This window comes from Isoptericola jiangsuensis (assembly GCF_048320105.1).
GTDB lineage: Bacteria > Actinomycetota > Actinomycetes > Actinomycetales > Cellulomonadaceae > Isoptericola > Isoptericola jiangsuensis_A.
Genome location: NZ_CP182942.1, coordinates 287,667 through 343,833, shown reverse-complemented (window position 1 = coordinate 343,833; position 56,167 = coordinate 287,667). Strand labels below are relative to the sequence as shown.

At 73.0% G+C, this 56,167-nt stretch carries 50 protein-coding genes, 1 tRNA gene, 1 other RNA gene and 1 pseudogene (1 of these 53 running past the window's edge); 24 read left to right on the top strand and 29 right to left on the bottom strand.

Going from position 1 to position 56,167, the window contains the following annotated elements; all coding sequences use genetic code 11:
• Positions 1 to 112: 112 nt before the first annotated feature.
• The gene (locus tag ACNHYB_RS01575; RefSeq protein ID WP_418276626.1) at positions 113 to 481 is read right to left on the bottom strand and encodes an oxidoreductase; all 369 of its coding nucleotides are present in this window, start codon (positions 479 to 481) and stop codon (positions 113 to 115) included.
• A 273-nt stretch (positions 482 to 754) separates the two neighbouring features.
• Here ACNHYB_RS01575 and sucB point away from each other — a divergent pair, with 273 nt between their 5' ends.
• A complete protein-coding gene (sucB, locus tag ACNHYB_RS01570) occupies positions 755 to 2,569 on the top strand; it encodes a 2-oxoglutarate dehydrogenase, E2 component, dihydrolipoamide succinyltransferase (RefSeq protein ID WP_418276625.1) in 1,815 nt (604 codons plus the stop codon).
• 73 nt (positions 2,570 to 2,642) lie between these two features.
• On the opposite strand, the gene ACNHYB_RS01565 is transcribed toward sucB, so the two are convergent.
• From ACNHYB_RS01565 to ACNHYB_RS01555, 3 genes are all read right to left on the bottom strand, one after another.
• Entirely contained in the window at positions 2,643 to 3,965 is a 1,323-nt protein-coding gene (locus tag ACNHYB_RS01565; RefSeq protein ID WP_418276624.1) for a hypothetical protein, read from the bottom strand.
• A 99-nt stretch (positions 3,966 to 4,064) separates the two neighbouring features.
• Positions 4,065 to 5,168 (bottom strand): Gfo/Idh/MocA family protein, encoded by a 1,104-nt coding sequence (locus tag ACNHYB_RS01560; RefSeq protein WP_418276623.1) that lies wholly within the window; start codon positions 5,166 to 5,168, stop codon positions 4,065 to 4,067.
• A complete protein-coding gene (locus tag ACNHYB_RS01555; RefSeq protein WP_418276622.1) occupies positions 5,168 to 7,546 on the bottom strand; it encodes an MMPL family transporter in 2,379 nt (792 codons plus the stop codon). Before ACNHYB_RS01555 ends, ACNHYB_RS01560 begins: the two co-directional genes overlap by 1 nt.
• 6 nt (positions 7,547 to 7,552) lie before the next feature.
• Here ACNHYB_RS01555 and ACNHYB_RS01550 point away from each other — a divergent pair, with 6 nt between their 5' ends.
• The 4 genes from ACNHYB_RS01550 to ACNHYB_RS01535 all read left to right on the top strand — a co-directional run bounded on the left by ACNHYB_RS01550 (position 7,553) and on the right by ACNHYB_RS01535 (position 10,636).
• A complete protein-coding gene (locus ACNHYB_RS01550; protein ID WP_418276621.1) occupies positions 7,553 to 8,068 on the top strand; it encodes a MarR family winged helix-turn-helix transcriptional regulator in 516 nt (171 codons plus the stop codon).
• Positions 8,069 to 8,077: 9 nt separating this feature from the next.
• Complete coding sequence (gene lipB, locus ACNHYB_RS01545) at positions 8,078 to 8,806, top strand: lipoyl(octanoyl) transferase LipB (RefSeq protein WP_418276620.1); 729 nt, start codon at positions 8,078 to 8,080, stop codon at positions 8,804 to 8,806.
• 73 nt (positions 8,807 to 8,879) lie between these two features.
• Positions 8,880 to 9,890 (top strand): lipoyl synthase, encoded by a 1,011-nt coding sequence (gene lipA, locus ACNHYB_RS01540; protein ID WP_418276619.1) that lies wholly within the window; start codon positions 8,880 to 8,882, stop codon positions 9,888 to 9,890.
• Positions 9,891 to 9,901: 11 nt separating this feature from the next.
• The gene (locus ACNHYB_RS01535) at positions 9,902 to 10,636 is read left to right on the top strand and encodes a DUF4191 domain-containing protein (RefSeq protein ID WP_418276618.1); all 735 of its coding nucleotides are present in this window, start codon (positions 9,902 to 9,904) and stop codon (positions 10,634 to 10,636) included.
• Positions 10,637 to 10,695: 59 nt separating this feature from the next.
• Here the strand turns inward: ACNHYB_RS01535 and ACNHYB_RS01530 are convergent, their stop codons facing one another.
• Entirely contained in the window at positions 10,696 to 11,142 is a 447-nt protein-coding gene (locus ACNHYB_RS01530) for an RDD family protein (protein ID WP_418276617.1), read from the bottom strand.
• A 133-nt stretch (positions 11,143 to 11,275) separates the two neighbouring features.
• Between ACNHYB_RS01530 and glnA the strand changes: the two genes are divergently transcribed.
• Positions 11,276 to 12,700, top strand: coding sequence for a type I glutamate--ammonia ligase (gene glnA / locus ACNHYB_RS01525; RefSeq protein WP_418276616.1), 1,425 nt, complete (start codon positions 11,276 to 11,278; stop codon positions 12,698 to 12,700).
• 76 nt (positions 12,701 to 12,776) lie between these two features.
• Here glnA and ACNHYB_RS01520 read toward each other — a convergent pair whose 3' ends face one another.
• Genes ACNHYB_RS01520 through ACNHYB_RS01505 form a run of 4 tightly spaced genes read right to left on the bottom strand, consistent with a single transcriptional unit; the run spans position 12,777 to position 16,937 of the window.
• Entirely contained in the window at positions 12,777 to 13,976 is a 1,200-nt protein-coding gene (locus tag ACNHYB_RS01520; RefSeq protein WP_418276615.1) for an ABC transporter ATP-binding protein, read from the bottom strand.
• Complete coding sequence (locus ACNHYB_RS01515) at positions 13,976 to 14,851, bottom strand: ABC transporter permease (protein ID WP_418276614.1); 876 nt, start codon at positions 14,849 to 14,851, stop codon at positions 13,976 to 13,978. The genes ACNHYB_RS01520 and ACNHYB_RS01515 overlap by 1 nt, the downstream gene beginning before the upstream one ends.
• Positions 14,848 to 15,702, bottom strand: a complete 855-nt coding sequence (locus tag ACNHYB_RS01510) for an ABC transporter (RefSeq protein WP_418276613.1) — start codon at positions 15,700 to 15,702, stop codon at positions 14,848 to 14,850. The genes ACNHYB_RS01515 and ACNHYB_RS01510 overlap by 4 nt, the downstream gene beginning before the upstream one ends.
• On the bottom strand, positions 15,699 to 16,937 hold the full coding sequence (locus tag ACNHYB_RS01505) for an ABC transporter substrate-binding protein (RefSeq protein ID WP_418276612.1): 1,239 nt from the start codon (positions 16,935 to 16,937) through the stop codon (positions 15,699 to 15,701). The genes ACNHYB_RS01510 and ACNHYB_RS01505 overlap by 4 nt, the downstream gene beginning before the upstream one ends.
• Before the next feature lie 158 nt (positions 16,938 to 17,095).
• Between ACNHYB_RS01505 and ACNHYB_RS01500 the strand changes: the two genes are divergently transcribed.
• Both ACNHYB_RS01500 and ACNHYB_RS01495 read left to right on the top strand, forming a co-directional pair.
• Positions 17,096 to 17,794, top strand: coding sequence for a CDP-alcohol phosphatidyltransferase family protein (locus ACNHYB_RS01500; protein WP_418276611.1), 699 nt, complete (start codon positions 17,096 to 17,098; stop codon positions 17,792 to 17,794).
• Entirely contained in the window at positions 17,791 to 18,600 is an 810-nt protein-coding gene (locus ACNHYB_RS01495; RefSeq protein ID WP_418276610.1) for a TVP38/TMEM64 family protein, read from the top strand. The genes ACNHYB_RS01500 and ACNHYB_RS01495 overlap by 4 nt, the downstream gene beginning before the upstream one ends.
• Positions 18,601 to 18,657: 57 nt before the next feature.
• On the opposite strand, the gene ACNHYB_RS01490 is transcribed toward ACNHYB_RS01495, so the two are convergent.
• The 4 genes from ACNHYB_RS01490 to ACNHYB_RS01475 all read right to left on the bottom strand — a co-directional run bounded on the left by ACNHYB_RS01490 (position 18,658) and on the right by ACNHYB_RS01475 (position 21,749).
• Complete coding sequence (locus ACNHYB_RS01490; RefSeq protein ID WP_418276609.1) at positions 18,658 to 20,100, bottom strand: dihydrolipoyl dehydrogenase family protein; 1,443 nt, start codon at positions 20,098 to 20,100, stop codon at positions 18,658 to 18,660.
• On the bottom strand, positions 20,097 to 20,375 hold the full coding sequence (locus ACNHYB_RS01485) for a zf-HC2 domain-containing protein (RefSeq protein WP_418276608.1): 279 nt from the start codon (positions 20,373 to 20,375) through the stop codon (positions 20,097 to 20,099). The genes ACNHYB_RS01490 and ACNHYB_RS01485 overlap by 4 nt, the downstream gene beginning before the upstream one ends.
• Complete coding sequence (locus tag ACNHYB_RS01480) at positions 20,372 to 20,938, bottom strand: RNA polymerase sigma factor (RefSeq protein ID WP_418276607.1); 567 nt, start codon at positions 20,936 to 20,938, stop codon at positions 20,372 to 20,374. The genes ACNHYB_RS01485 and ACNHYB_RS01480 overlap by 4 nt, the downstream gene beginning before the upstream one ends.
• 94 nt (positions 20,939 to 21,032) lie before the next feature.
• Positions 21,033 to 21,749, bottom strand: coding sequence for a haloacid dehalogenase type II (locus ACNHYB_RS01475; RefSeq protein WP_418276606.1), 717 nt, complete (start codon positions 21,747 to 21,749; stop codon positions 21,033 to 21,035).
• 219 nt (positions 21,750 to 21,968) lie between these two features.
• On the opposite strand from ACNHYB_RS01475, the gene ACNHYB_RS01470 reads away from it, so the two are divergent.
• Positions 21,969 to 23,075 carry a fatty acid desaturase family protein gene (locus ACNHYB_RS01470; RefSeq protein ID WP_418276605.1) on the top strand — a complete coding sequence of 369 codons (1,107 nt, stop codon included), beginning with the start codon at positions 21,969 to 21,971 and terminating at the stop codon, positions 23,073 to 23,075.
• Between the two features lie 37 nt (positions 23,076 to 23,112).
• Here ACNHYB_RS01470 and ACNHYB_RS01465 read toward each other — a convergent pair whose 3' ends face one another.
• The 3 genes from ACNHYB_RS01465 to ACNHYB_RS01455 are packed head-to-tail and all read right to left on the bottom strand — an operon-like array spanning position 23,113 to position 28,586.
• Positions 23,113 to 24,084: a DUF808 domain-containing protein gene (locus ACNHYB_RS01465; RefSeq protein ID WP_418276604.1), complete on the bottom strand. Its 972-nt coding sequence runs from the start codon at positions 24,082 to 24,084 to the stop codon at positions 23,113 to 23,115.
• Between the two features lie 7 nt (positions 24,085 to 24,091).
• A complete protein-coding gene (locus ACNHYB_RS01460) occupies positions 24,092 to 27,223 on the bottom strand; it encodes a bifunctional [glutamine synthetase] adenylyltransferase/[glutamine synthetase]-adenylyl-L-tyrosine phosphorylase (RefSeq protein WP_418276603.1) in 3,132 nt (1,043 codons plus the stop codon).
• Between the two features lie 25 nt (positions 27,224 to 27,248).
• Positions 27,249 to 28,586: a glutamine synthetase family protein gene (locus ACNHYB_RS01455; RefSeq protein WP_418276602.1), complete on the bottom strand. Its 1,338-nt coding sequence runs from the start codon at positions 28,584 to 28,586 to the stop codon at positions 27,249 to 27,251.
• 161 nt (positions 28,587 to 28,747) lie between these two features.
• Between ACNHYB_RS01455 and panB the strand changes: the two genes are divergently transcribed.
• Entirely contained in the window at positions 28,748 to 29,587 is an 840-nt protein-coding gene (gene panB, locus ACNHYB_RS01450; RefSeq protein WP_418277965.1) for a 3-methyl-2-oxobutanoate hydroxymethyltransferase, read from the top strand.
• Between the two features lie 14 nt (positions 29,588 to 29,601).
• Here panB and ACNHYB_RS01445 read toward each other — a convergent pair whose 3' ends face one another.
• Entirely contained in the window at positions 29,602 to 29,802 is a 201-nt protein-coding gene (locus ACNHYB_RS01445; RefSeq protein ID WP_418276601.1) for an SPOR domain-containing protein, read from the bottom strand.
• Between the two features lie 28 nt (positions 29,803 to 29,830).
• On the opposite strand from ACNHYB_RS01445, the gene ppgK reads away from it, so the two are divergent.
• Positions 29,831 to 30,595 (top strand): polyphosphate--glucose phosphotransferase, encoded by a 765-nt coding sequence (gene ppgK / locus ACNHYB_RS01440; RefSeq protein ID WP_418276600.1) that lies wholly within the window; start codon positions 29,831 to 29,833, stop codon positions 30,593 to 30,595.
• A gap of 79 nt (positions 30,596 to 30,674) precedes the next feature.
• On the top strand, positions 30,675 to 32,051 hold the full coding sequence (locus ACNHYB_RS01435) for a glutamate decarboxylase (protein ID WP_418276599.1): 1,377 nt from the start codon (positions 30,675 to 30,677) through the stop codon (positions 32,049 to 32,051).
• A 54-nt stretch (positions 32,052 to 32,105) separates the two neighbouring features.
• Here the strand turns inward: ACNHYB_RS01435 and ACNHYB_RS01430 are convergent, their stop codons facing one another.
• From ACNHYB_RS01430 to ACNHYB_RS01415, 4 genes are all read right to left on the bottom strand, one after another.
• On the bottom strand, positions 32,106 to 32,429 hold the full coding sequence (locus tag ACNHYB_RS01430; protein WP_418276598.1) for an STAS domain-containing protein: 324 nt from the start codon (positions 32,427 to 32,429) through the stop codon (positions 32,106 to 32,108).
• A gap of 180 nt (positions 32,430 to 32,609) precedes the next feature.
• Positions 32,610 to 33,206, bottom strand: a complete 597-nt coding sequence (locus ACNHYB_RS01425; RefSeq protein ID WP_418276597.1) for a GNAT family N-acetyltransferase — start codon at positions 33,204 to 33,206, stop codon at positions 32,610 to 32,612.
• A gap of 60 nt (positions 33,207 to 33,266) precedes the next feature.
• An RNA gene (gene rnpB / locus ACNHYB_RS01420) (RNase P RNA component class A) lies at positions 33,267 to 33,661 on the bottom strand.
• Positions 33,662 to 33,707: 46 nt separating this feature from the next.
• Complete coding sequence (locus ACNHYB_RS01415) at positions 33,708 to 34,091, bottom strand: tautomerase family protein (protein ID WP_418276596.1); 384 nt, start codon at positions 34,089 to 34,091, stop codon at positions 33,708 to 33,710.
• Positions 34,092 to 34,224: 133 nt separating this feature from the next.
• Between ACNHYB_RS01415 and ACNHYB_RS01410 the strand changes: the two genes are divergently transcribed.
• Together ACNHYB_RS01410 and ACNHYB_RS01405 are read left to right on the top strand one after the other, a co-directional pair.
• The gene (locus ACNHYB_RS01410; protein WP_418276595.1) at positions 34,225 to 35,055 is read left to right on the top strand and encodes a YaaA family protein; all 831 of its coding nucleotides are present in this window, start codon (positions 34,225 to 34,227) and stop codon (positions 35,053 to 35,055) included.
• Positions 35,056 to 35,093: 38 nt separating this feature from the next.
• Positions 35,094 to 35,423, top strand: coding sequence for a TfoX/Sxy family protein (locus tag ACNHYB_RS01405; protein WP_418276594.1), 330 nt, complete (start codon positions 35,094 to 35,096; stop codon positions 35,421 to 35,423).
• A gap of 33 nt (positions 35,424 to 35,456) precedes the next feature.
• On the opposite strand, the gene ACNHYB_RS01400 is transcribed toward ACNHYB_RS01405, so the two are convergent.
• Genes ACNHYB_RS01400 through ACNHYB_RS01385 form a run of 4 tightly spaced genes read right to left on the bottom strand, consistent with a single transcriptional unit; the run spans position 35,457 to position 39,551 of the window.
• The gene (locus ACNHYB_RS01400; protein WP_418276593.1) at positions 35,457 to 36,152 is read right to left on the bottom strand and encodes a histidine phosphatase family protein; all 696 of its coding nucleotides are present in this window, start codon (positions 36,150 to 36,152) and stop codon (positions 35,457 to 35,459) included.
• On the bottom strand, positions 36,152 to 36,889 hold the full coding sequence (locus tag ACNHYB_RS01395) for a zinc ribbon domain-containing protein (protein ID WP_418276592.1): 738 nt from the start codon (positions 36,887 to 36,889) through the stop codon (positions 36,152 to 36,154). The genes ACNHYB_RS01400 and ACNHYB_RS01395 overlap by 1 nt, the downstream gene beginning before the upstream one ends.
• Positions 36,890 to 36,925: 36 nt before the next feature.
• On the bottom strand, positions 36,926 to 37,789 hold the full coding sequence (locus ACNHYB_RS01390) for a Nif3-like dinuclear metal center hexameric protein (protein WP_418276591.1): 864 nt from the start codon (positions 37,787 to 37,789) through the stop codon (positions 36,926 to 36,928).
• 13 nt (positions 37,790 to 37,802) lie between these two features.
• A complete protein-coding gene (locus ACNHYB_RS01385) occupies positions 37,803 to 39,551 on the bottom strand; it encodes a bifunctional 3'-5' exonuclease/DNA polymerase (protein ID WP_418276590.1) in 1,749 nt (582 codons plus the stop codon).
• 351 nt (positions 39,552 to 39,902) lie between these two features.
• Here ACNHYB_RS01385 and ACNHYB_RS01380 point away from each other — a divergent pair, with 351 nt between their 5' ends.
• The 7 genes and pseudogenes from ACNHYB_RS01380 to ACNHYB_RS01350 all read left to right on the top strand — a co-directional run bounded on the left by ACNHYB_RS01380 (position 39,903) and on the right by ACNHYB_RS01350 (position 49,012).
• Positions 39,903 to 42,329 (top strand): Ig-like domain-containing protein, encoded by a 2,427-nt coding sequence (locus ACNHYB_RS01380; protein WP_418276589.1) that lies wholly within the window; start codon positions 39,903 to 39,905, stop codon positions 42,327 to 42,329.
• Positions 42,330 to 42,559: 230 nt separating this feature from the next.
• Positions 42,560 to 44,416 (top strand): serine/threonine-protein kinase, encoded by a 1,857-nt coding sequence (locus ACNHYB_RS01375; protein ID WP_418276588.1) that lies wholly within the window; start codon positions 42,560 to 42,562, stop codon positions 44,414 to 44,416.
• Between the two features lie 153 nt (positions 44,417 to 44,569).
• Positions 44,570 to 45,769: an alcohol dehydrogenase catalytic domain-containing protein gene (locus ACNHYB_RS01370; protein WP_418276587.1), complete on the top strand. Its 1,200-nt coding sequence runs from the start codon at positions 44,570 to 44,572 to the stop codon at positions 45,767 to 45,769.
• 72 nt (positions 45,770 to 45,841) lie between these two features.
• Positions 45,842 to 46,915, top strand: a complete 1,074-nt coding sequence (locus tag ACNHYB_RS01365) for an acyl-CoA dehydrogenase (protein ID WP_418276586.1) — start codon at positions 45,842 to 45,844, stop codon at positions 46,913 to 46,915.
• A complete protein-coding gene (locus ACNHYB_RS01360; RefSeq protein WP_418276585.1) occupies positions 46,909 to 48,282 on the top strand; it encodes a PIG-L family deacetylase in 1,374 nt (457 codons plus the stop codon). Before ACNHYB_RS01365 ends, ACNHYB_RS01360 begins: the two co-directional genes overlap by 7 nt.
• Positions 48,279 to 48,644, top strand: a pseudogene (locus ACNHYB_RS01355) (glycosyltransferase); the annotation flags it as partial. The gene ACNHYB_RS01360 and the pseudogene ACNHYB_RS01355, both read left to right, overlap by 4 nt.
• Before the next feature lie 107 nt (positions 48,645 to 48,751).
• Complete coding sequence (locus ACNHYB_RS01350; protein ID WP_418276584.1) at positions 48,752 to 49,012, top strand: hypothetical protein; 261 nt, start codon at positions 48,752 to 48,754, stop codon at positions 49,010 to 49,012.
• Between the two features lie 49 nt (positions 49,013 to 49,061).
• Here the strand turns inward: ACNHYB_RS01350 and ACNHYB_RS01345 are convergent.
• From ACNHYB_RS01345 to ACNHYB_RS01335, 3 genes are all read right to left on the bottom strand, one after another.
• Positions 49,062 to 49,138 (bottom strand) — tRNA-Val (locus ACNHYB_RS01345).
• 57 nt (positions 49,139 to 49,195) lie between these two features.
• Entirely contained in the window at positions 49,196 to 49,642 is a 447-nt protein-coding gene (locus ACNHYB_RS01340; RefSeq protein WP_418276583.1) for a peroxiredoxin, read from the bottom strand.
• Positions 49,643 to 49,656: 14 nt separating this feature from the next.
• Positions 49,657 to 50,061 (bottom strand): DUF3052 domain-containing protein, encoded by a 405-nt coding sequence (locus ACNHYB_RS01335; RefSeq protein WP_418276582.1) that lies wholly within the window; start codon positions 50,059 to 50,061, stop codon positions 49,657 to 49,659.
• Between the two features lie 338 nt (positions 50,062 to 50,399).
• Between ACNHYB_RS01335 and aceE the strand changes: the two genes are divergently transcribed.
• The gene (gene aceE, locus ACNHYB_RS01330; protein ID WP_418276581.1) at positions 50,400 to 53,147 is read left to right on the top strand and encodes a pyruvate dehydrogenase (acetyl-transferring), homodimeric type; all 2,748 of its coding nucleotides are present in this window, start codon (positions 50,400 to 50,402) and stop codon (positions 53,145 to 53,147) included.
• 159 nt (positions 53,148 to 53,306) lie between these two features.
• On the opposite strand, the gene ACNHYB_RS01325 is transcribed toward aceE, so the two are convergent.
• Positions 53,307 to 53,990 carry a hypothetical protein gene (locus tag ACNHYB_RS01325; RefSeq protein ID WP_418276580.1) on the bottom strand — a complete coding sequence of 228 codons (684 nt, stop codon included), beginning with the start codon at positions 53,988 to 53,990 and terminating at the stop codon, positions 53,307 to 53,309.
• 110 nt (positions 53,991 to 54,100) lie between these two features.
• Between ACNHYB_RS01325 and ACNHYB_RS01320 the strand changes: the two genes are divergently transcribed.
• Together ACNHYB_RS01320 and ACNHYB_RS01315 are read left to right on the top strand one after the other, a co-directional pair.
• On the top strand, positions 54,101 to 55,264 hold the full coding sequence (locus ACNHYB_RS01320) for a PucR family transcriptional regulator (protein WP_418276579.1): 1,164 nt from the start codon (positions 54,101 to 54,103) through the stop codon (positions 55,262 to 55,264).
• Positions 55,265 to 55,371: 107 nt separating this feature from the next.
• A protein-coding gene (locus ACNHYB_RS01315) for an ACP S-malonyltransferase (protein ID WP_418276578.1) crosses the window boundary here: on the top strand, positions 55,372 to 56,167 show its 5' portion. It continues 176 nt past the right edge of the window; only the first 796 of its 972 coding nucleotides appear in the window; it begins with the start codon at positions 55,372 to 55,374; the stop codon falls past the right edge of the window.

Genomic DNA, 56,167 nt, shown 5'->3' with positions numbered 1-56,167 from the left:
GGCGTCGCTGCGTCAGGTCCTGCGGCCGGTCCTGCGGCCGGTCCTGCCTCGGACGCGCAGCGGCCGGGCGCCGCGCGGCGCGCAGGCGGCTTCAGGGCGGTTCAGGGGCGGTTCAGGGGCGGTTCGAGCGACGCTTCTGCTGGGCGTGCTGCGCGGAGTTCCAGTCCCGCATGCGCTGCGGGTACCCCGTGAACCGGACGTTGTAGACGGGCACGCCGAGCGAGCGAGCCACGTCGAACCCGGTGCGCTCGTCCGGCACCCGGCGCCGGGTCCACTCCCCTGACGCCGCCACGAGCAGCACCGTCGCCGGTGTCTGGGCGTTGGGCGGCTCGACGTACGCCTCGACGCTGACCCGGGAGGACACGAAGTCCTGGAGGTGGGCGACGGTGTCGGCGCGGCCGCCGCCCGACGGCGTTCCCGCGGCAGCCGGCGACGTGGTCGTGGAGCGGCCGAGGAGTCGATCCATCGCAGACCTGAACATGACGCGAGACTACCCCTGGCCGGGGTGCGTGAGCACGGTCACCGGGATGCTGACGCACCACCGGGTGCTGCCACCAAACCCCGACAGATCGTCCCGGATGTACCCAGCGTCACATTTCTGGGTACCCGACCCCGATTGGGGCTCGGCACCAGGTAGTGACAAGATGACTGACAGTGACCCAGGAAGGCGGCACCGCACCGGATTGCCCGGCACGTCCGGTCGACCACCGCGGGACGTCGCCCGACCCACTGATCGAAGGAGACTCCACAGGTCATGTCTGAGAACGTGCAGCTGCCTGCACTCGGCGAGTCCGTCACCGAGGGCACCGTCACCCGTTGGTTGAAGTCCGTCGGGGACACCGTGGAGGTCGACGAGCCCTTGCTCGAGGTCTCCACCGACAAGGTCGACACCGAGATCCCTTCGCCCGTCGCCGGCGTGCTGGAGCAGATCCTCGCCGAGGAGGACGAGACCGTCGAGGTCGGCGCCACCCTCGCCGTGATCGGCGACGGCTCCGGGAGCGGTTCCGAGGGCGGCAGCGACGCCGCCGAGAAGAGCGAGGAGAAGGCGGAGTCGCCCGCCCCGGCCCAGGAGGAGGCCGAGTCGGCCGCTCCCGCCGAGCAGGAGCCCGCTGAGCAGGGATCTGCCGGGTCGCAGTCCGCCGAGCAGGAGTCCGCGGCGTCCGCCCCGGCGGCGTCCGGCTCCGGCGAGGGCACCGAGGTGACGCTCCCGGCGCTCGGCGAGTCCGTCACCGAGGGCACCGTCACCCGCTGGCTCAAGGAGGTCGGTGAGGAGATCGCGGTCGACGAGCCGCTGCTCGAGGTCTCGACCGACAAGGTCGACACCGAGGTCCCCTCCCCCGTGGCCGGCACCCTGCTGGAGATCCGCGTCGCCGAGGACGAGACGGCCGAGGTCGGCGCGGTGCTGGCCGTCGTCGGCTCCGGGGCTTCCGCCCCGGCCGCCGAGGAGAAGCCCGAGGAGAAGAAGGCCGAGTCCCCGGCTCCTGCTCCGGCCGAGGAGAAGAAGGCCGACTCCCCGGCACCGGCGCCGGCCGCCGAGGAGAAGAAGGCCGACTCCCCGGCTCCTGCTTCCAGCCCTGCCCCTGCTCCTGCGGCACCGGAGAAGCCGGCCGACAAGCCGGCCGCCCCTGCGGCCTCGAGCGGGCGCGGCTCGTACCTGACCCCGCTCGTGCGCAAGCTCGCCGCGGAGAAGGGCGTCGACGTCGCCTCGATCGAGGGCACCGGCGTGGGCGGTCGCGTCCGCAAGGAGGACGTCCTCGCGGCGGCCGAGAAGGCGGCAGCCCCGGCGCCGTCGTCCGCCCCCGCCGCGGCTGCGCCGAAGGCACCCTCGGTGCCGGAGGTTTCCCCGCTGCGCGGCACCACGGAGAAGATGTCGCGACTGCGCAAGGTCGTCGCCGAGCGCATGCTCGAGGCCGTCCAGACGCAGGCGCAGCTCACCACCGTGGTCGAGGTCGACGTCACCAAGGTCGCGCGGCTGCGCGCCCAGGCGAAGGCCGACTTCAAGGCGCGCGAGGGTGCGAACCTGACGTTCCTGCCCTTCTACACGCTGGCCGCCGTCGAGGCGCTCAAGGCGTTCCCGAAGATCAACGCCTCGATCGACACCGACAAGGGCGAGATCACCTACCACCCCTCGGAGAACGTCGGCATCGCCGTCGACACCGAGCGTGGCCTCATCGTGCCGGTCATCAAGAACGCCGGTGACCTCAACCTCGCCGGGATCGCCCGCCAGATCGGCGACCTGGGTGCCCGTACCCGCGCCAACAAGGTGGGCCCGGACGAGCTGAGCGGCGCGACGTTCACGATCACCAACACCGGTTCGGGCGGTGCGCTGATCGACACGCCGATCGTCCCGGTCGGCCAGGTCGCGATCCTCGGCACCGGGACGCTCACCAAGCGTCCCGCCGTGGTCACCGGCCCGGACGGCGAGGACACCATCGCGATCCGTCAGTTCGCGCACCTGTTCCTCTCCTACGACCACCGCCTGGTCGACGGTGCGGACGCCGCGCGCTTCCTCACCGCGGTGAAGAAGCGCATCGAGGAGGCCGCGTTCGAGGCCGAGCTCGGGCTCTGACGCACTGACTCGACGCCGAAGGGGGCGGGGACCATCTGGTCCCCGCCCCCTTCGGCGTCCCCGGCACCCCGCCTCACAGCACCTCGGTGACACGCCACCCCTCGTCGGTCCACACCAGGCGCAGGGTGTCGGTGCGGGGCTCGCTGCGGGGCACCTCGAGCACCGACCCCTCGGGCGACACCTGTTCGTGGGCGCCGATGACGTAGTCGATCTCGACGTCGCTCGTGCCGCCCGCGGTGACGTCGGACGTCGTGCGGACACCCGTCACCTCGGCCTCGGCGCCGACCACCCGCGTCCCGATCTCCTGCGCGCGTTCCCGTTCCTGGCTGGCCGCGTGGTGCGCCGGCGAGCCCGGCTGCGCGACGTCGTCGACCACGGTGTCGCCGGTGAGTATCGCCACCCGTCGCAGCGTGAGCTCCACGGCCGCTGCCGCGGGATCCTCGCGGTCGAGGACCGTCGGGACCACGTCCGCCACACCCGAGCCCGCCAGCCCCGAGCCCGTCACCGGTGACGCAGCCGCTGCCGGAATCGCCGGGGCCGTGGGCGGGCCGGCCAGCTGCAGACCGCCCACCACCATCACGGCCACCGCTGCGACCACCCCTCCCACGGCCAGGCCGACCCGCCGGCCACGCCCCGCCCAGGGGTGACGGCGCGCCACCGTCCGCGCGGACCGTGCCGCGGCCCGTCGTTCGCTCCTGCCCGCCGGCAGGCGGCCCTCGGTCGTCCGGTCGGGCACCGGCCGCCTCGCCCTGCGGTGCGTGGCAGTCTCGGGCACGGTGCTCGGAGGTCGTCGGGCGAGCGCCGCAGCGGCCAGCACCGCCGGCTCGGGCACCCGGACCTGCTCCGGCGGGACGGCATCGTGCACGCGGGCTGCCAGCGTCCCCGCCTCGGGGCGGACCCGGACGTCGTCGGCGAGCGCCGGGGCGAGCGCGGCGCGCAGCGCGACGAGGTCGTCGCCGTCCTCGGGCCCGACGACGGTGGTGACGAGCCGCGCGAGGTGCTGCACGTCGTCGCCCGGCGCGGTGCCGGGCGGCGGGAGCTCGAGGCGGGGTCGCAGGCAGGCGCGCCCGTCGAGCCCGAGCACCACGTCGCCCGGGTCGAGCGGACCCTGCACGATCCCGTCGCTGTGCAGCGCGGCGAGACCCTGGGCGAGGTCGACGGCGAGCCCGGAGGCCTCGGGGACGGTGAGGCGGCCGCGGACGGACAGGATGGTGGCCATGTCGGTGGCGTGCTCGGCGCCCCGGGGCACCACGAGCGTGCCGTCCGGACGGGCGACGGTCGCGCCGACGGGTTCGACCGAGGGGTGGTCGAGGCCGGCGAGCGCCCGCAGGCGGTGCAGGAGCGCGTCGCGGGCGACGGCGTCGGCAGGGATCGTGAGGGCGGTGTCGGTCTGCACGGTGCCATCGAACACCGCCGGGCTGCCGTCCCGCTCCGGTTGTCCACAGGCTGTGCGGCCCTCAGGACCCGGTCCGCGAAGTGGCCGACCGGGCGTCGCTCAGAGGTCGACGCGGTGGCCCGTGCGGGCCGACTCCCGGGCTGCGTCGAGGATCTCCGCCGTCCGTACGGCGTCGGCCGGGTCGACGGGCGCCGGCGCCTGACCGGCCAGCCACGGCCCGAGGCCGCGGTAGAAGTCGGCGGGGCCGCCGTCGGCAACCGGCACGGCGTCGCGGTCGCGGCCCCGGGTGAGCCAGCCGAGCGTGCCGTCCGGGGCGTCGTCGTCGAACCGCTCGAAGGGCGAGGCGTCCTGCTCGAAGGAGGTCACGACGTAGGCGCCGGCGCTGCCGAGAACTCGCGTGCGCGGTCCTGGCGCCCCGACCACGGAACCGGCCCACAGGCGTGACACGACGGCGCGCGGGCCGGCAGCGACCCCACCACCTGCCTCGTGGGTGAGCACGAGCATGACGTCGTCCTCGGTGGGGGTCGTCAGCGCCCGGGTCTGGGCCCACACGCTCGTGGCGCGCCCGAAGAGGACCACGGCGGAGTCCACGAGGTGGGGGCCGAGGTCGAGCAGGAGCCCGCCGCCGCGCCGGTCGTTCTCCTTCCAGCGCTGGCGGGGCGTCGGGCGCCAGCGCTCCCAGCGGCGCTCGAAGGTGTGCACGTCACCGAGACCGCCGCGGTCGAGCAGGGCGGCGAGGGTGAGCTGTTCAGGGTCCCAGCGCCGGTTCTGGAACACGGTGAACGGCGTGCCGGTCGCCTCGGCCTCGGCGAGCACGGCGCGGGCCTCGTGCCCGTCGACGCCGATCGGCTTGTCGACGACGAACGGCACCCCGGCGCGGGCCAGGGTCGCGGCGTGCTCGGCGTGCAGCGCGGTGGGGCTCGCGACCACCACGACGTCGTAGGCCGAGCGCATCTCGATCAGGGCCGGGAGGTCTCCCACGAGCCGGGCACCCGGCCAGTCACCGGCGGCCTGCGCGCGGCGCCCCGGGTCCCGGGTGACGACGGCGGTCACGGACAGCCCTGCCTCGGTGGCCAGCCGGGAGTGGAACTCCCGGCCGGCCATGCCGTAGCCGACGATCGCGACACGGGGCGGCCGGACCGGCGCCGCAGGGGTCGTGGTGGAGTCGTCGGGTCCGGGTGCGGCGTCGGGTGCGGTGACCATCACCCCATCGTGCCCGACGCCGTGCGCTGCGGCCTGCCCAGACGGGCGGGCCACCACACACGGTCGCCGATGTCGTGGACGAGGGCGGGCACGAGCAGGCTGCGCACGACGAGGGTGTCGATCAGCACGCCGAAGGACACGATGAACGCCAGCTGGGCCAGGAAGAGCAGCGGGATGACACCGAGGGCGGCGAAGGTGGCCGCGAGGACCACGCCCGCCGAGGTGATGACCGACCCGGTGACCGCCAGACCACGCAGCACTCCGGGCCTGGTCCCGATCTGCAGGCTCTCCTCGCGCACCCGGGTCATGAGGAAGATCGAGTAGTCGACGCCGAGTGCCACCAGGAAGCAGAACGCGTACAGCGGCACGGCCGGGTCGGCACCGGGGAAGTCGAAGACGTGGTTGAAGAGCACGGCGGCGACGCCCAGGGCGAACCCGAAGGACAGCACGTTGGCGGCCATGAGCAGGACCGCGGCGAGCACCGAGCGCAGCAGCACCATGAGGATCAGCAGGATCACCACGAGCACGACGGGCACGATGAGCTGCAGGTCGCGCTGGCCCGCGAGCTGGGTGTCGAGGCGTTCGGCGGCCGCACCACCGACGACGGCGTCGGGCGAGACGTCGTGGACGGCGTCGCGCAGGGACTGCACCGTCTCGACGGCCTCCTGGCTGTCGGAGGGGGCCTCGGTGGTGACGTCGACGCGCACGTTGCCGTCGACGACGAGCGTGTCGCCCTGGGCGGGTGCGCCCGGCGCCACGGCGGGCTGGTCGGTGACGGGGGTCGCGGCGGCGACCCCGTCGGTCGCCTCGGCGGCCTCGACGACGGCGTCGAGGTCGCCCTCGGGGGCGATGACGGTCGCGGGCTGCGCGGAAACGCCGTCGAAGTGCTCCGTGAGCACCTCCTCGCCGTCCACGGAGTCCACCTGGGTGAGGAAGACGTCGGCGTCGCCGGTCCCCTCGGCGTCCAGCGTGGGCACGAACGCGGCGCCGGCGGCGAGCACGACGGCGGTGATGATCCAGACCGGCCGGTCGTGCCGGCCGACGAACGCGGCCACGCGGGACCAGAGGCCGTGCCCGGAGGCGTGCGCCGCCTGGGCGTCGGTGACGGGTGCCGGCGTGGTGGCGCCGTGCTTCGCCTCGTGGTGGTCGGCGACCTCGTCGTTGCCGCCGTCGTGGTCGGCGTCGGACCGCGCGGTCCGGGCGTCGTCCTGCGGGTCGGCCCCGTGCTTGCCGGCGGGCTCGGCGTGCGGGACGCGCGGCCAGAACACCCACCGCGCGCGACGTCCTCCGACGAGGAGCAGGGCGGGAAGCAGGGTCAGTGCGGACAGGAAGGCGGCGACGATGCCGATGGCGGCGACGGGCCCGAGGCTCCGGTTGGAGGACAGGTCGGACAGCAGCAGGCACAGCAGGCCCACGACGACGGTCCCGGCGCTGGCGGCGACCGGCTCGATGGAGGCCCGCACGGCGCGCTGGAGGGCGGTGTAGGGCGAGGCGATGCGCAGGAGCTCCTCGCGGTAGCGGGCGACGACGAGCAGGGCGTAGTCGACCGAGGCGCCCACCACGAGGATGGACAGGATGCCCTGCGACTGGCCGTTGAGGGTCAGGACGTCGTTGGCGGCCAGGTGGTAGACGACCAGCCCGGCCAGGCAGAGCGCGAGCACCGCGGAGAAGATGACGACGAAGGGCAGCACGGGCGAGCGGTACACGAGCCCGAGGATGACGAGCACCGCACCGAGCGCGACCAGCAGGAGCACGGTGTCGATGGCACCGAACGCGTTGACGAGGTCGGCGACGAAACCGGCCGGGCCGGTGACCCAGGCGTCGAGGCCGGTGTCCGCGAGGCCGCCGTCGGCGGTGGGCTCGGCGGCGAGCGCCCGCATGGCGGCGATGGCGAGCTCGGAGACGCTGGACTCCTCGGCGCCGACGCTCTGGTCGGCGACGGCGGCGTCGAGGGAGACCACCACGAGCATGGCCTCGCCGTCCTCGGACGGCACGACGACGGGGTCGGCGATGCTCGCGTCGGCGACGGTCTGCGGCTCGTCGCCCGACGTGCCTTCGAGCTCGGCGTCGGGCAGCGCCTCGGCGAACGCCTGGACCTGTCCGGCCTGCTCGTCGGTCAGGGTCGACCCGTCGGACGTCTCGGCGACGACCAGGGCCGGGAGGGTCTCCGAGTCGGTGAACTCGGCGGCCAGCTCGGAGGCCTGGGTGGACTCGGCGCTCTCGGGGAGGAACGCCGCGGCGTCGTTGGTCTGGACGCTGCTCAGGTTGCCCTGCGCCTGACCTCCGAACGCCCCGATCGCGAGCCAGACTCCGATCGCTGCCAGAATGACGAGACCACGGGCGACGCCCGACCACTTGCTCAGCATGCTGAGTATCATGACGGGATGGAGGACCGCTCGCAAGTGACGCAGCCGAGCTGGCCGGACGACACCCGGCCCGACCCGACGAGCGACGACCCGGCCGACTGGCCGACCGGGCGCCTCCTATTCACCGTCGTACGCCGCATCGAGCACGACTGGAACGCCCACCTCTCCGGCTGGGGCCTCAACCACGCCGGCCACCCGGTGCTGCTGCACCTCTTCGCCGGCGCTCGCACGCAGCGCGAGCTCGCGGGCCTCAACGGCGTCACCGAGCAGACCATGAGCCGCACCGTCGCCCACCTCGAGCGCTCCGGGTACGTCGTCCGCGCCGACGACCCGCGCGACCGTCGCCGCCGGGCCGTGACGATCACCGACGAGGGTCGGCGCGTCGCGGTGGAGGCGGCCAGCCTGCGCCCCGCCGAGGACCTCACCGCGCGCGGGCTCGCGGACACCGACGTGAGCGTCCTGCGCGACCTCCTGGTCCGCATGGTGCGCGCCCAGCGCGAGATCCCCGCCCCGCCGTCGGGCGACGAGGGCTAGCCTGCTGCGATGGACGTCGTCACCCTGCCCGGTCTCACCGACTACCACGAGGCGTGGGAGCTCCAGCGCGAGACCCACGAGGCCGTACGCACCGGCGGGCGCGACCACACCCTGATCCTGGTCCAGCACCCGGACGTCTACACCGCCGGGCGTCGCACGCGCCGTGACGAGCGCCCCGCGGACGGCACGCCCGTGGTGGACGTCGACCGTGGCGGCAAGATCACCTGGCACGGCCCGGGCCAGCAGGTCGTCTACCCGATGGTGCGCCTCGCGGAGCCCATCGACGTCGTCGCCTACGTCCGTGCGCTCGAGGACGCCGTCATGACGACCTGCGCGAGCCTCGGGCTGGCCACGATCCGCGTCGAGGGACGCAGCGGCGTGTGGCTCCCTGCCGACCCGGGCGACCCGGCCGCCGGTCGCCTCCCCCGGCGCGAGCGCAAGGTGTGCGCCATCGGCGTCCGGGTCGCCAAGTCCGTCACCATGCACGGCCTCGCCCTGAACTGCAGCCCCGACCTCGGTCGCTTCGCACGCATCGTGCCCTGCGGCATCACCGACGCCGACGTCACCTCGCTCACCGCGGAGCTGGGCCGCGAGGTCACCCCCGCCGACGTCGCCGACACGCTGGTGGCGGCGTTGCAGGACGCGCTCGCCCCGCTCCTGGCCGCGCGGAATGTAGCGGACGTCACGTCCGCACCCTGGGAACCGCCGGTGCCGGTGCACCCCGCTCCCGTACGCTGATCAGGTCCGGCGCGGTACCACGATGCTGCGGGCCGCAGCCGGCGAGACGAAGGCTCGACGACGGGGAGACGCCGTGACGATCGCACCAGAAGGACGCCGCATGCTGCGGGTCGAGGCCCGCAACGCCACCACGCCCATCGAGAAGAAGCCGGAGTGGATCAAGACCCGCGCCGTGATGGGCCCCGAGTACTCCGAGCTCAAGGGTCTGGTCAAGAGCGGCGGCCTGCACACCGTGTGCGAGGAGGCCGGCTGCCCCAACATCTTCGAGTGCTGGGAGGACCGCGAGGCGACGTTCCTCATCGGCGGCGACCAGTGCACGCGACGCTGCGACTTCTGCCAGATCGACACCGGCAAGCCCGCGGACTTCGACGCCGACGAGCCGCGCCGCGTGGCCGAGTCCGTGCAGCAGATGGGCCTGAAGTACTCGACCGTCACCGGTGTGGCACGTGACGACCTCGCCGACGGCGGCGCCTGGCTGTACGCCGAGACCGTCCGCCAGATCCACGCGCTCAACCCCGGCACGGGCGTGGAGCTGCTCATCCCGGACTTCAACGCGATCCCCGAGCTGCTCGACGAGGTCAACGACTCGCGCCCCGAGGTGCTCGCCCACAACGTCGAGACGGTGCCGCGGATCTTCAAGCAGATCCGTCCCGCCTTCCGCTACGACCGCTCCCTGGCGGTGCTCACGCGCGCCCGGGAGGCCGGGCTCGTGACGAAGTCCAACCTCATCCTCGGCATGGGCGAGACCATCGAGGAGGTCGAGCAGGCGCTGGTCGACCTGCAGGCCGCAGGTTGCGACCTCATCACGATCACCCAGTACCTGCGGCCGTCGCTGCGCCACCACCCCGTGGAGCGCTGGGTGCGCCCGGAGGAGTTCGTCGAGCTCAGCGAGTTCGCCGAGGAGGTGGGCTTCCTCGGCGTGATGGCGGGGCCGCTGGTGCGGTCGTCCTACCGCGCCGGTCGCCTGTGGGGACAGGCCATGACCAAGCGTGGCGAGACCGTTCCCGACGCCCTCGCGCACCTCACCGAGCCGACGACGTCCCGCCAGGAGGCGGCGAGCCTCGTCGCCCCCCGGGCCAAGTAGACTTGCCCACCATGGCCCGCACGAAGTCCGACGCCGGCGACCCCGCCGCCGCGTCCTCCAAGAAGCAGAAGAAGCCCAAGAAGCAGCGCTGGTACCACCAGGTGTGGTCCGCGTACAAGATGACCAAGCGGCAGGACCCGCTCGTCACCTGGATCATGCTCGCCGTGTTCCTCGGTGTGCTCGCGGTGGCGCTGCTCATCGGCTTCGTCACCGGGCACCCCGTCTACGCGTCGATCGTCGGCCTGCCGTTCGCCCTGCTCGCCGCGATGTTCGTGCTCACCCGCAAGGCCGAGCGCGCCGCCTACACGCAGATCGAGGGGCAGCCCGGCGCCGTCCGCGCCGCGCTCGGCACCGTGCGCGGCGGCTGGAGCTTCGACGACGAGCCGATCGCGGTCAACCGCCAGCAGGACCTCGTGTTCCGCGGCGTGGGCCGCCCCGGCGTCCTGCTGGTCTCCGAGGGTCCGTCCCACCGCGTGCAGCGCATGCTCGACGACGAGCGCCGCCGCACCACCCGCGTGCTGCAGAACGTGCCCGTCCACGTCATCCAGGTCGGCAACGACGAGGGCCAGGTACGGCTCCCGAAAGTGGCCCGCCAGGTGCAGAAGATGAAGAAGAAGCTCACGCGTGCCGAGGCGGCCGAGGTCGGCAAGCGACTCAAGGCGCTCGGCGGGGTACGGCTGCCCGTGCCCAAGGGCGTGGACCCCATGAAGGCCCGCCCCGACCGCAAGGGCATGCGCGGGCGCTGAGCCCTCCGGGCCACCGTTCGACCCGGCGACCTCCGGCGATCACGAGGCGGCCGGGACCGTCACCTGAGCACCAGGACGGTCCCGGCCGCCTTGTCGTGCAGGCCGCGGCCGTCGGCGTCCCACACCACGGCGGGGATCACGAGGCAGACCAGCACCGCACGGATCGCTCCGCGCAGGAAGCCGACCAGGTGCGGGCCCTCGACACCGACCAGGCGCACCTGCATCCGCAGCAGCCGGTGACCGAGCGTGGACCCGACCGCGCTCACGAGCACCAGGTTCATCACGGCGAAGACCGCCAGGGTGGCGAGCGAGTCGTAGTCGAAGAACGCGTAGCTGATGGCGCTCGCCGCCGCCCAGTCGACCACGAGGGCCAGGACGCGCCGGCCCAGACGTGCCCGCGACCCCGGCCCGGACGCGGGCAGCCCCAGGCCGTCACGGCCGTCGGTCTCACCCTTCGGGACGTCGCCACCGTTCAGCCAGGAGCCGAGATCTTCGCGTGAGGCCATAGTTCCAGCCTACGTGGCGCCCGGGCGGCCTACGTAACGTGGACGAAACATCTGCGCCATGCGAGGGTAACCCCGCGGCCCTAGCGTCTAGGTCGCTGAGCCACGTGGCACCGTCCCATCAAGGAGCGCATGCATGTTCACCAATGCCGAGGAGGCAATCGCCTTCACCCGCAACGAGGGGGTGGAGTTCATCGACGTCCGGTTCATCGACCTGCCGGGCGTCATGCAGCACTTCAACATCCCCGTCGACCAGTTCTCGGAGGACTCCTTCACCGAGGGCCTCATGTTCGACGGCTCCTCGATCCGCGGTTTCCAGGCGATCCACGAGTCGGACATGAAGCTGGTCCCCGACGTCAAGACCGCCTTCATCGACCCGTTCCGCAAGCGCAAGACGCTCGTGATCAACTTCTCGATCGTCGACCCGTTCACGGACGAGCCCTACTCGCGCGACCCGCGCAACATCGCCGCCAAGGCTGAGGCCTACCTCGCCTCGACGGGTATCGCGGACACCGCCTACTTCGCCCCCGAGGCGGAGTTCTACGTCTTCGACGACGTGCGCTTCATGACGAACTCGCACGAGAGCTACTACTCCATCGACTCCGTCGAGGCCGCGTGGAACACCGGCCGCGAGGAGGAGGGTGGCAACCTCGGCTACAAGACGCGCTACAAGGGTGGCTACTTCCCCACGTCGCCGTCCGACCGCTTCGCCGACCTGCGTGACGACATGGTCGCCACCCTCGGCGCGGTCGGCCTGGACGTCGAGCGCGCGCACCACGAGGTGGGCACCGCCGGCCAGCAGGAGATCAACTACCGGTTCAACACGCTGCTGCACGCCGCGGACGACCTGATGAAGTTCAAGTACGTCATCAAGAACGTCGGCTTCAACGCCGGCAAGTCCGTGACGTTCATGCCGAAGCCGATCTTCGGCGACAACGGTTCGGGCATGCACTCGCACCAGTCGCTCTGGCTCGACGGCGACCCGCTGTTCTACGACGAGAAGGGCTACGGCGGCCTGTCCGACATGGCCCGCTGGTACATCGGCGGCCTGCTCAAGCACGCCCCGTCGCTGCTGGCCTTCACCAACCCGTCGGTGAACTCCTACCACCGCCTGGTGCCCGGCTACGAGGCCCCGGTCAACCTGGTCTACTCGGCCCGCAACCGGTCCGCCTGCATCCGCATCCCGGTCACCGGCAACTCGCCGAAGGCCAAGCGCGTCGAGTTCCGCGTGCCGGACCCGTCGGCCAACCCGTACCTCGCGTTCTCGGCTCAGCTGCTCGCGGGCATCGACGGCATCAAGAACCGCATCGAGCCGCCGGCCCCCGTCGACAAGGACCTGTACGAGCTGCCCCCCGAGGAGCACGCGCAGATCGCCCAGGTGCCCGGCTCGCTCGGCGAGACCCTCGACACCCTCGAGGCCGACCACGAGTACCTGACCCAGGGCGACGTCTTCTCCGAGGACCTCATCGCCACCTGGATCGACTACAAGCGCACCAACGAGATCGACCCCGTGCGGCTGCGCCCGCACCCGCACGAGTTCGAGCTCTACTACGACATCTGATCCCCCGGCCTGAGAAGGCCCGGTGACGGTCGCGCAACGGCGGCTGACGTGGACACGCCTCACGGCGTCGGCCAGGTCAGCCGCCGTTGTTCGTTCGTGCCGGCGTCCTCCAGGGGGACGGTCCCTCCTGCGGCGAGGCGTCTCGCGGCCGCTGCCCCGCGGAGACGGCGTGGGAGCCACCGTCGACGCCCGACGTCGGCGCACGCCCGGTGCGGACCGCAGGCTCGCTCCGCACCGCCCACCGCGGTGACCCGTGGTCGGCCAGGACCACGACGACCCGGGTGCCCGGCCGGGCCTCCTCCCCCAGGGGGAGCTCAGCCTCCACGGGTTCGCCGTCGTCGCTGACCAGGGAGACGACGACCCTGGTGCCGCTGGGACGGCACCGGACGACGCGGGCTTCGAGGCCGGGCTCGGGTTGTCCACCACGGGCGTCCTGAAGCCGCAGCGACTCACGACGGACCAGCAGCACGGCGGGACCGTCGGGCGCCCCGCCCGGGTCCACCGGTACCCGCCCCCACGACGAGTGGTGCACCCCGTCCCGCACCGTGCCGGCGATCTCGGTGAACCCTCCGAGCAGCCTGGCGACGGGCACGCTCGCCGGCCGACGGTAGATCTCGGTCATCGAGCCGTGCTGGTGGACCTCCCCGTCGATGAGCACGACGGTCGACTCGGCGAGAGCGGCCTCGTCCAGGTCGTGGGTGACCAGGAGGATCGTGGGCGACAGCGCGGCCCGGACCTCCCCGAGGAGCTCGTGCATCGAGACTCGGAGCTCGCGATCCAAGGAGCTGAACGGCTCGTCGAGAAGCAGCGCGCCACGTTCGGCGGCCAAGGCACGCGCGAGCGCTACCCGTTGCTGCTGCCCGCCGGACAGCGACGACACGTCGCGCCCGCCGAACCCTTCGAGGTGGACGAGTCGCAGGTAGCGCTGCGCGCAACGTCGTGCCTCCCGGCGTCGGACGCCGGCCAGCCGGGGGGCGAACGCCACGTTGCCGGCCACGTCGAGGTGCTCGAAGAGCAACGGCTGCTGGAACATGAAGGTCAGGTCGCGCCGCTCGGTGGGTTCGGCGCCGACGTCCCTGCCGCGCACCAGCACCCGACCCGAGGTAGCCCGCTGCAGTCCGGCCGTCACACGGAGCAGGGTGCTCTTGCCGGAGCCCGAGGGGCCGATGACCGAGACCATCTGCCCGTCTCCCACCGTCAGCGACGCACCCCGCAGGGAAGCCGTCACGGCGTCGGGGTAGCGGTGCCACACGTCCCGGATCTCCAGGGTGCTCATCAGTGCGTCCTGTTCTGCTCGGTCATGATCGGGGACGGGAGATCGGCCACCGGCACCTGGTCGCCGCGGCGGGAGGTGACCGACCTGCGGGTGGGGACGTTCCTGCGGGTGGGGAGGCTTCCCCGAGCCACCAGGAGGGACACCAGCACCACGGGCGGCAGGAAGGTCGCCAGAGCCGTCACGGCGACCATCGGGTCGTTGCCCGATCCGGAGGCGGCCGCGCCCAGGAGCACCGGCGCCGTCACGAGCCGTCCACCGCCGACCAGCAGCGTCACGACGTAGTCGCTCCATCCGACGAGGAACGACAGCAGCGCGCCGACGAGCACGCTGCCCCGTACTGCCGGCAGCACGACGCGCCGTCTGGCCTGCCCGGGCGTCGCCCCCAGGGCCTGTGCCTGGGCCTCCAGCTCGGGCGAGGTCCGCGCGAAGGCTGTGGCGCTCGTGTACGCCGTGTAGGGGACCGCCACCACGGCGAGGAGCAGCACCACCGACACCGTCCCCGGCAGGCCGATCCTGATCAGCACCACGTCGAGCCCCATGGCCACGGCGAACGGAGGCAGTGCCAGCGGGACCAGCAGTGCGGTGACGACCAGGCGCGGGCGGCGCGTGAGGCGCCACCCGAGCGCTCGTCCCGCCATCACCCCCAGCGGCGTCGCCACGGCAGCGACCGCCAGGCCGAGGACGAACGACCGCAGCAGCGCGAGCGGCAGTCCGGCCGAGGCGGCCTCTCGCCATGCCGACACCCCCCAGCGCCCGGGCAGCAGGTCGGGGAAGCTCCACCGCTCCGCTCCTGCCCAGACCAGCATCGGTACCATCGGCACGACCAGCCAGAGCAGGGCCAGCACGGCACCCACGACCTGGACCGGCCGCCTCACGGGGTACCTCCCGCCACGGACAGGAACCGCAGTCGTGGCAGTGCCGCGAGCGCCGGCACCGCGACCAGCAGGGCGAGGGCGGAGCCGGTCACCGCGGCAGCCGCGGCGGCCGGTCGGTCGGTGAGCTCGATGGAGCCGAAGAGGCGGAAGGCCAGCACCGGCAGAGGTTCCGGCGTGGCACGTCCCAGCAACCAGGCCACCTCGTAGGACCCGATCGCGTAGACGAGCGTGACCAGCGAGGCCGCTCCCAGCGCGGGCAGGGCTGTGGGCACCAGGACCCCCAGGACCCGCTGCACGGGTCGGGCGCCGAGGCCCGCGGCAACCTGCATCCGCGAGCGGTGACCGGGAGCGACGGCGGCCAGGACGACCAGGGCGACGAACGCCGATTCCTTCCACGCCAGCTCCAGGACGGTGGCGACCGGCCACGGCCCGCCGACCAGCGCCGGCCAGGTGTCGTTCCCGGTCCGGGTCGCGAGCCGGGCCGCCAGTCCCCCGTCGCCCAGCAGCAGGTTCACCGACGTCGCGCCCACCACGTGCGGGACGGCGAGGACCGTGAGGCACACCGCTCTGACGGCCGCACCGGTCCACCCGCCGGCGAGCATCACCATCGCGACGAGGAAGCCGACCAGGGCGGCCACCACGGTCGCAGGCAGCGCGATCAGCAGCGACTCGCCGATCCCCCCGAGCAGGTCCGGCGCTGCGGCCCGCCACCCGCCGAGACTCGGTGTCGGCTCCCCGTACAGCGGCATCAGTCCGACCGAGGTGGCGACCACCGCAGCCATCCCGGTGCCTGCGACCAGGGTGATGGCCACGATCCCGGGGGTGGCCCCGGTCACCCGCGGGTTCGTCATCGTCGCCCGAGGACCTCGCGGCGCCAGCCCTCGTCGAGCGGCGTCACCCACTCCGAGGACAGCTCGGGCTGGGCGTTGGCGGACAGGTCGTCGTACGCCGGGACCACCGGTGACGCGGGCAGCCCGTCGAAGGCGCTGGCGGACTCCGGGTCGAGGAGCTCCTCGTCGAGGACGGTGAACTGACCCCACACGGCGGGGTCGGCCTTCGCCGCCTGCTGCTGCGGGGACAGGGCCAGGTCGGCGACGACCATCGCTCCGGCCTGGTCCGGCGAGCTGGTCGGGATCGCGAGGAAGCTGGCGTTCCCGATCGTCCCGTCCGCGGGACTGAGGACGCGGGTCGTCGCAGGGAAGGTGCCGTCCTCGACCAGCTCGGTCAGGGTCGCCGGCCCGTAGGTCATCGTGAAGTCGACCTGTCCGTCGGCGAACAACCGGTCCAGGGCGACCTGGTCGCGCGGGTACGTCCGTCCCTGACGCCAGAGCGTCGGTGCGACGTCGTCGAGCCGTGCCCACAGTGCCGGCGTCAGCTCGTCGTAGGCGCCTTCGTCGAAGTCGGTGCCCACCGACTCCGCACCTCCTGACAGCGCGTAGAGGGCCTGGCGGACGAAGACGGAGCCGGTGAAGTCCGGTGGGGCGGGATAGGTGAACCGGCCCGGGTTCGCCTCTGCCCAGTCGAGTAGCCCGGAGACGGTGGTGGGCGGGTCCGGGACCCGCGCGGAGTCGTAGACGAAGGCGAACTGCGCCTTGTGCCACGGCGCCTCGCACCCCTCCACCGGTACCCCGAAGTCCTCGCTCACCAGAGGGTCCTCGTCGCCGACGTACTGCATGTTGGGCAGGTCGTCGGACCAGCCGCACAACCAGGCGTCCGCCTCCTGGCCGGTGGCGAAGTTGTCACCGTTGACCCAGACGAGATCCACCGAGCCGTCGTCCTGCCCGGCGGCCCGCTCGGCGAGGACACGTCGCACCGCGTCCTTGGTGTCCGCGACCGGCACCCGCCGCAGCGTCACCCCGAGGTCGGACGCGGCGGGAGCCAGGACGTCGTCGACGTAGGCGTTGCCGCGGTCGTCACCGCCGTACATCCACAGGTCAACCGTCTGTCCCTCTGCGTCGGACAGCACCTCCGCCCACGGCCTGTCGGAGGAGGTCGCAGGCGTCTGGGCGGACGGAGCGGCGCAGGCGCCGCCGAGCAGGGCCGCAGCCAGCAGGGTCGCGGCCGGGAGCAGGGGTCGGGCGGTCACGGCGATGATGTCTCCTCAGATGGCGGGCCGGGGCAGGCGGGACCTCGTCCCCACGGGAACACGGTGGGGGTCCGCCGGACTTCCCCCCGAGTGGGACCGAAGTGCCCACCGAGCGTGTGTGCGGTGGATGCTCCACCGATCGACGACGAGGAGTCCTGATGTTCGATGCGATGCTCCGTCGCCGTCTCGACGGGCCGCTCGCCGTGGCCGCCGAGCGAATCGACCGGTCGTGGGTGACACCGGACCGCCTGACGATGACCGGCCTCGCACTGGGACTGGCCAGCGCCGGTCTCGCTGCCGGCCAGCAGTGGGGCTGGGCGCTGGTCGCGTGGCTGCTCTCCCGGGTGATGGACGGACTGGACGGACCGCTGGCCCGACGGCGATCCGCCGGGACGGGCTCGCCTGCCGGCGGGTTCCTCGACATCACGGCCGACTTCGTCGTCTACGGCACGACGGTCATCGGGGTCGCCGTCGGCGTCGCCGGGACCTCCACCTCCCTCGGCCAGTGGCTTCCCTTCCTGGCCGTCCTCCTGGCCTACTACGTCAACGGCGCCGCCTTCCTGGCCTTCTCCTCGATCGCCGAACGCTCCCGGCACCGCATCGACGACGGCCGGTCGCTGAGCTTCCTGGGCGGTGTCGCCGAAGGCGCGGAGACGATCCTCGTGCACTCGTTGTGGTTGATCCTTCCCGGTCACGCCGCGCTGGTCGCGACCGTGTGGGCAGGGGTCGTGGGCGTCAGCGGCGTCCACCGGATCGCGGCGGGCTACCGCACGCTGCGTGGCCCGTCCGTACCCGCCACACGACCCCGGGACGGGCGGGAAGGCGCAGGGCCGCCCGACGGGTTACCTCAGGCATGACCCCTCGAGAGTCGCCCGCGGACCGCGACCACGCCGCCGACGGTGCGGCGGTCCCCGCGGAGCCGAGCCCCGAGACGGTCCCCGCGGAGCGGTCCTCCCGGGCGGCCGTGCTGCGACTGGCTGCACTGGTCATCGCGTTCGCGGGGGTGTCGACCGCCCTGCACCTGAGCGGCTGGAACGGTCCGGCGCGACTCCAGGCGCTGGTCGAGTCAGCCGGATGGGCCGGTGTCATCGTGTTCGTGGTGGGGTACGCCGTGCTGGTGCTCGTGCCGACGCCCGCCTCGTTGCTGACCGTACTCGGCGGCGCCCTCTTCGGCCTCTGGTGGGGAACCCTGCTGGCGTGGGCGGGTGCGATGCTCGGGGCCTACGGCGGCCTCATCCTCGGTCGGCGCCTCGGACGATCCTCGGTCGACCGGCTGCTTCGCGGACGGCTTCAGCAGGCCGACCGCTTGCTGGTCCGTCACGGGCTCGTCGCGGTGCTCGCGGTGAGGCTGGTCCCGTTGTTCCCCTTCACCCCGCTCAACTACGCCTCCGGTCTGCTGGGGGTTCGCCGTCGCGACTACGTGCTCGGCACGGCGATCGGCATCCTCCCCGGTTCGCTCGCCTACGCCGCCGTCGGCGCGTCAGGAGCCGACCCGCGCGGGATCGCCCTCGGCGCCGGAGGGCTGGTCCTGCTCGCCGTGCTCGGCGGCACCCTCGGACGCCGGCTGCTCGCCACGAGCAGCGGGCCGGGATCGGACCGGTCCGAGTCCGGGACGTCGGGGCCCGGCGCCGGTCGACCCGGCGCCGGTCGACCCGGCGCCTGACGGTCGTTCCGGCACGGTCGAGCCACCACCGCGCCCGGGGGCAGGGGCGCCGCTCCTCTACGGTTCGCGTCGCTCGAGCCACCACCGTCGGGTCCGCGCCACGGCGTGCAGGGCGCGCCGGGTGCCGGGTCGGGCGAGCTGTTCGCGGACGTCGGCGAGCGCGGCGTTCCACGGGCCGTCGTTCCACGTCGGGTAGGCATGGGTGATGCCGGCCAGGTCGCGCGTGCGCAGCCCGTGGCGCACGGCGATCGCGAGCTCGCCCAGGGTCTCCCCCGCACGGGGGCCCACGACGGTGGCTCCGAGGATCCTCCCCTTGCTGTCGACGGCCAGGCGGGTCAGCCCGTCGGTCTGGTCCTCGGTCACCGCTCGGTCCACGAGGTGGTGCTCCAGGGTCAGCACGCGGATCCCGTCGCGCCGTCCCCCGGTGTCGAGGCCGACAGCGGCGACCTCCGGGTCGGTGTACGTGACGCGCGGCACCGCCGACGTCTCCACGGAACGCCGTACGCCGAGCACCGCGTTGCTGGCCGCGAGGCTGCCGTGAACCCCGGCGAGGTGGGTGAACTGGGGGTGCCCCGTCAGGTCACCGGCCGCCCAGATGCGGGGGTTGGTGGTCCGCAGCCGGCGGTCGACGACGACGAAGCCGTGCTCGTCCAGCTGGACGCCGACGGTGTCGAGACCGAGACCGGTCGTCCTCGGGCGTCGACCCACGGCGACCAGGAGTCGATCGAACTCCACGGTGCCCCCGTCGTCCAGGCGCATCGACCCCGACCGGTCGTCGGTCGCCACGACCGACGTGACCGACCGGCCAGTGCGGATCGTGACGCCCTCGGACTCCAGCGCACGGTGCACGACCTCGGCAGCCGCGGCGTCCTCGCGAGGCAGAACCCGTGGCGCCCCCTCGACCAGGGTCACCTCCACCCCGAGCCGCGACAACCCCTGCCCGAGCTCACAGCCGACGCTCCCCGCCCCGAGGACCGCGACCCGTTGCGGAGCCTCGACGAGGTCCCACACGGTGTCGCTCGTCAGGTAGTCGAGGTCTGCCAGACCGGCGACGGGCGGCACCGCGGGCGCGGCACCCGTCGCGACGACCGCCTGGGTGAACCGGACCGTCTCCCCGTCCAGGTCGAGCACGCCCGGACCGGCGAACCGACCATGTCCGATCCGGACCGACACACCGGCAGCCTCGAGGGTCTCCACCGAGTCGACGGGCGAGATGTGGCCGATCGCTGCGTGCACGTGCTCCATCACCCGCGGGAAGTCCACCCGGACGTCGTCGACGAGCACTCCGAACCGTGCGGCGCGGCGGGCACCGGCGGCCGCATGCCCGGCGGCCAGCAGAGCCTTGGAGGGCACGCACCCGTGCCACAGGCAGTCACCTCCGGTGCGGCCCCGCTCCACCAGCAGCACTCGCGCGCCGAGCCTCGCCGCCGTCTTGGCCGCGACGATCCCGGCGCTGCCACCCCCGAGGACCAGCAGGTCCCAACGGTCGGCCGCGCTCACGGCTGCCGCCCGTCGATCAGGTCGTCGAGCACGGCGCGCATCCGGTCGATCGAGGCAGGGTCCACGGGTCGACGTGTCGACCACAGCGACAGGGCACGGTGCAGCCGGCGGTGCTGGCGGACGACCTCCCTGCACCTGGCGCACGTGGCGACATGCTCCTCGAGGCGGGTCACCTCCCCCGGGGTCAGGGGCGCCGCCGGATCGGCGTCCAGGTACCGCTGGATACGGCGCGCGGTCCAGTGGCACGTGATCATCTGCCGGAGCACTCCGCTCATGGCTGCTCCCCTCGGGTGGTGGTGAACGTGGGGCCGAGCGCCTTGCGGACCCTCTCCCGCGCGCGGCTGAGCCGGGACATCACTGTGCCGACGGGCACCTCGAGGACGGCAGCGGCCTCGGCGTAGGACAGGTCGTGCACGTCGACGAGCACGAGGGTGGAGCGAAACCTCGGATCCAGCGCGGCGACCGCGGACCCGAGAGCACCGTCGAGCTCTTCCATGACGTACACGTCCTCGGCGCTCGGTGACTCCGCGGACCCGAACGCGGGGCGGGAGGAGTGCACCAGCTCCCAGTCGTCGATCACGACGGGGCGCCTTCGCCGGTGCAGGTTGGCGTTGGTGTGACGCACGATCGTGAGCAGCCACGCCCGCGGATGCCGGCCGTCGAACCGGTCGATCGCGCGGAACGCGCGGACGAGCGACTCCTGCACGAGGTCTTCGGCGTCGGTCACGCTGCCGGTGATGGCTCGTGCCACACGCAGCATCACCTCGATCTCCGGCTCGACGATCTCCGCGAACGCACGACGACGCCCAGCCTCGTCGAGGGTGCTCGTCTCGCTCATGCGACGGGAACCCGCCGACGCGCCGGATGTGTTCCAGGCGAGCGACGACTCCTCGGGGCGGGGCGGGGACGGCCGTCCCTCACACCTGCGCCCCTCACCTCAGCGCGTCGGCGAGCTCCACCAGGGACCCCGCGGTGAGGTCCGGCACGGCGAAGTAGGCCGGGTAGCGCCCGGACGCCCGATCGATCCAGGCCGTCGCCAGACCGGCGCGTCGGGCGCCGTCGATGTCCCAGGGGTGCACCGCCACGAGCATCGCCTCCTGCGACTCCACCCCGCACTCGGCGAGCGCGTAGGTGTAGGCGCGCAGGGCCGGCTTCCACTCCCCGGCGTCCTCGACGGTCAGCAGACGCTCGAACCGGTCGCGCACCCCGGCTCCCTGCAGGAGCGCGTCGGCGACACCGGCCGACCCGTTGCTCAGGGTCACCAGCCGGATCCCGAGGTCGTCCAACGCCTGCACGCCGTCCACGACGTCGGGATGCACCTCCAGCTCGGAGAACCCCTGCATGACGTGGTCCACGGCCTCCTCGAGCGGACGATCGAGGTCCAGCCCGGCCCATCGGACCCGCAGCGCCTCGGCGGCCAGGACGGCGAACGACTCGATGTCCCCCGAGGCCGTCAGCGCGAACCCGTCGCGCAGCAGCTCGGCGAACCACAGCCGGGCGAGGTGCGCGGGGGCGCCGACGTCCTCGAACCGGGCCGACATCGGGGCCATGTCCGACAGCGTCTCGTTCACGTCGAAGATGATCAGGCGCGGGCGCCCGGGTGGGTCGGAGCGGTGCCGCTGGTCGGAGCCGGAGGTTGCGTCGGTCATGAGAACTCCTCGTCGGGTGTCGAACGGCGGCCGTGGCAGGCGTCGTGCGCCCCCCGAGTGCGAGTGTCTCAGGGACCGGTGGCGTTGCGACGCCTGCACCGGGTCTTCACCTCCGAATCCCCAGGTGGCGGACCCCGGACCGTAGACTCGCCACATCTGTACGACGAGCACCTGCTCACCGACGCGGCTGGGAAGTCGAGACCACGACGAGAGGCCTAGATGAGCCCCACCGCCACCCACCCTGGACTGTCCGCGCCGCGGGAGGGGACGTCCCCGTCCGCCGCCGTGACCAGCACCTACAGCGCACTGTCGCGCGAGGTGCGTGACCAGGGCCTCCTCAACCGTGCCGTCGGCTACTACGGGTGGACGCTGGCCGCCCTGACGACCGCCCTCGGGGGCCTCGTCGCCGGGTTCGTCCTGCTCGGGGACTCCTGGTTCCAGCTCCTCATCGCCGGGGCCCTGGGCCTCGTCCTGACCCAGTTCGCGTTCCTCGCGCACGAGGCGTCGCACCGTCAGGTGCTGCGGTCCGGGCCGGCGAACGACCGTGCCGGTCGGATCCTGGCCAACGCCGTCGTCGGCATCAGCTACTCGTGGTGGATGACCAAGCACACCCGCCACCACGCGAACCCGAACCGGCGCGGCAAGGACCCCGACATCGCGCCCGACGTCGTGGTGTTCGTCCCCGAGGACGCGGCCGCGGCGCGTGGTTTCAAGGCGTTCATCAACCGCTACCAGGGTTACCTGTTCTTCCCCCTGCTGACCCTCGAGGGCCTCAACCTGCACGTCACGGCGTACCGTTCGCTGCTCGCTCGCGACGGCCACGGCGACGCCCGCACCCGGGTGCGTGAGCTCAGCATCATCACCGTCCGGCTCGCGACCTACGTCGCGGTCCTGTTCTGGGTGCTGCCCCTGGGGATGGCGTTCGCGTTCCTGGGTGTCCAGCTCGCCGTGTTCGGCGTCTACATGGGGGCGTCGTTCGCCCCGAACCACAAGGGCATGGCCGTGCTGCCCGCCGACGCGAAGGTGGACTTCCTGTCGAAGCAGGTGCTGACCTCGCGCAACATCCGCGGCGGATGGTTCATGAGCATCCTCATGGGTGGCCTGAACTTCCAGATCGAGCACCACCTCTTCCCGAGCATGCCGCGGCCGCACCTGGGTCGCGCCCGTGAGCTCGTCCGCGCCCACTGCGCGCACATCGGCCTGCCCTACACGGAGACGAGCCTGGTGAACTCCTACCGGATCGTCGTGGGCTATCTCAACGAGGTGGGCCTGTCCGCCCGCGACCCGTTCGACTGCCCCACGTTCCACCAGCTGCGCCGCCAGTAGGAGGGTGCGGGCGCGCCCCGCGCGCTCCCGCCACCGCTCACTCCTGGTGTGCGTTCCGCTCCCCTGCCGGGTGCTCGTCGTGACCCTTGCCGAACGGCAGGACGTGCATCACCGCGACGACGACCGCGCCGACGGCGAGCCCGATGATCGCGGAGCACAGCGTGTTGAAGCACCAGGCGAGGAAGCCGCCCACGGCGGGCACGGCGTGCACGATCGCTTCCTCGACGTGGTGCACCAGCTCGTAGGGGGCGTGCCAGCCGAGCTCGTCGACGCCGACGAGCAGGATGTGGCCGCCGACCCAGAGCATCGCGACCGTGCCCACCGTGGAGATGACGGCCAGCACCTTCGGCATGCCGGCCACCAGGGCGCGCCCGAGCCGCTGGCTGCGCTCGGAGGCCCGCCCCGCCAGGGCGAGGCCGGCGTCGTCCATGCGCACGATGAGCGCGACGACGCCGTAGACGATCGCGGTGATGACGAACGCGACGACGAGCAGGATCGCCAGACGGGCCAGGAAGCTCTCGTCGGCGACCTCGTTGAGCGCGATGACCATGATCTCGGCGGACAGGATGAGGTCGGTCCGCACCGCTCCGGCGACCAGCGTCTTCTCCGCGTCGGGTCCCTTCGCCGCCGCGGGCGCCTCGTGGGCGTCGTGGCCACGCAGCTTGCCCCAGATCTTCTCCGCGCCCTCGAAGGCGAGATAGGTGCCGCCCACCATGAGGATGGGGGTGAGCAGCCAGGGCGCCCACTCGCTCAGGATCAGCGCCACGGGCAGGATGATGAGCACCTTGTTGCGGATGGAGCCCTTGGCGATCTTCTTGATGATCGGGATCTCGCGGTCCGCCGCCACACCGTGCACGTACTGCGGGGTGACCGCCGTGTCGTCGATGACGACTCCGGCGGCCTTGGCGGTGGCCTTCGCGGCGGCGGCGCCGACGTCGTCGATCGACGCTGCCGCGAGCCGTGCGATGGCCGCCACGTCGTCGAGCAGACCCAACAAGCCAGCACTCATGGTTTCCTCACCATTCCTCGCCGTAGACGACGCGTTCGACGACGGTGCGCGCGCGCCGGGACGTGCGCAGGTAGAGATCTTCGAGGTCGACGCCGGAACGGACGTCACCCAGCAGGCGGGCCAGTGCGGACAGTGACCGGGAGTCGCTCGGCAGGACGTCACCGCGGGGACCGCCGACGTTGCCCGACCACAGCACCATCGCGGACCGCAGCCGAGAGGCTAGCACCCACGCCTCGCGCAGGCAGGTGGCGTCCTGCGCGGTGAGCAGGCCGGCCGCCTCGGCGGCGTCGAGCGCCGCGACGGTGCCCGTGGTGCGCAGCGACCCGATCTCGTGCGCGTGCTGCAGCTGCAGGAGCTGCGCCGCCCACTCGACGTCGGACACGCCACCCCGCCCGAGCTTGAGGTGCCGGGTGGGGTCCGCCCCGCGGGGCAGGCGCTCGGACTCCACGCGGGCCTTGATCCGCCGGATCTCGCGCAGCGCGTTCTCGGGCAGACCACCGGTGGGGTACCGCAGGGGCGCCACCATCGCCTCGAAGCGTTCGGCCAGGTCGGTCTCGCCCCCGATCGCCCCCGCGACGGGCCGGGCGCGCAGCAGCGCCTGCTGCTCCCAGACGCTCACCCACCGCTCGTAGTACTCGGCGTAGGAGTCCAGGGTGCGCACCAGCACGCCCTGGCGCCCCTCGGGGCGCAGGTCCGCGTCCACGGGCAGCGCAGGCTCCGGCCCGACGGCGGACAGCAGCTTCTGCACCCGGCGTGCGGTGAGCAGGGCGAAGTCCTGGGCGACCTTCTCGTCGGCGCCCGGCATCGGCTGGTGGGCGAACATCACGTCGGCGTCGGAGCCGTAACCCATCTCCCGGCCCCCGAAGCGGCCCATGGCGATCACCAGCATGCGCGTCGGGTTGGCGGTGCGGTCGGGGCCGAGCCCCATCTCCTGGCGGGCGGCGAACTCCGCGGACCGCAGCGCCCCCACCACGACGACGTCCGCGGCCTCCGAGATGGAGCACAGCGCCGCGACCGGGTCGAGCACGCCGAGCACCTCCCCCGCGCCGGTGCGGGCGAGCTCGCGTCGGCGGATCGCACGCAGGCGGGTGGCGGCCTCGTCGGAGGCGTCGGCCCGGGTGAGGATGGCGTCCGCCTCGGAGGCGAGCCGCTCCGCACCCCGTGGCTCGAGCCGCGAGGTGTCGGCCAGCCACTGCACGAACTCCGGGGACCGGGCCAGCGCGTCCGACAGGTACCGCGACGAGGACAGCAGCTGTGCCAGGTGGTAGGCGGCGTTGCCCGAGTCGCGCAGCAGCCGCAGGTACCAGGGGGTCGAGCCGAGCTCGTCGGACAGCTTGCGGAAGGCCAGCAGCCCCCCGTCGGGGTCCGCGCCCTCGGCGAACCAGCCGAGCATCACCGGCAGGAGCTGACGCTGCAGCGCGGCACGGCGCGACGTCCCCTCGGTGAGGGCGACGACGTGCTGCATCGCCCCGTCCGGGTTGCGGTAGCCGATCGCGGCGAACCGGGCCCGTGCGGCCTCGGGCGCCAGGGAGGTCTCGTCGTCGGACAGCTGCGCCCAGGCGGGCAGCAGCGGGCGGTAGAAGACGGCCTCGTGCAGGCTGCGCACCTCGCGGCGGGTGTCGCGCCAGCGCTTCATCAGCCCGTCGGCACCGTCGGGCACACCGAGGGACCGCGCCAGACGTCGCAGCTCGTCCTCGCCCGTGGGCAGCAGGTGGGTGCGCCGCAGCCGGAAGAGCTGCACCCGGTGCTCCAACGCGCGCAGGAACCGGTAGCAGGCACCCATCCGCACCGCGTGCTCGCGGCCCACGAACCCCTCGCCGGCCAGCGCGGACAGCGCCTCGAGGGTGTTGGCCGCGTGGATCTCGTCGTCGGTGCGTCCGTGCACGAGCTGGAGGAGCTGCACCGTGAACTCCACGTCCCGCAGCCCGCCCTTGCCGAGCTTGATCTGGCGGTCGGCCTCCGCGCTGGGGACGTGGTCCTCGACGCGTCGGCGCATCGCCTGGGCGTCCTCGACGAAGTTGTCGCGGTTGACCGCCGCCCACACGAACGGCGCGGTGGCCGCGCAGTAGGCGGAGCCGAGGTCCGCGTCGCCGGCGACGTGGCGCGCCTTGAGCAGCGCCTGGAACTCCCACGTCTGCGCCCAGCGCTCGTAGTAGGCCACGTGGCTCTCCAGGGTCCGCACGAGCGGCCCCTGCTTGCCCTCGGGCCGCAGCGCCGCGTCGACCTCCCACAGCGCCGGCTCCAGGGACGTGCCCCCGCAGACCTTCTGCAGACGCGAGGCGAGCTGGCTGCCGGTGCGCATCGCGGTGGGTTCGTCCACGACGGGCTCGCCGTCCACCACCTGGGGCTCGCACACGTAGACGACGTCGACGTCGGAGACGTAGTTCAGCTCCCGGCCGCCCGTCTTGCCCATGCCGATCACCGCGAGGCGCACACCGGCGCCGTGGTCGGGCAGCTGCGAGCGCGCGACGGCGAGCGCGGCGTCGAGGGCGGCGGCGGCGAGGTCGGCGAGGGCGGCTCCGACGCCGGGCAGGACGGTCAGCGGGTCGTCGGCGGTGAGGTCGGTGGCCGCGATGCGCAGCAACCGGGTCCGGTAGGCGCGCCGCAGGGCGTCGGTGCTGGTCCGGGCGGCGACGTCGGGCCACGCGGGTGCCGCGTCCGGTCCGGCGGGCGGGTCGGCGGCGACTGGTTCGGCGGCGTCGGGATCGGCGCCCACGGAGCGCAGGAGCTCGGCGCGCACGTCGGCGGCGTCGACCCCCAGCCCGCCGTCCTCCTGGCCGAGGACGTCGAGCAGCTCCGGGCGCCGGACGATCTCGTCGCCCAGCGCGCCGGAGGCACCCAGCACGGCGAAGAGACGACGGGACGCACGGGCGTCGGTCCCCGCCTCGGTGAGCAGCCGACGCACCGTGTCGGCCGCCGCGGGGACTCCGGCGAGCCGCACGAGCTGCAGCAGCGCCAGGTCGGGGTCCGCGCTCGACCCGAGTGCGGCCACGACGTCGTCGCCGTCGTCGGGCAGCACGCCCCGCAGCGCGTCGTCGTCCCACAGCTGGGCCGAACGGGTGAGATCGGCGAAACCCGCCCGCAGCAACCTGCGGGTCGGGGTCTCGCGCCTGCCGGTACCGGATCGCGTCGAGCTCACGGGCCCGACCCTACCGGCCGCCGGCTCACAGGAACTGCAGCGACGTCTTCAGCTCGAACGGGGTGACCTGGTTGCGGTACGACTGCCACTCGTTGCGCTTGTTGCGCAGGACGTAGTCGAAGACGTGCTCGCCGAGCGTCTCGGCCACGAGCTCGGAGGACTCCATCAGCTCGATGGCCTCGTCGAGGGTCTCGGGCAGGGGCGCGATGCCGAGCGCGCGACGCTCGGAGTCGGTCAGCTCCCACACGTCGTCCTCGGTGGCGTCGGGCAGCTCGTAGCCCTCCTCGATGCCCTTCATGCCGGCGGCGAGCAGCACGGCGAAGGCGAGGTACGGGTTGGTGGCCGAGTCCAGGGCCCGGTACTCGATGCGCGAGGAGTTGCCCTTGCCGGGCTTGTACATCGGCACCCGCACCAGGGCGGAACGGTTGTTGTGGCCCCAGCAGATGTAGCTCGGCGCCTCGGCGCCGCCCCACAGCCGCTTGTAGGAGTTCACGTGCTGGTTGGTGACCGCGGTGATCTCCCCCGCGTGCACGAGCAGGCCGGCGATGAACTGCCGGGCCGTCTTCGAGAGCTCGAACTGGGCGCCGGCCTCGTGGAACGCGTTGCGGTCGTCCTCGAACAGCGACATGTGGGTGTGCATGCCGGAGCCCGGCTGGTCCGCCAGGGGCTTGGGCATGAAGGAGGCGAACACGCCCTGCTCCAGCGCGACCTCCTTGACCACGGTGCGGAAGGTCATGAGGTTGTCCGCCGTGGTGAGGGCGTCCGCGTACCGCAGGTCGATCTCGTTCTGCCCCGGGCCCGCCTCGTGGTGGGAGAACTCCACCGAGATGCCCATCGACTCCAGCATGGAGATCGCGGCCCGACGGAAGTCGTGCGTGCTGCCCCTCGCCAGGTGGTCGAAGTACCCGCCGTCGTCCACGGGCACCAGGGGTGCGTCCGGGGACGACATCTGGTTGAACAGGTAGAACTCGACCTCGGGGTGGGTGTAGAAGGTGAACCCCTTGTCGCTGGCCTTGGCCAGCGCCCGCTTGAGGACGTTGCGGGTGTCCGCGAGCGACGGCTCGCCCTCCGGGGTGAGGATGTCGCAGAACATCCGTCCGGTGCCGTGCCGCTCACCGCGCCACGGCAGCACCTGGAACGTCGTCGGGTCCGGCTTGGCGATCATGTCCGCCTCGTAGACCCGCGTGAGCCCCTCGATGGCGCTCCCGTCGAAGCCGATGCCCTCGACGAAGGCCTGCTCGAGCTCCGCCGGTGCGACCGCGACGGACTTGAGCACACCGAGAACGTCGGTGAACCAGAGGCGGATGAAGCGGATGTCGCGCTCCTCGACCGTGCGGAGCACGAACTCTTGCTGCCTGTCCATGTCCCCATCCTGCCCGAAACGTGTGAACCGTGGGTGACGCACCCGTCCGGGCACGTCACGACGTCGTGAGATCGGGTCCCCCTCCGCCGTCGCCTACGCTATCGACCATGGCAGCAACGAGCCAGGACCCGTCCGGCCAGACCCCGTCCGCGAGCGGTGTGATGTCCGTCACCAACCCGCCCCCGACCGGGGCGCAGGGCGCCCGCCGCGTGCGCGTGCACCACCTGCGCCAGGCCAAGGAGCAGGGCGAGAAGATCACCATGATCACGGCGTACGACGCCGCCACCGCGGCGATCTTCGACGCCGCGGGCGTGGACTCCATCCTCGTCGGCGACTCCATCGGGAACACGATGCTCGGCCTGGAGACCACCCTCCCGGTCACCCTGGACGACATGGTCCGTGCGGGCCGCGCCGTCGCCTCGGTGACGAAGCGCGCCTTCGTCGTCGTCGACCTGCCGTTCGGCACCTACGAGGACGGCCCGAGCCAGGCTCTCGCCTCGGCCGTGCGGGTCATGAAGGAGACCGGGGCCGCGGCGGTGAAGCTCGAGGGGGGCGTCCGCTCGGCCGCCCAGATCCGGGCCATCACCGACGCCGGCATCCCCGTCGTCGGGCACCTCGGCTTCACGCCGCAGTCGGTCAACGCCCTGGGCGGGCACCGTGTGCAGGGCCGCGGCGACGAGCGCGCCGCGGCGCTGCGCCGTGACGCCCTGGCCGTGCAGGAGGCCGGAGCCGTCGCCGTCGTGCTGGAGATGGTGCCCCAGGGGGTCGCGGCGGACGTCACCGGGCTGCTGACCGTCCCGACCATCGGGATCGGGGCGGGGGTCGACGTCGACGGCCAGGTGCTGGTCTGGACGGACATGGCCGGGATGACGGACTGGTCGCCGCGCTTCGCGAAGCGGTTCGCCGAGATCGGCCAGGCGCTCCAGGGCGCCGCGACGGACTACGTCGCCGAGGTCCGTGCGGGCACCTTCCCGGGACCTGAGCACTCGTTCGAGCGCTGAGCGCGCCGCGCAGGTCAGCCCTTGCGCCAGTCCTCGTCCTCGGACTCCCAGTCCTGGTTGCGCCCCGACGCCGTCTCCAGCGCCTTCTGCGCCGCCTCGCGCGTCGGGTAGGGGCCCATGAGGTGCGTCCACGACGACTTGTCGCCGGAGGTCTCCACCTGACCGGTCTTGGTGTTGTACCAGTACTGGCTCTCACCTGCGTTCTTCTCGCTCATGTCCCGAGCATGCCCCAGGATGGGTCTCATGGCTGAACAGAGCAGGCACAAGGTGGCCTTCGGCATCGACATCGGAGGGTCCGGGATCAAGGGCGCCCCCGTCGACCTCACCACGGGAGAGTTCACCGCGGACCGTCGCCGCATCCCCACGCCGCACAAGTCCACGCCCGACGCGGTGGCCGGCGTGATCGCCGAGCTGGTCGACGGCTTCGAGCTGCCGGCGGACGCACCGATCGGCGTCGCCTTCCCGGCGCCGCTGGACCGCGGCGTCGTGCGGTTCATCGCGAATCTCCACAAGTCGTGGAAGGGGATCGACCTGCCCGAGCTGCTGCACGAGGCGACCGGGCGCGACGTGGTGGCGGTCAACGACGCCGACGCCGCCGGGGTGGGCGAGCAGCGCTACGGCGCCGCGGCCGGGCGTGACGGCGTGGTGCTCATGGTCACCCTCGGCACGGGCATCGGTTCGGCCCTGCTGGTCGACGGCACCCTGGTGCCCAACACCGAGCTCGGCCACCTCGAGATCCACGGGCACGACGCCGAGTCGAAGGCCGCCGACTCGGCCCGCCAGCGCGAGGAGCTCAGCTGGGAGAAGTGGGGCAGGCGGCTGCAGCGGTACTTCGACACCGTCGAGATGCTGCTCTCCCCCGAGCTGATCGTCGTGGGTGGTGGCGTGTCCAAGCACCACGACAAGTTCCTGCCGCTGCTGGACCTGCGGGCGGAGATCATCCCGGCGACCCTGCGCAACCGCGCCGGCATCGTCGGGGCCGCGTCGCTGGCGGCGCGTCCGCACTGAGCCCCGCCCCGTCCGGCACCGGGTCCGCGCGGTCCCGGTGCCGGGTGCCAGTGACCTGGGCCCGTGCTTCACTCACAGCATGGGACAGACGCCGGACGAGCGCACCGTGGCGCTGTACAGCAACAGGTTCCTCACCGAGGAGGCGCCGTCCAGCACGTTCCCGGCCGTCGGCGCCAGTCCCACCGACGCCATGCGGCTGGTCGCCGAGGACCTCGCCCTGGAGGGCGACCCGGCGCGCAACCTCGCCACGTTCGTCACCACGTGGATGGAGCCGGAGGCGCAGCGCATCATCGCGGAGAACCTGCACCGCAACTTCATCGACCACGCCGAGTACCCCGTCTCGGCGGAGATCGAGCAGCGTTGCGTGCGGATGCTGGCCGACCTCTTCCACGCCCCCGGCGAGACCACGGGCTGCCGCACCCAGGGCTCGTCGGAGGCGATCATGCTCGGTGCGCTCTCCCTGAAGTGGAGGTGGAAGGAGCGCCGTGAGACCGCCGGGCTGCCCGTGGACCGGCCCAACCTCGTGTTCGGCGGTGACGTGCACGTCGTCTGGGAGAAGTTCTGCCGCTACTTCGACGTGGAGCCCCGGATCATCCCGCTCGCCGAGGGCAGGTACACGATCGGCCCGGACGACGTCGCGCCGCACCTGGACGAGAACACGATCGGCGTCGCCGCGGTGCTCGGCACCACGTTCACGGGCCACATGGACGACATCGCCGGCATCAACCGGCTGCTCCTCGACGTGAAGCGCGACCGGGGCGTCGACGTCCCGCTGCACGTCGACGCCGCCAGCGGAGGATTCGTCTGGCCGTTCCTGTATCCCGACACGGCGTGGGACTTCCGGCTCAAGCAGGTCCGGTCCATCAACGTCTCCGGACACAAGTACGGCCTGGTCTACCCCGGGATCGGCTGGCTGGTCTTCCGCGAGGAGTCCGACCTCGCCCAGGACCTGGTCTTCTACGAGAACTACCTGGGCAAGACCGACGCGACGTTCACCCTGAACTTCTCGACCGGTGCGGCGATGGTCCTCGCCCAGTACTACAACTTCGTGCGGCTGGGACGCGAGGGCTACACCTACGTGATGCGTCAGCTGCAGCAGAACGCCCGCGCGCTGGCCGCGAACCTGCGCGCCACCGGACGGTTCGAGGTCATCGGGGCGGACGCCGAGCAGCTCCCCCTGGTCGCGTTCCGGCTGGCGGGCGACCACGCCGACTACGACGAGTCAGACATCGCCTGGCAGCTGTCCGCCGAGCGCGGCTGGATGGTCCCCGCGTACACGCTGCCTCCCGACGCCCAGGAGGTGAAGATCCTGCGCGCCCTGGTGAAGCAGTCGATGAGCCGTGGGCAGGTGGAGCGGCTGACCCAGGACATCGTGGACGCGTGCACGACCCTGGACGCCAAGGGCGGCGCCCACCCCATCGAGCGCAAGCAGGCCAAGAGCGGCACCGGCTACTGACCGGCACGAGGACGGCGCCTCCCCGAGGCGGGAAGGCGCCGTCGTCGTCGTTCCTCAGTCCGTGACGGCAACCTCGAGCTCGAGGGTGCGCAGGACGTCACGGACGGCTGCCGGAGGGTCGTGCAACGTGACCTTCAGACCTTCGTCCCGCCCGATGCGGCAGAGCTGGACGAGGAAGGCGATCCCCGCGGAGTCGATGAACGTCACCCGGGAGGCGTCCACGACCACGGGAAGGTCACGCTGGAATGCCCCGGCCAACGCCGCCGAGGCCTCGTTACGGAGGGCGATGTCGATCTCGCCCCACATCGTCACCACGCAGGACGCCGGGCTGTCGCTCAGCGCGATCCCGCCGATCCCTACCTCATGGGTGAGTGTCACTGTCCCACCTTCGTCCCTGGAGTCCACGCCCCCTGCGTGCCACGGCGCGGCACCGGCGTTCAGGACATCGCGACCTCGTCGTCGCGACACGACCACGGTACCCCCGAACACCGAGTCCGGTAAACCGTTCCTGACAGTTCCTTGACCGAATTTTCACCCTCGTCACCGCGACGAAACCTGTCAGAAGTCGATCCGCACGACGCGCCGCCGCGACGTCGGCGCCGACACCTCGGTGAGACCAGCCGCGGCGAACACCTGGGGCGTCCCGACGCTCGCCTCCCCCCAGACGACCTCGCCCCCGTCGGACGCCACCACCGGGTACCCCTCGAGCGCGCGCGCCCCGCGCGACCGGGCGAAGTCGACCGCGGCGGCCGCCAGCTCGTACATCAGGCCCTCGCCCCGGTACCCGGCCCGGACCACGAAGCACACGGCGGCCCACACGTCGTCGTCCTCACGGTCCTCCGACCGGCCGGCCCAGACCACGGGGCTGCGCCCGTAGTAGCGGCGGAAGGTCGGACGCGGGGCGACGGCGACCCACCCGACGGGCTCGCCGTCCGCGTCGGCCACCAGCCCGCTCGTCGTCCGCGCCGCCGGATCGTCGGCGCAGGTCTGCTCCGCGAGACGCAGGCGGCGCTCCTCGACAGGCATGTCCCACCACAGGCGGTCGCCGAGCACCTGGCGCTGGCACTGGCACCGACCGGCAGGCGACGTCCCCAGCACCAGCTGCAGGTCCTCGAACGGGACCTCGTTGGCCGGGCGGAACCGGAGCGTCGCCATGGCCGGCACGCTACCGGCGTCCACCGACGGCGGCACCCGCTGGTACGGGACGGGCGAGAGCGGACGAGTCGGTCTGTACGCCGGGTTCTGTCCCCGTGCCCGGTTGCCCCGGCACGGGTGACGGTCATCCATCTAGGCCCTGCGTCACCGCAGGGCTCGAGCGGTCTACCCGACTGCGCTTCCCTCGAGGAGAATCGGGCGGGCAGCCCTCCGACACAGCCTGTCTGACCTTGCTCCAGGTGGGGTTTACCGAGCCGCGACCGTCACCGGCCGCGCTGGTGGTCTCTTACACCACCGTTTCACCCTTACCTGCACGCCAGGCGTGCAGGCGGTCTGTTTTCTGTGGCACTGTCCCGCGGGTCACCCCGGGTGGCCGTTAGCCACCACCTTGCCCTTCGGAGCCCGGACGTTCCTCGGCACCGCCGAAGCGATGACGCGACCGTCCGACCGACTCGTCCGCCCGGCAAGGATACCCGCTGGTGGACGGACTGACGGGCACGGTCACACGTCGACCCGGTAGCCGAGCGCCAGCTCGTCGCCCGCCAGCCCCCGGATGCCCCAGTTCTCCCGCGGGCTCTCCAGGATCACCAGCTCCACGTCGTCGACCCCGACCCCCAGCGCCGGGGCGACGTCGTCGAACAGCGCTCGCACGAGCGCGCGCTTCGCCTCGGCGCTACGCCCGGCGAAGCAGACGACCTCGACCACGAGGTAGGCCTCCGAACGCGGCGCGACCAGGTCGCCGTCCTCCAGCAGGAAGAACCGGTGGAACCGCTTCTCGGCGGGGATCTGCCAGGCGGTGACGAGCGCGGCGTGCAGCGCGTCGGACACCTCCTGGCGTCGCTCGCCCCACACGGACCGGTTGCCGGAGATCTTCACCTGGACCATCACGCCAACCTAGCGCTCACGGACGACGAGGCGCCCGCGAGCGCGGCGCAGGTCGTGAGGCCGCCACCCCGGGTGAGGCATCGCACCCACCCGCCCGTCCCCGGACCCCGCCGCCTGCACCTAGGGTGTCGGGGTGCTGATCTGCCTGCCGCCCTCCGAGGGCAAGACCCGGGCCACCGAAGGCGGCCCGGTCGACCTCGCCACCCTCACCTCGCCGTCGCTCGACTCGCAGCGCGAGACGGTGCTGGACGCCCTGGCACGGATCAGCGCGCGCCCCGACGCCACCGAGATCCTCAAGGTGGGCTCGAGCCTGGCCGACGAGGTCGCCCGCAACACCACGCTGCGCACCGCCCCGGCCGCCCCAGCGACCGAGGTCTACACCGGCGTGCTCTACGCGGCAGCAGGCCTCGGCACGCTCGACGACGACGCCGCCCGCCGCGCCGCCGCGGACGTCCTGGTGTTCTCCGGGCTGTGGGGCGTCGTCGCACCGCACGACCGCATCCCCGCCTACCGGTTGTCCATGGGCGTCGACCTGCCCGGGGTCGGCCGGCTCGCCACCGCCTGGCGCCCGCACCTCGCGGAGGCGCTCGACGCGCGCGCGGCGGGCGACGTCGTCGTCGACTGCCGCTCGGCCGCGTACCTCGCCGCGTGGAAGCCCCGCACCACCGGTACCGACGCCACCGACTGGGTCGCCGTGCGCGTCGTGCGCGAGCACGCGGGACGGCGCACCGTGGTGTCCCACAACGCCAAGCACACCCGCGGGGTGCTCACCGGTCACCTGCTGCGCCGCGACGGCGTCCCGCCGTCGTCCGCCGAGGAGCTGCTCGACGCGACGCGAGAGCTGGACGGCACCGTCATCGGCACCGAGGTCGGCACGGGACTGAGCTACCGGATGATCGAGGCGACGCTGCACGCCGCCACGACCCGGACCGCTGCGCGCACCCTGGAGATCGTCATCTCCTGACGGCGGCGAGCAGGGCCGGACGCGCGCACACTGGCACCATGGCCTACGACGAGGACCTCGCCGTCCGGGTGCGCCGCGCCGTCGGCGCACGTGCCGACGTCGTCGAGCAGAGGATGTTCGGCGGACTGGCGTTCATGGTGAACACCCACATGGCCGTCGGGATCACCCGCGACGTCCTCATGGTGCGGGTCGGTACCGACGGCCACGACGCCGCGCTGGCGGACGGCGCCCACGAGCTGGTCATGGGCACCCGCACCATGCACGGCACGGTGGGCGTGGACCCCACCACCACCGGCGACGACGCAGCCCTGGACGCCTGGGTCGCGCGCGGCGTCGACCGCGCCCTGGGTCTCGCTGCGAAGCGGTGACCGCGGGTGGGCGCGCCCTTCGGGCGCGGTGCCTCACACGTCGGTGGGGAACCCGACCACGCTGACCTCGCGCTCGCCGTCGGGCCAGATCCGCAGGATCGACAGCGAGCACGGCGGGATCCGGATCCTGCCCCACGCCGTCGGCGGGGCTTCGAGCATCGCCCCGACGAGCGAGCGGATCACCGCGGCGTGCGCCACCACGACGGACGTCCCGGTCGGGTGCGCGGCGACGACGTCGTCGAGCGCCGGGCGCACCCGCGCGCACAGGTCGGCGTACGACTCGCCCCCGGGCGGCGCGTACGTGCCTTCACGCACCCAGCGGGACAGCTCGCCCGGCCAGTGCTCGGCGACCTGCCCGGGGGTGAGGCCCTGCCACTCCCCGAACGTGCACTCGGCGAACCGTTCGTCGGTGCGCACGGGCGCGCCGATCCGCCGGGACACCGCCGCGGCGGTCTCCTGCGTACGGGCCATGGGCGAGGCGACGACGGCGTCGGGCCGCGGCACGTCCGGCCACAGGTCCTTGCCGATCCGGAAGACGGCGTCGGCGGCCTGCGCGGCCTGACGCCGTCCCGTCGTCGTCAGGGACGGGCCGACGTCGTCACCACCGGAGAGCGCGCCCGCCTCGGTCAGGGGTGTGACGCCGTGGCGCACGAGCACCACCGTGGCCGGGACCGCGCCGTCGTACCGGGCGAGCGCCCCGGGCGCCGGGGCGCCGGTGGGGGAAGCCATCAGGCGTCGTCGGACCGCACGAGGATCCGGCCGCACTCCTCGCACCGCACCACCTGGTCGGCCGGCGCGTTGCGTGCCGCTGCGAGGTCGGTGGGGTTGAGCTCGAGCCGGCATCCCTCGCACCGGTTGCCGCGCAGGGCGGCCGCGCCGAGACCGCCGAGCTGGGCGCGCAGCTTGTCGTACAGGCCGACCAGCGCGCCGTCCAGCCCGTCGACGGCGGTCGCCCGCTCCGCCTGCACCTCGCGGGCCGCCGCGTCGATCTCGGCGTAGGCCGCGTCCCGCTCCTCCATCGCCTTCTCACGGGCCGCCGCGAGCTCGCCGTGCGCCGCCTCGACCTCGGCCAGCGACTTCTGGTGCGCCTCCAGGCGCTCCATGACCTCGAGCTCGGCGTCCTCCAGGACCGACTGGCGCCGGGCCAGGGCCTCCAGCTCGCTCATCACCGCGACGGAGTCCTTGGCGGACAGGGCCCCGGAGTCGAGGCGCTGCTGGTCGCGGGCCGCACGGTTGCGCACCTGCTCCACGTCGGCCTCGGCCTTGGTGACCTCACGCTCCAGGTCGGCGACGGCGGTGCGGGAGTCGACGAGCGAGCCGTGCAGGTCCGCGATCCGCCCCGCCAGCTCGGCGATCGTGGTGAGGCTCGGGTGGCTCTTGCGCTGGTGGGCGAGCTGCTGCAGGCGGGTGTCGTGAGCCTGGACGTCGAGCAGCCGGCGCTGGTCCTGTACGGGTGCGGTGGCCATGGTGGGTCCTCTCGAGCGGCTCTTCAGATGACGGGCTCAGCGCTCGGCACCGATCCGCGCGGACCACGGATCCGTCACCAGCGTGCTCACCCTGGTGGTCACCGTACCGTCTGGGAGACGGGCGGCGAGATCGGCGGCGGCGTACGCGAGCCACGGCCACTCGGACGCGAAGTGGGCCACGTCCACCAGGTACGGCGTCGCCCCGCGGGACGCGTCGCGCCCGCCCGCCTCGAACTCGGCCCGCTCGCGCAGCTCGGACGCGGGATGGTGGCGCAGGTCGGCGGTGACGTACACGTCGACGGAAGCGGCACGCACGGCGTCGAACAGCGAGTCGCCGGAGCCTCCGACCACGGCCGCCGTGGTCACCTCGGCGTCCAGGTCGCCCGCGACGCGCACGCCCTGCGCCGTGACGGGCAGCACGTCGGCGACCCGGCGGGCGAACTGGCGCAACGTCGTCGCCGACTCCAGACGGCCGGTGCGGCCGATGCCGCGCTCGACGTCGTCGACCCGCGCCACCAGCGGCCGGCGGTCGGTCAGCCCGACCAGGTCGGCGAGGGCGTCGGCGACCCCGCGCGGCGCCGCGTCGGCGTTGGTGTGCGCCACGTGCAGGGCGCACCCGGCGGCGAGGAGCCGGTGCACGACGGAGCCCTTGAAGGTCGTGGCGGCCACCGAGTGCACGCCCTTGAGGAAGAGCGGGTGGTGCGTGACCAGCAGGTCGGCGCCCCACTCGACGGCCTCGTCGACCACGGCGGCGACGGGGTCGACGGCGAAGAGGACCTTGCGGACCTCGCGGGCCGGGTCACCGGCCACCAGCCCGACGGCGTCCCAGCCCTCGGCCGTGCCCGGCGGGTACAGCTCGTCCAGGACGGTGACGACCTCGGCCAGGGTGGGTGCGCTCATGGACCGACCCTAGCTACTTCGCGTCGTCGTACGCCTGGACGGCCGCCACCGTGAGGGGGAACCGCACCGGGAAGTCGCCGAAGAGCAGCCTGCCCGCCTCTTCGGCGGCGGCGCGCACCTCGGCGGCGACGACGTCGGCGAGCGCCGCCGGTGCGTGGACCACGACCTCGTCGTGGACGAAGAACACCAGGTGCGGACGGTCGGTGAACGGCGCGGGCGCCAGCCCTGGTGGTGCCGCGTCGGGGCCGAGCGCCCAGAGGCGTCGTCTGATCGAGGCCATCCAGCACAGGGCCCACTCCGCCGCGGTGCCCTGCACGACGAAGTTGCGGGTGAACCGTCCCCACGACCGGGCCGTCGAGCGGGCCTGCGACGCGGCCCCGTCGGCCGCGCCGTCGTCGAGCGCCGAGGACTGCGCCGCGGTCCACTCCTGGCCGGGTGGCGGGGACGTGCGACCGAGCCAGGTCGACACGACGCCGCCGCGCTCGCCGGTGCGGGCGGCGTCCTCGACCATCCCCATGGCGCGGGGGTAGGCGCGGGCGAGCCGCGGCAGGACCTGCGCGCTCGCGCCGGTGGTGCCCCCGTACATCGCGCCGAGCATCCCCACCTTGGCGAGCTCGCGGGACTCGACCGCGCCGGAGGCGACGATGCCCTCGTACATGTCGCCGGTGCTGCCGGCCTCGGCCATGGACTCGTCGTGGGCCATCGCGGCGAGCACGCGGGGTTCGAGCTGGGCGGCGTCGGCGACGACCAGCACCCAGCCGGGGTCGGCCTGCACGGCGCCGCGCACCGACCTCGGCAGCTGGAGCGCCCCACCCCCGGTGGACGACCAGCGGCCCGTGACCACGCCACCGACGACGTACTCGGTGCGGAACCGGCCGTCGTCGACCCAGCGGTCGAGCCAGTGCCAGCCGTTGGCCGTCCAGAGCCGGTAGAGGTTCTTGTACTCCAGCAGCGGCGCCACGACCGGGTGGTCGATGAGCTCGAGCTCCCACTTGCGCAGGCTGCGGGCACCCACGCCCGCGTACTCCATGGCGCGCAGCAGGTCGGGGTGGGAGTCGGGGTTGAGGGACGGCGGCGCGTCGAGCGTCGTGCGGATCTGGTCGGCCAGCGCCTCGAGCCGGGCGGGGCGCCGCCCCTCGGCGGGCCGAGGGCCGAGCACGGCGGTGAGGATCGCGTCGTGGACGTCGGTGCGCCACGGCAGACCGGCGTGGTGCATCTCGGCGGCGACCAGGGCACCCGCCGACTCGGCGGCGAGCAGGAACCGCAGCCGCCCGGGCGCGGTGGAGCCGGCGACGGCGTCGAGCTGGGCGGCGAGCTCCGCAGCCACGTCCGGACGGTCGGCGTCGCGTGGTGCCGGTGTCGGCGCGTCGAACAGGGACTCGGCCTGCGGGGCCCGGACCGTGTCCGCGCGGGTGACGCCGGCGAGCGCGGGTGCCAGGGAGTCCCACGTGCTCGGTGGGGCGGTGGCGAGCGCCGAGGTGGCGGTGCCGGAGGCGAGCCGCAGGATGCGGTGGGCGAGACGCAGGTCGTGGGCGCGGTCCACGCGGACGCCGCCGCCGAGCAGGGCCGGGTACCAGTCGTTGGTGTCACCCCAGGTCCAGCGCGGGTGCTGATCGGCCTCGAGGTCGGCGACCGTCGCCGGCAGGTCGCCGGGGTCGACGCGTGCTGCCCCACCGTCAGGCCCTGCTCCGGCGGGCGTGCCGGTGGTTCCCGCACCGAGCACGACCGAACCGTCGGGATCCCGGTCGAGGAGCAGGTGCACCCGAAGATCCTCTCGCACCCCGGTGACACCGCGCCGTCGCGGGACGACCCCGACACGGGCAGAGCCGGAGCAGCGGGTGAACTTCTGCGGTTGGTCACGTCCTGGTAACGGCCCCTGAGCCGCACGGTTCCAACGTTCTGCCGACGTGACGACCGCAAAGGAGCGGACGGCGCGGCCCGACGACCCGGCAAAGGCTTGCCCGGACCTTGAACCGCAGGTTCTCGGCTCGCTAGCCTCGGCCCGCCGCAGCACTTCATGCCAAGTGATCGACCTCGACCGGACAGCCGACCAGCGCCTCAGGGCGCCCCTCGGCGCGCCCGGACGGCACCTTCATCCCGGAGAAATCGCCACATGACATCCAAGCCAGTCCGCCTCTCACTCGCCTCCGCGCTGTCGACCGCCCTCGTCGCCGTCAGCGTCGCGGCCGCCGTTCCCGCTTCCGCCGACGAGCCGTCGGCCGACGTGACGGGACCGTCCATCACCGTCAAGGACGCCTCCGACGGCGGGGACGCCCTGTTCCGGTCGGCGAGCTTCAAGCTGCACGACACCTCCAAGGTCGACAAGGTCGAGATCAACGGCGTCCTCAAGGACCTGTCGAACAACGCCTACTCCGACGTCAACGGGGTCAAGCCCGGCACGTTCGGCGCCGTCGAGGGCAAGAACACCCTGGTGGCCTACGACCTGCTCGGCAACACCAGCACGTACGAGTTCACGCTCGACACGACCGGACCGAAGATCACCGTCAAGGACTCCTCGGACGGCGCGGACGGCCTGTTCCGGTCGGTGAGCCTCAAGCTGCACGACGGCGCGAAGGTCGACAAGGTCGAGATCAACGGCGTCCTCAAGGACCTGACGAACAACGCCTGGTCCGACGTCAACGGCATCAAGCCCGGCACGTTCGGCGCCGTCGAGGGCAAGAACACCCTGGTGGCCCACGACGCGCTCGGCAACACCAGCACGTACGAGTTCACGCTCGACACGACCGGACCGACGGTCACCGTCAAGGACTCCTCCCAGGGCGCCGACGGCCTGTTCCGTTCCGTGAGCTTCAAGCTGCACGACCCCGCCAAGGTCGACGGTCTCACCCTCAACGGTGTGGACAAGAACCTGTCGGACAACGTCTGGTCCGACCTCAACGGTGTCGAGCCCGGCACGTTCGGCGCCGTCGAGGGCGACAACACCCTCGTGGTGCGTGACATCCTCGGCAACACCACCACCGTGGAGTTCGTGCTCGACACGAACGGCCCCACGATCACCGTCAAGCCCGAGTCCGTCGGCGACACCGACCTCTTCCGCACCCTGAGCGTCAAGCTCCACGACCCGAACAAGGTCGACAAGGTCGAGATCAACGGCGTCGTCAAGGACCTGACGAACAACGCCTGGTCGGACGTCAACGGCATCACCACGGGCGTCTTCGGCGCCGTCGAGGGCGACAACACCCTCGTCGCCTACGACGTGCTCGGCAACAGCTCGGCGATGGAGTTCGTCGTCGACACCACGGGCCCCCAGGTGACGACCAAGGACGACACCATGGGCGGTGACGGCCACTACCGCAGCGTCAGCTTCAAGCTGCACGACCCCGCCAAGGTCGACGGCCTCTCCCTCAACGGCGTGGAGAAGGACCTGACGGACAACGTCTGGTCGGACCTGAACTTCGTCAAGCCCGGCGCGTTCGGCGCCGTGGAGGGCGCGAACACCCTGGTCGTGCGCGACGTGCTCGGCAACACCACCACGGTCGAGTTCGTGCTCGACAACGCCCGCCCCGTCGTGGAGATCACGGCGCCGGTCACCGGTGCGTCCACGACGGCGGACGAGGTCGGCGACGTCGTCCTCACCGCCACCGACGGCACCCAGCTGCGCCGCGTCGCCGCGAACCTCTACAAGGACGGCACGTTCTACCGCAACATCGGTTCGACGTCGGCCAAGACCGCGATCGGCGAGGCCTCGTGGTCCGGTTCCTGGGCGCTGCCGACCGACCTCCCGGCCGGCAGCTACACCGTTCGCGCCGGCGCGTTCGACCTCGCGGGCAACTGGGGCGGCGCGAACGTCGACATCGTCGTCGAGGAGTCCACGGTCACCGAGCCGGGTGAAGGCGACGGCACCGGCGAGGGCGACGGCACCGGCGAGGGCGACGGCACCGGCGAGGGCGACGAGCTCACCCTCGAGGGTTCGACGATCGGGTCCACGAGCGTCGACGGCGTCCCGTGGATCACCTTCGACGTCCGCCTGACCGACCCCGCCGGTCGCTCCACCGGCGACACCGCCTCGATCGTGCTCACCGACGGCACCCGCACCACCACCGTCGAGCTCGGCACCCTCGTCGACGGTCGGCTCACCGGGAGCATCCTGTGGCCCGGCGCCGAGATCGCCGAGGACGGCACGCCCACGGCGTTCCCCGGCTGGACGCAGCACGAGGACGGTTCCTGGACCCGCAGCGAGGACGGCTTCGCCTGGACCCTCGGTGACATCACCGCGACCCTGGTCGTGAACCCGGAGCTCGCCGTCGAGCTCGCCTACCCGGCGCAGGCCGGTCCGCAGGTCACCGACGGTGTCGAGGTGCTGACGCCGGTCGAGACCGACACCGACGACCAGGTCTCCGGCTCCGTCGACGCGGCGCCCGCCGCCGGTTCTGCGGTCGACGCCGCGCCGGCCACGGCCGCCCAGACCTCGGCGCAGCTCGCCACCACCGGTTCGTCGACGATGTGGCTCGCCCTCGGGGCCGCGCTGCTCGTCGCCGCCGGCGCGAGCATCGTGATCCTGCGCCGTCGCCGCGCCTGATCGCTCGGACACCGTCCGGTGCACGTCGGCCCCCTTCCCGCACCCGCGGGCAGGGGGCCGACGTGCACCCGGCCGACGGGTCGTCGCCCTCGACTCCTCCCGTGGATCCTTGTGCGGCAGCGCTCCCGAGCACCTATCCTGTGATGGCTCATGACTGAAAAGACCGAGATCATCGCGCCGACGGACCGGCCGCTCGCCGCCGTCCGCACCGACCCCTGGACCTTCGAGCGGTGAGCGACGCGACGCCGTCGGACCCGCCCGACGAGACCGCCGACGGGCGCGTGGTGCTCGGCGGCCGGTACGTGCTCGGCGACGTCCTCGGCACCGGCGGCACCTACACCGTCTACGAGACGACGCGCGTCCCCTCCCCCGGCGACACTGGCGAGACCGCCGACGACGGCGCAGCCGGCCCGGCCGAGGGCGACGAGCCGCTCGTCATCAAGGTCCTCCACCCGCACCTGGTCGACGACGAGGTGACCCGCGCCGCCCTGGCGCGCGAGATCGCCGCGTCGGACCAGGTGGACCACCCCGCCGTGGTCAAGGTCCTCGACACCGGGGAGGACGAGGTCGCGGGCGCCACCGTCCCGTGGGTGCTGACCCGCCGGCTGCCCGGCGTCCTGCTCTCCGACCTCGCCGGTCTCGACGGCCTGCCGTGGCCGGAGGCGCTGATCGTGACGGGAGGCCTGCTCGAGGCGCTCGCCGCGGTCCACGCGGCCGGTCTGGTGCACCGCGACGTGGCCCCGCGCAACGTCGTGGTCGACCGGCGCGACGACGGCACGATGACGGTCGGCCTGCTCGACCTCGGCCTCACCGCCCCGGCCGGCGGCGACGGTGACGGCTCGACGGTCGCCGGGTCGGTCGGGTACATGTCCCCGGAGCAGGCCCGGGGCAGGCCGCTCGACGCCCGCAGCGACCTCTACTCGGCGGGCGCGTGCGCCTACTTCGCCCTCACCGGGCACGCACCGTACGAACGGCCCCGTGCGGAGGACGTCCTGCGTGCGCACGTGGGGGCGCCCGTCCCCGCGCCGTCGGCCCGTCGCGCCGCCGTCCCCGTCTCCGTGGACCGCGTCGTCACCCGGGCGATGGCCAAGGACCCTGACCGCCGCTACGCGGCCGCGGGCGAGATGATCGCCGCGGTGGCGACGTTGCTGCGCGCGGAGACGACGGTGGCGGGGACCGGGTCACCGGACCCCGACGGCGGCGATCCCGACCAGACGATGACGCTCGGCCAGATCGTCGCGGGCGACCCGGACCGCACCGCGGTCGTCGGGGTGGCGGGCGCGGCAGCTGCAGGGGCCGCCGCGCTGGGTGCCGCAGAGCTCGGCCGGACCCGCCAGCTCGGCGCGGTCGACGCAGACGACGCTGCTGCGGCCGGCACTGCGGGCACAGCAGCGGGCGCAGCAGCAGGCGCAGCAGCAGCCACGGCGGCAGCCGCCGGGCCGGCGGTCGCAGCGGACGGATCGGCGATCGACGGGGCTGCCGCCGACGGGGCGACGCCGGACGAGGCGACACCGGGCGAGGCGACACCGGGCGAGGCGACACCGGGCGAGGCGACACCGTCAGAGACTGCTGCCGAGGAACCGACGGGCTGGAGGGGGTTCTTCTCCCGCCGGATCAACGTCGTGCTGCTCGTGCTCATCCTGGTGGCGGCCGCCGTCGGGGCGGTGGCGTTCTGGACCACGCGGGACGGCGACGACGTCGCACCGGTGGCCCCCGTGACGTTCAGCCCGTCACCGTCGCCCGAGACGTCGCAGCCGACGGCCTCGCCATCGTCGCGGCCCACGTCCGAACCGACGTCGCGCCCCCGCCCGACCTCCACGTCGGAGCCGACGCCCTCCGAGACGCCCGACGACGAGCCGTCGGAGGAGCCCACCGAGGAACCCACCGAGGAACCGACACCGGATCCCGAACCGACCGAGGAACCCACCGAGGAACCGACACCGGATCCCGAGCCCACCGAGGAACCGACCGAGGCTCCGACCGAGGAACCCACGGAGGCTCCGACCGAGGCTCCGACCCCGGACGCGAAGCCGTCGGGCGAACCGACGGCCGGGGCGGCCGCGGGCGGCACCTCGTCCACCTCGTGAGCGCCGGGGGCCGGCAGGTGGAACAGCGCGAGGTCTGATCTACTGACGACGGACCGGTGAAGCAGCCCGCCGGACGACCTGGCCCTGCGGCCGCACCGATCGTGCACGGTTCGACCGTGCAGGTCCCCGTGCCCGGGGCGGAAGGAGTCGAGCATGCGAGCAGTGACGTGGCAGGGGCAGGAGCACGTGGACGTCAGCGACGTCCCTGACCCGGTCGTCGAGGAACCGACGGACGCCGTCGTCAGGGTGACCTCGACGGCGATCTGCGGCTCCGACCTCCACCTGTACGGCGTGCTGGGCATGTTCCTGGACGCCGGCGACGTGCTGGGGCACGAGGCCATGGGCGTCGTCGAGGAGGTCGGCAGCGAGGTCGGTGGTCTGTCGGTCGGCGACCGGGTGGTCGTGCCGTTCAACATCTCCTGCGGGCACTGCTGGATGTGCACGCGCGGCCTGCAGGCGCAGTGCGAGACGACGCAGGTGCGCTCGCAGGACAAGGGCGCCGCACTGTTCGGGTACACGCGCCTCTACGGTCAGGTCCCCGGCGGGCAGGCCCAGTTCCTGCGCGTGCCGCAAGCACAGTACGGGCCGGTCGTGGTGCCCGACGACGGCAGCCCCGACGAGCGGTGGCTCTACCTGTCGGACGTCCTGCCCACCGCCTGGCAGGCCGTGGAGTACGCCGACGTCCCCGCCGGCGGCAGCGTCGTCGTGCTGGGGCTCGGTCCGATCGGGCAGATGGCGGCACGGGTCGCGCTGCACCGGGGGGCGAGCACCGTCGTGGGCATCGATCCCGTGCGGGAGCGGCGCACCATGGCGCAGCGCCACGGCGTGGTCACGTTCGACCCCGGCGAGCGTGACGTCACCGAGGCGGTCCTCGACCTCACCGAGGGCCGTGGGCCGGACTCGGTCATCGACGCCGTCGGCATGGAGGCGCACGGCTCCCCGGTCGCCGAGACGACCCAGCGGATCGTCGGCATGCTCCCGGACGCCGTGGCCGGCCCGCTCACCGAACGTGGCGGCACGGACCGTCTCGCCGCGCTGCTGGCCGCGATCTCGTTGGTGCGCCGGGGCGGCACGGTGTCGCTGTCGGGCGTCTACGGCGGGGCGAAGGACCCCCTGCCGATGATGCAGATCTTCGACAAGCAGCTCACCCTGCGGACCGGTCAGGCCAACGTGCGCCGCTGGACCGACACCCTCCTGCCGCTGGTGCAGGACCCTGCCGACCCGCTGGGCGTGCTCGACCTGCGCACCCACCGACTCGGCCTGCAGGACGCACCGGACGCCTACCGCACGTTCCAGCGCAAGGACGACGGCTGCGTCAAGGTCGTGCTCGACCCGTGGACGGCTCCCGCCTGACGCCGGGCACCCCGCTGCCCCGGACCCGGTCCGGGGCCCTTCCCAGCCCGCTACGACCCGGAGGACATCGCTGTGCCTGAACTCGGAGGGCCGACGTCGGCTCCCGCCCTACTTCGCCCGCACGACCCGGCCCCGCCCCTGCTGGACGCCGCACGGCTCGGCGTCGCCGCGCATCGCGGGCTCGACGTCGAGGCCCTGCTGACCTGGACGACCGACACCGCCGACCTGCTCCCCCTGCCCGGCACGGGGTCCACGGCGGCCCTGTGGTCGGCACTGGCGTCCGTCGCGGCCGCCGACGTGGGCGCGGCACGGGTGCTGGAGCCGCACCTGGACGCCCTCGCCGTGCTCGCCCAGGCTCCGACGCCGGTCGATCTCGGCGCGGTGGGAGCCGGGGGGTCGAGCACCTGGGGCGTCTTCGCCGCCGAGGGCCCGGGCGTCCGGCTGGAGGCCCACGAGGTGGACGGCGGGTGGCGCCTGACCGGTACCAAGCCGTGGTGCTCCCTGGCCGGCACGCTCAGCCACGCCCTGGTCACGGCGTGGGTGTCCGACGACGAACGCCGCCTGTTCGCGGTGGGTCTGCGCGCCGACGACGTGCTGCCCGCTGCCGGGCCGTGGGTGTCCCGAGGGCTGGCCCAGGTCGTCAGCGCACCCGTGACCTTCGACGACGCCCCCGCGGTGCCGGTCGGGCCGCCCGGGTGGTACCTGCGGCGGCCCGGCTTCGCGTGGGGCGGGATCGGCGTCGCGGCCTGCTGGTGGGGAGGAGCCGTCGGGCTCGCGCGGGCCCTGTGGGACGCGCTCGGGGCCCGGGAGGCGGACCAGCTCGCGCTGGCCCACCTGGGCGCGGTCGACGTGGCACTGACCGCCGCCCGCGCGTGCCTGGTGGAGGCTGCCGACCAGGTCGACGCCGGGATCGACGGCAAGCCGTCCGCGGTGCTGGCCCGTCGCGTGCGCACGGTCGTGGCCGGCGCGGTCGAGGAGGTGCAGCGACGCTGCGCTCACGCCCTCGGTCCCGGCCCCCTGACCGCCGACGAGGCGTTCGCACGTCGCGTGGCCGACCTCGGGGTGTACGTCCGCCAGCATCACGCCGAACGGGACGAGGCGGCCCTGGGTCGCGACCTGCTGGCTGCCGGGGTGGCCCCGTGGTGACGTTCGACCACCGGGACCCCGGCACCCCGGAGGACGCGTGGGTGGCGGCCGGGGTGACGGAGCGTCCCGTGCCCCTGGACGTCGACGCCGTCGACGAGCTGTTCGTCCTGGCCGCGCATCCCGACGACGAGTCCCTCGGTGCGGGCGGGCTCGTGCACCGTCTCGCCGGCCGCGGCGTCCCGGTGACGGTGGTCGTGGCCACCGACGGGGAGGGGTCGCACCCTGACACCGAGCCGGACCAGGTGCGCACCACCCGCCGTCGCGAGGTCGCCGAGGCGGTCTCCGTGCTCGCCCCCGGGGCACGCCTCGTGCTGCTGGGACTGCCCGACGGCGGCCTGCGCGAGCACCGCGACCAGCTCGCCGCCTGGCTCGACGCGACGCTCTCCCTTGCCGCCGGAGCCCACGTGGTGCTGTGCGCGCCGTGGCGGGGCGACGGCCACCGTGACCACCGGATCGCCGGCGAGGTCGCGGCGCAGGTCGCCGACCGTCGTGGGGTCCGGCTCCTGGAGTACCCGATCTGGCTGTGGCACTGGGCGGAGCCGTCCGACGACGACGTGCCGTGGGAAGCCCTGCGCGCCCTGCCGCTCGACGACGCGGAGCGCGCCACCAAGTTCACGGCCGTGCACGTCCACGACAGCCAGGTACGACCAGGCCTGGAGGGCCCGGCGGTGCTCGGCGTCGAGATGCTGCGCCACGCCGCCCGGGTCGCGGAGGTGTTCGTCGAGGCGGGCGCCGAACCGGCCGCCCGTGAGTCACCGAGCGGCTCGAACACCTCGCTCGGACGCGACTTCTTCGACCGCTTCTACGCCGGTCGCCACGATCCGTGGGGCTTCGAGTCCCGCTGGTACGAGGCCCGCAAGCGCGCCGTCCTGCTCGCCGCCCTGCCGCGCGAACGGTTCCGCCGCGGGCTCGAGCTCGGCTGCTCCACCGGTGTGCTGACCGAGGCGCTCGCGGCGCGCTGCGAGCGTCTCACCGGCGTCGACGTGGCCGATGCGCCCCTGGCTGCGGCACGGGAGCGTCTCGGCGACGAGGTCGACCTCCTGCGCCTCGACGCCCCGCGCGAGTGGCCGGACGGCACGTTCGACCTCGTCGTCCTGTCGGAGGTCCTCTACTACCTCGACGACGCCGATCTCGATCGGACGCTCACGCGCGTGATCGGCTCGCTGACGCCCGACGGCGTGGTAGTGGCGTGCCACTGGCGCCACGACGTGCCCGAGTACCCCCGCGGGGGTGACGACGTGCACCGGGTGCTGCGTGCGCGACCCGGGCTGGCCGTGCAGGTCCGCCACGAGGAGGAGGACTTCCTGCTCGACGTCCTGACCCGGCCGCCGGTGATCTCCGTGGCCCGTGCGGAGGGCCTGCGATGACGGCCGGCCGCCTGCGCGCCGTGACGGTCGTGGTTCCGGTCCGGGACGAGGAGGACCTGCTGCCGGGCTGCCTGGCCTCCCTGCACGGCGCCGTCGAGCGGCTGCGCACCGTGCGCCCCGACCTGTCCGTCGAGGTGGTCGTCGTGCTGGACGGCTGCACGGACGCCAGCGAGGCCATCGCCCGCGCGTCGGGCTTCCGCACCCTCGTCACCCACGGCGTCGGCGTCGGCGCCGCCCGGCGAACCGGGACGGACGCCGTCGACCCCGGCGTGCCCGCCGAACGGACCTGGCTGGCCTGCACCGACGCGGACTCCGAGGTGCCCGCCCACTGGCTGACCCGCCAGGTGGAGCTGGCCGAGCAGGGTGCCGACGTGATGGTGGGGACCGTGCGGCCCCGGCTGGCCGAGCTCTCCCCGGCCGTGCCGCGGCCTGGCACGCCCGCCATCGTCCCGGCGAGGCGAACGGCCACGTGCACGGCGCGAACCTCGGGATCCGTGCGTCCGTGTACCGGGCCGCCGGCGGCTTCGCCCCGATCCCGGAGCACGAGGACGTGGCGATCGTGGCGGCGGCGCGCACCCTCGGCGCACGGATCGTGCCCGACGCCGCGGCCGAGGTGCTCACCTCGGCACGCCTGGTCGGTCGCACGCCCGGCGGGTACGCCCGCCACCTGCGCGAGGACCTGGTGCCCGACGACGGCGTCCCGGAGCAGCACTCCCCTCTGCGGGCCTGAGGGGAGGCGCCCGACGTCGCCTCGGCGACGAGGTGACGGTCGGAGCCGGTGGTGGGCCCGGAGGGATTCGAACCCCCGACATCCACGGTGTAAACGTGGCGCTCTAACCAGCTGAGCTACAGGCCCTGGCAGCGCAGGCAAGGATACCGGCCCGGCGCCGCGGGGCGGGACACCGTCCCGCGATCAGATCTCGGCGAGTGCCCGGAGGTAGCCGTCGAGGTCACGCCGCTGCCCTCGGGGCAGGACCACCGACCAGCGCACGATCCCGTCGGCGTCCACGAGGAACGACCCGCGCAGGGCGTGGCCGGAGGTCTCGTCGAACACCCCGAACGCACGGGCCGCGTCGCCGTGCGGCCAGAAGTCGCTGAGCAGGTCGAACCCGAAGCCCTCGACCTCCTGCCAGGCCTTGAGCGTGAACACGGGGTCGGTGGACACCGCGAGCAGCCGCACACCGGCGGACTCGAAGTCCTCGATGTTGTCGCGCAGCTCGCACAGCTCGCCGGTGCAGATCCCCGAGAAGGCGAAGGGGTAGAACACCACGAGCACCGGCTCGCCGCGCAGGTCCGCCAGGTGCGTGGGCGTGCCGTGGGTGTCCGGGAGGGTGAAGTCGGGTGCGGGGTCGCCCGCCACCGGCGCCGGCACGGTCAGCGGCCGCGCGGGGCGAGCCGGGTGGCCGACCAGTCGTCTCCCGCCGAGAACGTGCTCGTGGCGTGCAGGCCGGCCGTGGTGGCGGCCTCCTGGATCTCGTTGTGGCCCACGTGCCCGTCGCGTCCCGGCTTGCGGGTCAGGAGCCACACCTGACCGCCGTCCTCGAGCGAGGTCTGGACGTCGACGAGCATGTCGGTGAGGTCACCGTCCTCCTCGCGCCACCAGACCAGGACGCCGTCGGTCACGTCGTCGTAGTCCTCGTCCGCGAGCTCGTTGCCGAGAAGACTCTCGAGCGCGGCGCGCAGCGGTTCGTCGACGTCGTCGTCCCAACCGAACTCCTGCACGACCTGACCGGTGGTGAACCCGAAGCGTGCTGCCTGGGTGTCCGCCTGCTGTCCCACGGGGGTCTACGTTCCTTCCGTCGAGTGCGGGCGGGCACGACAGTGCCCGCCCCGTCAGCGTCAAGGTAGTGCACTCAGCGCTCTTGTGCCCGCCAGGCCCACCGCGGGGGTGTCCACGAGCAGGCCAGGGCGGGCGCCGACATGCCTGGGCATGACGTAGATCACGGATTCTTGACCGCCTCCTGGTGTTGAGGCGGTCGAAGTAGCGCCACAATGGCTAGTGACCACCCGGAGGTGGCCGCGCCGTCGCGACCCCGACGACGCGGACGCCGCGCACGGGGAACGCCTGACACGAGCGGCCGCCGCTGGCGGCAGCCCGCAGAAGAGAGAGGTTGCTGGTGGCTTCGTACGACGAGACCGGACCGCTGATCGACGGTCTGCTCAGCGCTGTGCCGGACATCGACCCGTCCGAGACCTCGGAATGGGTGGAGTCCCTCGACGGGCTGATCGACGACAAGGGCGGACCCCGCGCCCGTTACGTGATGCTCAACATGCTGCGCCGCGCCCGTGAGCGCAACGTGCAGATCCCGACGTCGGTGTCGACGCCCTACGTGAACACCATCGGTGTGCACGAGGAGCCGTACTTCCCGGGCGACGAGTCGATGGAGCGTCGCTACCGCTCGTGGATCCGCTGGAACGCCGCGGTCATGGTGACCCGCGCCCAGCGCCCCGACGTCGCGGTCGGCGGGCACATCTCCTCCTACGCGTCCGTGGCGACGCTGTACGAGGTGGGGCTCAACCACTTCTTCCGGGGCAAGGACCACCCGGGTGGCGGCGACCAGGTGTACTTCCAGGGGCACTCCTCCCCCGGTCAGTACGCCCGCGCCTACCTGGAGGGCCGCCTCAGCGAGGACCAGCTCGACGGGTTCCGCCAGGAGAAGTCGCACGCGGACGGCGGCCTGCCGTCGTACCCGCACCCGCGCATGCTCCCCGACTTCTGGGAGTTCCCGACCGTCTCGATGGGCCTCGGCCCCGCGTCGGCGATCTACCAGGCGTGGACCAACAAGTACCTGCACAACCGCGGCATCAAGGACACCGACCAGCAGGACGTCTGGGCGTTCCTCGGTGACGGCGAGATGGACGAGCCCGAGTCGCGCGGCATGCTGCAGCTCGCCGCCCACCAGAGCCTCGACAACCTCACGTTCGTCGTGAACTGCAACCTGCAGCGTCTCGACGGCCCGGTGCGCGGCAACGGCAAGATCATCCAGGAGCTCGAGGCGCAGTTCCGCGGCGCCGGCTGGAACGTCATCAAGGTCGTCTGGGGCCGCGAGTGGGACGCGCTGCTCAACGCGGACAAGGACCGCGCCCTGGTCAACCTCATGAACGTCACCCCCGACGGTGACTACCAGACCTACCGGGCGGAGTCCGGTGCGTTCATCCGCGAGCACTTCTTCGGGCGCGACCCGCGCACGAAGGCGCTCGTGGAGAACATGACCGACGACGACATCTGGAACCTGCGTCGCGGCGGTCACGACTACCGCAAGATCTTCGCGGCGTACACGGCGGCGCGGGCACACACCGGCCAGCCGACCGTCATCCTCGCGCAGACGGTCAAGGGCTACGGCCTGGGCTCGAGCTTCGCGGGGCGCAACGCCACCCACCAGATGAAGAAGGTCAAGAACGACGACCTCAAGGCGCTGCGCGACAACCTGCGCATCCCGCTGACGGACGAGCAGATCGACGCCGACCCGTACCTGCCCCCGTACTTCCACCCGGGCATGGAGGACGAGTCGATCCAGTACATGCTGGAGCGACGTCGTCAGCTGGGTGGTTTCGTGCCGGAGCGGCGCGCGTCGCCGAAGGCGCTGAACCTGCCGGGCGACAAGGCGTACGAGATCCTGAAGAAGGGCTCGGGCAACCAGCAGATCGCCACGACGATGGCGTTCGTGCGGCTCCTGAAGGACCTCATCAAGGACAAGGAGTTCGGCAAGCGCATCGTGCCGATCATCCCCGACGAGGCCCGCACCTTCGGCCTGGACTCGATCTTCCCGAGCGCGAAGATCTTCAACACCGCCGGGCAGAACTACCTCGCCGTGGACCGCGAGCTCATGCTGAGCTACAAGGAGTCCGACGCGGGGCAGATCATGCACACCGGCATCAACGAGGCCGGTTCCGCGGCCGCGTTCCAGTCGGTGGGCACGTCCTACGCGACGCACGGCGAGCTCATGGTGCCGGTCTACATCTTCTACTCGATGTTCGGCTTCCAGCGCACCGGCGACCAGTTCTGGGCGGCCGGCGACCAGCTCGCCCGCGGCTTCATCATCGGCGCGACGGCCGGCCGCACCACCCTGACCGGTGAGGGCCTGCAGCACGCCGACGGCCACTCGCCGCTCATCGCGGGCACGAACACCGCGATGGTGCAGTACGACCCGGCCTTCGGGTACGAGATCCGCCACATCGTGCGCGACGGCATCCAGCGCATGTTCGGTGATGGTTCCGACGGGCGCGACCAGAACGTCATGTACTACCTCACGGTGTACAACGAGCCGATGGTCCAGCCCGCCGAGCCGGAGGACGTGGACGTCGACGGCATCCTTCGCGGCATCCACCGCATCTCCACCAACGCCGGCGAGGGCCCCAAGGCCCAGCTGCTCGCGTCCGGCGTGGGTGTGCCGTGGGCGCTGGAGGCCCAGGAGCTCCTGCGCGAGGACTGGGGAGTGTCGGCCGACGTGTGGTCGGTGACGAGCTGGAACGAGCTGCGTCGCGACGCCCTCGCGGCGGAGAAGGACGCGCTGGTCGACCCGGCGGCCGAGCCGCGGGTGCCGTACCTGACCGAGAAGCTCTCGGGTGCGTCCGGCCCGTTCGTCGCCACCAGCGACTACGACCACCTGGTCCCCGACCAGGTCCGTGCCTGGATCCCCGGCGACTACGCCGTCCTGGGCGCGGACGGGTTCGGGTTCTCCGACACCCGTGCGGCCGCTCGCCGCTTCTTCCTCATCGACGGTCCGTCGATGGTGGTCAAGACGCTGCAGCAGCTCGCTCGTCGGGGCGAGGTGGCCCGCGAGGTCGTGGCGCAGGCCGTGGAGAAGTACCGCCTGAACGACGTGACCGCCGGGACGTCCGGCGTCGCGGGCGGCGACAGCTGACCCGCTGAGCCCGCCGGTCCCCCCGGCGAGCGTCGACACGAGGGCCCGTCCGGATCTCCGGACGGGCCCTCGTGTCGACGTCGAGCGGTGCGGGCGATGGTGATCGCTGCGGTGCGGGGGCGCGGTCGCGCCGTCCCCGGCCCCGCGCTCCACCTCGGGTCAGGTGGGCGAGCCCGTGACCTCCGCGCCCTCGACGGCCGCGGTCAGCTCGGGCCGCATCGCGGCCACCGCGGACTGGTCCGGGTGGGCCTCCAGGGCCTCCAGGTGTCGGCGGGCCTCGAAGACACGGTCGGCCTCCAGCGCGGCGAGCACGAGCTGACGCCCCACCTCGGGGACGTGCTCGCGCACCCGCCAGTGCCCGACGCCGAGCCCGAGAGCCTCCACGGGCAGGTCCGCCTCGCGCAGCATGCGCAGCCCGATGGCCAACGCCTGGCCGGTGCCGTCCCGCTCCGTGGCGGTGGTGAAGCGTCGCATCGCCCCCTCGGGGTCGTCCGCGACCGACAGCCGGGCGAGCTCGAGCAGCGGCCGCCAGGCCCGCGGGTGGCCGGCGAGCTCCTCGGCCAGCGACCAGACGGCGAGGTCGGCGGCGGCGATCCGCTCCTCCTCCGGCACGGCGGCGAGCGGGTCGTCGGGGCTGGAGGGCTCGGCGGCGTGCCGTCGCACGAGCTCGGCGAGCGCGTCGAAGGACGGTCCGTCGTTGGGGTCGTCCTGGAGCTTCGCGCGCAGCGCGTCCTCGTGGACGGTGTCACCACGACGGCGCGAGTCCGTGGGCCGGCGCGCTCCGACGCGGGAGACAGGTCGTGGCCGGCGCAGAAGCCGGCGCAGTCGGGGCATCAGGGCCATGGCAACGACCATATCCTCTGGGGGCACGAGCGGGCACGGTGACGTCGGCGTGGCCGCCCGTCCCGCGGACCTTTGTGCACTCCCCACAACTGGGGACCTATCCTCGGAGCATGTCGACCTCGACCGTCTCCCGCGACGAGAACGTCCAGAGGGTCCGGGAGGGCCTCGGCCTCCTCACGGCGGCCGCCATGCGCCGCCTCGACGAGGAGGTCCTGTGGTACCGCCAGCTCCCCGCGGAGGACCGCTCCTACGTCGCTCTCGTCGCCCAGTCGGGCATCAACTCCTTCGCCACGTGGTTCGCCGAACCGACCCGCACGCCGCACGGCGTGGGCGAGATGTTCGCCGCGGCGCCCCCGGAGCTGACCCGCTCCATCTCCCTGCAGCACACGCTGCAGCTCGTGCGCCTGATGGTCGACGTCGTGGAGTCCCACTCCGACCAGATCGCGGCCCCCGGGTACGAGCGCGACCTGCGCGAGGCCGTGCTGCGGTACTCCCGCGAGGTCGCCTTCTCCGCCGCGGAGGTCTACGCCCGGGCCGCCGAGGTGCGCGGCGCCTGGGACGCGCGGCTGGAGGCGCTGGCGGTCGACGCCCTGGTGCGCGGGGACACCGACGACGCCCTGCGCTCGCGCATCTCGGCGCTCGGGTGGAGCGGGCGGGGCAACGTCCTGGTCGTCGTCGGCGAGGCGACGGACGGCCTGGACGACGTCGGCACGGCCGAGCTGCGACGCGCCGCCCGCCGGGCGGCCGGCGACACCCTGGTCGGCATCCACGGGGACCGGCTGGTGCTCGTCCTGGGCGGCGACGGCGACCTCGTCGCGGCGGCGACGTCCCTGGTGGGCCGGTTCGGTCCCGGCCCGGTCGTCTTCGGCGCCGTGGTGTCCGGCGTGGCGGAGGCGACGACGTCGGCCCGCTCCGCGCTGGCCGGTCTCGCCGCGGCGCCCGCCTGGCCGCAGGCGCCCCGCCCGGTCATGGCCGACGACCTGCTGCCCGAGCGCGTCCTGACCGGTGACGTCGCGGCACGACGCACCCTCGTGGCCCAGGCGTACCGGCCGCTGGAGGAGGCCACGGGCTCGGTGCTGGAGACCCTGTCGGCCTACCTGGGCACCGGGCGCTCGCTGGAGGCGGCCGCCCGTCGCCTGTACGTGCACCCCAACACGGTGCGCTACCGCCTGCGCAAGGTGTCCGAGATCACCGGATGGGACCCCCTGGACGCCCGCGAGTCGTTCGTGCTGCAGGTCGCGCTCGCGCTCGGCCAGCTCGGCGCCGACGCCTGAGGGCGCCGTCCCGACCGCTGTCCGTTGACGATTCCCACAATCGCCCTGTGCGAGGTTCGTGCGGGTCGCGACGCTCCGCCGGGCCCGGCAGGTGGCACGGTGGACTCGTGCTCGCCGTCGTCTGCCCTGGACAGGGCTCTCAGACCCCCGGGATGCTCAGCCCTTGGCTCGAGCTGCCCGGCCTCACCGACCTCCTGGACTCGTTCTCCGCGGCGGCCGGGACCGACATCGCCCTGCACGGGACGGCGTCCGACGCCGAGACGATCCGTGACACCGCTGTCGCCCAGCCGCTGATCGTGTCCGCCTCGCTGCTCGCGCTGCGCGCGATCCTGGACGGACGCGAGACGACCGACGTGGTGGACGTGACCGCCGGCCACTCCGTCGGCGAGCTCGCCGCGGCGGCCGTCGCGGGAGCCCTGGACGACGCCGGCGCCGTCGGGCTGGTCTCGCACCGTGCCCGCGCCATGGCCGACGCGGCCGCGGCCACGCCGTCGGGCATGAGCGCCGTCGTGGGCGGCGAGCCGCAGGACGTGCTCGCCTCCATCGAGGCGGCCGGCCTCTTCCCCGCGAACGTCAACGGCGGCGGTCAGGTCGTGGCCGCCGGCTCCCCCGAGGCGCTCGGTGCGCTGGCGGACCACCCGCCGGCACGGGCCCGCGTCATCCCCCTGCAGGTGGCGGGCGCGTTCCACACCCCGTACATGGACGCGGCGCGCGGCGTGTTCGAGTCCGTCGCCTCCACCTGGCTCGCGACGGACCCGCGCCTGCCGCTGCTGAGCAACGCCGACGGCGCCGCGTACTCCACCCTCGGCGACGGCGCGCACGGTCAGGGCCGCTCCACCGACGTGCTGGCCCGCCTGGCCGCCCAGGTCACCGCGCCCGTGCGGTGGGACCTGTGCCAGACCA

Excerpts from the sequence above, each read along its gene's own strand:
- ACNHYB_RS01575 (WP_418276626.1), bottom strand. The coding sequence starts at position 481 with ATGTTCAGGTCTGCGATGGATCGACTCCTCGGCCGCTCCACGACCACG.
- sucB (WP_418276625.1), top strand. The coding sequence starts at position 755 with ATGTCTGAGAACGTGCAGCTGCCTGCACTCGGCGAGTCCGTCACCGAG.
- ACNHYB_RS01560 (WP_418276623.1), bottom strand. The coding sequence starts at position 5,168 with ATGGTCACCGCACCCGACGCCGCACCCGGACCCGACGACTCCACCACG.
- ACNHYB_RS01555 (WP_418276622.1), bottom strand. The coding sequence starts at position 7,546 with ATGATACTCAGCATGCTGAGCAAGTGGTCGGGCGTCGCCCGTGGTCTC.
- ACNHYB_RS01550 (WP_418276621.1), top strand. The coding sequence starts at position 7,553 with ATGGAGGACCGCTCGCAAGTGACGCAGCCGAGCTGGCCGGACGACACC.
- lipB (WP_418276620.1), top strand. The coding sequence starts at position 8,078 with ATGGACGTCGTCACCCTGCCCGGTCTCACCGACTACCACGAGGCGTGG.
- ACNHYB_RS01535 (WP_418276618.1), top strand. The coding sequence starts at position 9,902 with ATGGCCCGCACGAAGTCCGACGCCGGCGACCCCGCCGCCGCGTCCTCC.
- ACNHYB_RS01530 (WP_418276617.1), bottom strand. The coding sequence starts at position 11,142 with ATGGCCTCACGCGAAGATCTCGGCTCCTGGCTGAACGGTGGCGACGTC.
- glnA (WP_418276616.1), top strand. The coding sequence starts at position 11,276 with ATGTTCACCAATGCCGAGGAGGCAATCGCCTTCACCCGCAACGAGGGG.
- ACNHYB_RS01520 (WP_418276615.1), bottom strand. The coding sequence starts at position 13,976 with ATGAGCACCCTGGAGATCCGGGACGTGTGGCACCGCTACCCCGACGCC.
- ACNHYB_RS01510 (WP_418276613.1), bottom strand. The coding sequence starts at position 15,702 with ATGACGAACCCGCGGGTGACCGGGGCCACCCCCGGGATCGTGGCCATC.
- ACNHYB_RS01500 (WP_418276611.1), top strand. The coding sequence starts at position 17,096 with ATGTTCGATGCGATGCTCCGTCGCCGTCTCGACGGGCCGCTCGCCGTG.
- ACNHYB_RS01495 (WP_418276610.1), top strand. The coding sequence starts at position 17,791 with ATGACCCCTCGAGAGTCGCCCGCGGACCGCGACCACGCCGCCGACGGT.
- ACNHYB_RS01485 (WP_418276608.1), bottom strand. The coding sequence starts at position 20,375 with ATGAGCGGAGTGCTCCGGCAGATGATCACGTGCCACTGGACCGCGCGC.
- ACNHYB_RS01480 (WP_418276607.1), bottom strand. The coding sequence starts at position 20,938 with ATGAGCGAGACGAGCACCCTCGACGAGGCTGGGCGTCGTCGTGCGTTC.
- ACNHYB_RS01475 (WP_418276606.1), bottom strand. The coding sequence starts at position 21,749 with ATGACCGACGCAACCTCCGGCTCCGACCAGCGGCACCGCTCCGACCCA.
- ACNHYB_RS01470 (WP_418276605.1), top strand. The coding sequence starts at position 21,969 with ATGAGCCCCACCGCCACCCACCCTGGACTGTCCGCGCCGCGGGAGGGG.
- ACNHYB_RS01465 (WP_418276604.1), bottom strand. The coding sequence starts at position 24,084 with ATGAGTGCTGGCTTGTTGGGTCTGCTCGACGACGTGGCGGCCATCGCA.
- ACNHYB_RS01455 (WP_418276602.1), bottom strand. The coding sequence starts at position 28,586 with ATGGACAGGCAGCAAGAGTTCGTGCTCCGCACGGTCGAGGAGCGCGAC.
- panB (WP_418277965.1), top strand. The coding sequence starts at position 28,748 with ATGTCCGTCACCAACCCGCCCCCGACCGGGGCGCAGGGCGCCCGCCGC.
- ACNHYB_RS01445 (WP_418276601.1), bottom strand. The coding sequence starts at position 29,802 with ATGAGCGAGAAGAACGCAGGTGAGAGCCAGTACTGGTACAACACCAAG.
- ppgK (WP_418276600.1), top strand. The coding sequence starts at position 29,831 with ATGGCTGAACAGAGCAGGCACAAGGTGGCCTTCGGCATCGACATCGGA.
- ACNHYB_RS01435 (WP_418276599.1), top strand. The coding sequence starts at position 30,675 with ATGGGACAGACGCCGGACGAGCGCACCGTGGCGCTGTACAGCAACAGG.
- ACNHYB_RS01425 (WP_418276597.1), bottom strand. The coding sequence starts at position 33,206 with ATGGCGACGCTCCGGTTCCGCCCGGCCAACGAGGTCCCGTTCGAGGAC.
- ACNHYB_RS01415 (WP_418276596.1), bottom strand. The coding sequence starts at position 34,091 with ATGGTCCAGGTGAAGATCTCCGGCAACCGGTCCGTGTGGGGCGAGCGA.
- ACNHYB_RS01405 (WP_418276594.1), top strand. The coding sequence starts at position 35,094 with ATGGCCTACGACGAGGACCTCGCCGTCCGGGTGCGCCGCGCCGTCGGC.
- ACNHYB_RS01400 (WP_418276593.1), bottom strand. The coding sequence starts at position 36,152 with ATGGCTTCCCCCACCGGCGCCCCGGCGCCCGGGGCGCTCGCCCGGTAC.
- ACNHYB_RS01395 (WP_418276592.1), bottom strand. The coding sequence starts at position 36,889 with ATGGCCACCGCACCCGTACAGGACCAGCGCCGGCTGCTCGACGTCCAG.
- ACNHYB_RS01390 (WP_418276591.1), bottom strand. The coding sequence starts at position 37,789 with ATGAGCGCACCCACCCTGGCCGAGGTCGTCACCGTCCTGGACGAGCTG.
- ACNHYB_RS01380 (WP_418276589.1), top strand. The coding sequence starts at position 39,903 with ATGACATCCAAGCCAGTCCGCCTCTCACTCGCCTCCGCGCTGTCGACC.
- ACNHYB_RS01370 (WP_418276587.1), top strand. The coding sequence starts at position 44,570 with ATGCGAGCAGTGACGTGGCAGGGGCAGGAGCACGTGGACGTCAGCGAC.
- ACNHYB_RS01325 (WP_418276580.1), bottom strand. The coding sequence starts at position 53,990 with ATGGCCCTGATGCCCCGACTGCGCCGGCTTCTGCGCCGGCCACGACCT.
- ACNHYB_RS01320 (WP_418276579.1), top strand. The coding sequence starts at position 54,101 with ATGTCGACCTCGACCGTCTCCCGCGACGAGAACGTCCAGAGGGTCCGG.